General features: G+C 72.3%; 48 protein-coding genes and 1 pseudogene (1 of these 49 running past the window's edge). 23 read left to right on the forward strand and 26 right to left on the reverse strand.

Features of this window, described 5'->3' with window-relative positions; genetic code table 11:
* Positions 1-120: 120 nt before the first annotated feature.
* The 6 genes from ABGB11_RS39165 to ABGB11_RS39190 are packed head-to-tail and all read right to left on the reverse strand — an operon-like array spanning position 121 to position 6017.
* On the reverse strand, positions 121-948 hold the full coding sequence (locus ABGB11_RS39165) for a DNA-formamidopyrimidine glycosylase family protein (protein ID WP_347640576.1): 828 nt from the start codon (positions 946-948) through the stop codon (positions 121-123).
* A 9-nt stretch (positions 949-957) separates the two neighbouring features.
* Complete coding sequence (locus ABGB11_RS39170) at positions 958-1422, reverse strand: Rrf2 family transcriptional regulator (protein WP_075019701.1); 465 nt, start codon at positions 1420-1422, stop codon at positions 958-960.
* A 40-nt stretch (positions 1423-1462) separates the two neighbouring features.
* Positions 1463-2920, reverse strand: coding sequence for a glycoside hydrolase family 3 protein (locus tag ABGB11_RS39175; RefSeq protein ID WP_347640578.1), 1458 nt, complete (start codon positions 2918-2920; stop codon positions 1463-1465).
* A complete protein-coding gene (locus ABGB11_RS39180) occupies positions 2917-3759 on the reverse strand; it encodes a carbohydrate ABC transporter permease (RefSeq protein ID WP_347640579.1) in 843 nt (280 codons plus the stop codon). Before ABGB11_RS39180 ends, ABGB11_RS39175 begins: the two co-directional genes overlap by 4 nt.
* The gene (locus ABGB11_RS39185; RefSeq protein WP_347640581.1) at positions 3756-4727 is read right to left on the reverse strand and encodes a sugar ABC transporter permease; all 972 of its coding nucleotides are present in this window, start codon (positions 4725-4727) and stop codon (positions 3756-3758) included. The genes ABGB11_RS39180 and ABGB11_RS39185 overlap by 4 nt, the downstream gene beginning before the upstream one ends.
* Positions 4728-4748: 21 nt before the next feature.
* A complete protein-coding gene (locus tag ABGB11_RS39190) occupies positions 4749-6017 on the reverse strand; it encodes an extracellular solute-binding protein (RefSeq protein WP_347640583.1) in 1269 nt (422 codons plus the stop codon).
* A 254-nt stretch (positions 6018-6271) separates the two neighbouring features.
* Between ABGB11_RS39190 and ABGB11_RS39195 the strand changes: the two genes are divergently transcribed.
* Positions 6272-7501 carry an ROK family transcriptional regulator gene (locus ABGB11_RS39195; protein WP_347640584.1) on the forward strand — a complete coding sequence of 410 codons (1230 nt, stop codon included), beginning with the start codon at positions 6272-6274 and terminating at the stop codon, positions 7499-7501.
* A gap of 100 nt (positions 7502-7601) precedes the next feature.
* Here ABGB11_RS39195 and ABGB11_RS39200 read toward each other — a convergent pair whose 3' ends face one another.
* On the reverse strand, positions 7602-7736 hold the full coding sequence (locus tag ABGB11_RS39200) for a hypothetical protein (RefSeq protein ID WP_347640585.1): 135 nt from the start codon (positions 7734-7736) through the stop codon (positions 7602-7604).
* A gap of 237 nt (positions 7737-7973) precedes the next feature.
* Here ABGB11_RS39200 and secA2 point away from each other — a divergent pair, with 237 nt between their 5' ends.
* On the forward strand, positions 7974-10298 hold the full coding sequence (secA2, locus tag ABGB11_RS39205; RefSeq protein WP_347640637.1) for an accessory Sec system translocase SecA2: 2325 nt from the start codon (positions 7974-7976) through the stop codon (positions 10296-10298).
* Here the strand turns inward: secA2 and ABGB11_RS39210 are convergent.
* Positions 10279-10851 carry a TetR/AcrR family transcriptional regulator gene (locus ABGB11_RS39210; RefSeq protein WP_347640586.1) on the reverse strand — a complete coding sequence of 191 codons (573 nt, stop codon included), beginning with the start codon at positions 10849-10851 and terminating at the stop codon, positions 10279-10281. The genes secA2 and ABGB11_RS39210 overlap by 20 nt on opposite strands.
* Positions 10852-10940: 89 nt before the next feature.
* Here ABGB11_RS39210 and ABGB11_RS39215 point away from each other — a divergent pair.
* Positions 10941-11726: pseudogene (locus ABGB11_RS39215) on the forward strand (DMT family transporter); the annotation flags it as partial.
* Between the two features lie 77 nt (positions 11727-11803).
* On the opposite strand, the gene ABGB11_RS39220 reads toward ABGB11_RS39215, so the two are convergent.
* Positions 11804-16435 carry an ATP-dependent helicase gene (locus ABGB11_RS39220; protein ID WP_347640587.1) on the reverse strand — a complete coding sequence of 1544 codons (4632 nt, stop codon included), beginning with the start codon at positions 16433-16435 and terminating at the stop codon, positions 11804-11806.
* Between the two features lie 116 nt (positions 16436-16551).
* On the opposite strand from ABGB11_RS39220, the gene ABGB11_RS39225 reads away from it, so the two are divergent.
* Together ABGB11_RS39225 and ABGB11_RS39230 are read left to right on the forward strand one after the other, a co-directional pair.
* The gene (locus ABGB11_RS39225) at positions 16552-17823 is read left to right on the forward strand and encodes an alpha/beta hydrolase (RefSeq protein WP_347640588.1); all 1272 of its coding nucleotides are present in this window, start codon (positions 16552-16554) and stop codon (positions 17821-17823) included.
* Positions 17824-17832: 9 nt separating this feature from the next.
* Positions 17833-18027, forward strand: coding sequence for a DUF3046 domain-containing protein (locus tag ABGB11_RS39230; protein ID WP_347640589.1), 195 nt, complete (start codon positions 17833-17835; stop codon positions 18025-18027).
* Positions 18028-18036: 9 nt separating this feature from the next.
* On the opposite strand, the gene ABGB11_RS39235 is transcribed toward ABGB11_RS39230, so the two are convergent.
* From ABGB11_RS39235 to ABGB11_RS39245, 3 genes are all read right to left on the reverse strand, one after another.
* Positions 18037-19194 (reverse strand): glutathionylspermidine synthase family protein, encoded by a 1158-nt coding sequence (locus ABGB11_RS39235; protein ID WP_347640590.1) that lies wholly within the window; start codon positions 19192-19194, stop codon positions 18037-18039.
* Between the two features lie 3 nt (positions 19195-19197).
* Positions 19198-19512, reverse strand: coding sequence for a hypothetical protein (locus tag ABGB11_RS39240; RefSeq protein WP_347640591.1), 315 nt, complete (start codon positions 19510-19512; stop codon positions 19198-19200).
* Positions 19513-19689: 177 nt separating this feature from the next.
* The gene (locus tag ABGB11_RS39245; protein ID WP_347640592.1) at positions 19690-20556 is read right to left on the reverse strand and encodes an ATP-grasp domain-containing protein; all 867 of its coding nucleotides are present in this window, start codon (positions 20554-20556) and stop codon (positions 19690-19692) included.
* A 242-nt stretch (positions 20557-20798) separates the two neighbouring features.
* Here ABGB11_RS39245 and recA point away from each other — a divergent pair, with 242 nt between their 5' ends.
* The 4 genes from recA to ABGB11_RS39265 all read left to right on the forward strand — a co-directional run bounded on the left by recA (position 20799) and on the right by ABGB11_RS39265 (position 25067).
* On the forward strand, positions 20799-21911 hold the full coding sequence (recA, locus tag ABGB11_RS39250) for a recombinase RecA (protein WP_347640595.1): 1113 nt from the start codon (positions 20799-20801) through the stop codon (positions 21909-21911).
* 204 nt (positions 21912-22115) lie between these two features.
* Positions 22116-22664: a recombination regulator RecX gene (gene recX, locus ABGB11_RS39255; protein ID WP_347640596.1), complete on the forward strand. Its 549-nt coding sequence runs from the start codon at positions 22116-22118 to the stop codon at positions 22662-22664.
* 444 nt (positions 22665-23108) lie between these two features.
* Positions 23109-24680, forward strand: a complete 1572-nt coding sequence (rny, locus tag ABGB11_RS39260; protein WP_347640597.1) for a ribonuclease Y — start codon at positions 23109-23111, stop codon at positions 24678-24680.
* A gap of 81 nt (positions 24681-24761) precedes the next feature.
* Positions 24762-25067 carry a glycerophosphodiester phosphodiesterase family protein gene (locus tag ABGB11_RS39265; RefSeq protein ID WP_347640598.1) on the forward strand — a complete coding sequence of 102 codons (306 nt, stop codon included), beginning with the start codon at positions 24762-24764 and terminating at the stop codon, positions 25065-25067.
* 4 nt (positions 25068-25071) lie between these two features.
* Here the strand turns inward: ABGB11_RS39265 and ABGB11_RS39270 are convergent, their stop codons facing one another.
* From ABGB11_RS39270 to ABGB11_RS39290, 5 genes are all read right to left on the reverse strand, one after another.
* Entirely contained in the window at positions 25072-27075 is a 2004-nt protein-coding gene (locus tag ABGB11_RS39270) for a prolyl oligopeptidase family serine peptidase (RefSeq protein WP_347640599.1), read from the reverse strand.
* A gap of 193 nt (positions 27076-27268) precedes the next feature.
* Positions 27269-28261 (reverse strand): amino acid ABC transporter permease, encoded by a 993-nt coding sequence (locus ABGB11_RS39275; protein ID WP_347640600.1) that lies wholly within the window; start codon positions 28259-28261, stop codon positions 27269-27271.
* Between the two features lie 73 nt (positions 28262-28334).
* Positions 28335-29018, reverse strand: coding sequence for an amino acid ABC transporter permease (locus ABGB11_RS39280; RefSeq protein WP_347640601.1), 684 nt, complete (start codon positions 29016-29018; stop codon positions 28335-28337).
* A 107-nt stretch (positions 29019-29125) separates the two neighbouring features.
* Entirely contained in the window at positions 29126-29995 is an 870-nt protein-coding gene (locus ABGB11_RS39285; RefSeq protein ID WP_347640603.1) for a glutamate ABC transporter substrate-binding protein, read from the reverse strand.
* A gap of 36 nt (positions 29996-30031) precedes the next feature.
* Positions 30032-30754: an amino acid ABC transporter ATP-binding protein gene (locus tag ABGB11_RS39290; RefSeq protein ID WP_347640639.1), complete on the reverse strand. Its 723-nt coding sequence runs from the start codon at positions 30752-30754 to the stop codon at positions 30032-30034.
* 283 nt (positions 30755-31037) lie between these two features.
* Here ABGB11_RS39290 and miaB point away from each other — a divergent pair, with 283 nt between their 5' ends.
* Together miaB and ABGB11_RS39300 are read left to right on the forward strand one after the other, a co-directional pair.
* The gene (gene miaB / locus ABGB11_RS39295; protein ID WP_347640604.1) at positions 31038-32564 is read left to right on the forward strand and encodes a tRNA (N6-isopentenyl adenosine(37)-C2)-methylthiotransferase MiaB; all 1527 of its coding nucleotides are present in this window, start codon (positions 31038-31040) and stop codon (positions 32562-32564) included.
* Positions 32565-32617: 53 nt separating this feature from the next.
* Positions 32618-33328, forward strand: a complete 711-nt coding sequence (locus tag ABGB11_RS39300) for a hypothetical protein (protein WP_347640606.1) — start codon at positions 32618-32620, stop codon at positions 33326-33328.
* Here the strand turns inward: ABGB11_RS39300 and ABGB11_RS39305 are convergent.
* Positions 33325-33564 carry an antitoxin gene (locus ABGB11_RS39305; protein ID WP_347640607.1) on the reverse strand — a complete coding sequence of 80 codons (240 nt, stop codon included), beginning with the start codon at positions 33562-33564 and terminating at the stop codon, positions 33325-33327. The genes ABGB11_RS39300 and ABGB11_RS39305 overlap by 4 nt on opposite strands.
* Before the next feature lie 157 nt (positions 33565-33721).
* Here ABGB11_RS39305 and miaA point away from each other — a divergent pair, with 157 nt between their 5' ends.
* Positions 33722-34612, forward strand: a complete 891-nt coding sequence (gene miaA / locus ABGB11_RS39310; protein ID WP_347640640.1) for a tRNA (adenosine(37)-N6)-dimethylallyltransferase MiaA — start codon at positions 33722-33724, stop codon at positions 34610-34612.
* A gap of 30 nt (positions 34613-34642) precedes the next feature.
* Positions 34643-35461, forward strand: a complete 819-nt coding sequence (gene dapF, locus ABGB11_RS39315) for a diaminopimelate epimerase (protein WP_347640608.1) — start codon at positions 34643-34645, stop codon at positions 35459-35461.
* A gap of 252 nt (positions 35462-35713) precedes the next feature.
* Here the strand turns inward: dapF and ABGB11_RS39320 are convergent, their stop codons facing one another.
* Positions 35714-37639 (reverse strand): histidine kinase, encoded by a 1926-nt coding sequence (locus ABGB11_RS39320; protein WP_347640610.1) that lies wholly within the window; start codon positions 37637-37639, stop codon positions 35714-35716.
* A gap of 400 nt (positions 37640-38039) precedes the next feature.
* Positions 38040-38642, reverse strand: coding sequence for a TetR/AcrR family transcriptional regulator (locus ABGB11_RS39325; RefSeq protein ID WP_347640611.1), 603 nt, complete (start codon positions 38640-38642; stop codon positions 38040-38042).
* A 111-nt stretch (positions 38643-38753) separates the two neighbouring features.
* Here ABGB11_RS39325 and ABGB11_RS39330 point away from each other — a divergent pair, with 111 nt between their 5' ends.
* The 4 genes from ABGB11_RS39330 to ABGB11_RS39345 all read left to right on the forward strand — a co-directional run bounded on the left by ABGB11_RS39330 (position 38754) and on the right by ABGB11_RS39345 (position 43345).
* Positions 38754-39731, forward strand: coding sequence for a hypothetical protein (locus tag ABGB11_RS39330; protein WP_347640612.1), 978 nt, complete (start codon positions 38754-38756; stop codon positions 39729-39731).
* 91 nt (positions 39732-39822) lie between these two features.
* The gene (locus tag ABGB11_RS39335; RefSeq protein WP_347640613.1) at positions 39823-40809 is read left to right on the forward strand and encodes an ABC transporter permease; all 987 of its coding nucleotides are present in this window, start codon (positions 39823-39825) and stop codon (positions 40807-40809) included.
* On the forward strand, positions 40806-41633 hold the full coding sequence (locus tag ABGB11_RS39340) for an ABC transporter permease (protein WP_347640615.1): 828 nt from the start codon (positions 40806-40808) through the stop codon (positions 41631-41633). The genes ABGB11_RS39335 and ABGB11_RS39340 overlap by 4 nt, the downstream gene beginning before the upstream one ends.
* 206 nt (positions 41634-41839) lie before the next feature.
* The gene (locus ABGB11_RS39345; RefSeq protein ID WP_347640616.1) at positions 41840-43345 is read left to right on the forward strand and encodes an ABC transporter family substrate-binding protein; all 1506 of its coding nucleotides are present in this window, start codon (positions 41840-41842) and stop codon (positions 43343-43345) included.
* A gap of 3 nt (positions 43346-43348) precedes the next feature.
* Here ABGB11_RS39345 and ABGB11_RS39350 read toward each other — a convergent pair whose 3' ends face one another.
* The 5 genes from ABGB11_RS39350 to aceB all read right to left on the reverse strand — a co-directional run bounded on the left by ABGB11_RS39350 (position 43349) and on the right by aceB (position 49869).
* Complete coding sequence (locus ABGB11_RS39350; RefSeq protein WP_347640617.1) at positions 43349-44065, reverse strand: hypothetical protein; 717 nt, start codon at positions 44063-44065, stop codon at positions 43349-43351.
* Positions 44066-44174: 109 nt separating this feature from the next.
* A complete protein-coding gene (locus ABGB11_RS39355; RefSeq protein WP_347640618.1) occupies positions 44175-45461 on the reverse strand; it encodes a heterodisulfide reductase-related iron-sulfur binding cluster in 1287 nt (428 codons plus the stop codon).
* Entirely contained in the window at positions 45461-46654 is a 1194-nt protein-coding gene (locus tag ABGB11_RS39360; RefSeq protein ID WP_347640620.1) for an FAD-binding oxidoreductase, read from the reverse strand. The genes ABGB11_RS39355 and ABGB11_RS39360 overlap by 1 nt, the downstream gene beginning before the upstream one ends.
* On the reverse strand, positions 46654-48099 hold the full coding sequence (locus ABGB11_RS39365; RefSeq protein WP_347640622.1) for an FAD-linked oxidase C-terminal domain-containing protein: 1446 nt from the start codon (positions 48097-48099) through the stop codon (positions 46654-46656). The genes ABGB11_RS39360 and ABGB11_RS39365 overlap by 1 nt, the downstream gene beginning before the upstream one ends.
* 162 nt (positions 48100-48261) lie before the next feature.
* The gene (aceB, locus tag ABGB11_RS39370; protein WP_347640623.1) at positions 48262-49869 is read right to left on the reverse strand and encodes a malate synthase A; all 1608 of its coding nucleotides are present in this window, start codon (positions 49867-49869) and stop codon (positions 48262-48264) included.
* A gap of 220 nt (positions 49870-50089) precedes the next feature.
* Between aceB and hflX the strand changes: the two genes are divergently transcribed.
* The 3 genes from hflX (at position 50090) to ABGB11_RS39385 (ending at position 54114) form a co-directional block, all read left to right on the forward strand.
* Complete coding sequence (gene hflX / locus ABGB11_RS39375) at positions 50090-51526, forward strand: GTPase HflX (protein WP_347640625.1); 1437 nt, start codon at positions 50090-50092, stop codon at positions 51524-51526.
* A gap of 455 nt (positions 51527-51981) precedes the next feature.
* A complete protein-coding gene (hutI, locus tag ABGB11_RS39380) occupies positions 51982-53196 on the forward strand; it encodes an imidazolonepropionase (RefSeq protein ID WP_021592993.1) in 1215 nt (404 codons plus the stop codon).
* Between the two features lie 72 nt (positions 53197-53268).
* A complete protein-coding gene (locus tag ABGB11_RS39385) occupies positions 53269-54114 on the forward strand; it encodes a DegV family protein (RefSeq protein ID WP_347640626.1) in 846 nt (281 codons plus the stop codon).
* 1 nt (position 54115) lies between these two features.
* Here ABGB11_RS39385 and ABGB11_RS39390 read toward each other — a convergent pair whose 3' ends face one another.
* Complete coding sequence (locus ABGB11_RS39390; RefSeq protein WP_347640627.1) at positions 54116-54865, reverse strand: AraC family transcriptional regulator; 750 nt, start codon at positions 54863-54865, stop codon at positions 54116-54118.
* Between the two features lie 68 nt (positions 54866-54933).
* On the opposite strand from ABGB11_RS39390, the gene ABGB11_RS39395 reads away from it, so the two are divergent.
* The 3 genes from ABGB11_RS39395 to ABGB11_RS39405 all read left to right on the forward strand — a co-directional run.
* On the forward strand, positions 54934-56244 hold the full coding sequence (locus tag ABGB11_RS39395; RefSeq protein WP_347640629.1) for an MFS transporter: 1311 nt from the start codon (positions 54934-54936) through the stop codon (positions 56242-56244).
* A 66-nt stretch (positions 56245-56310) separates the two neighbouring features.
* Positions 56311-57015, forward strand: a complete 705-nt coding sequence (locus ABGB11_RS39400; RefSeq protein WP_347640631.1) for a ComEA family DNA-binding protein — start codon at positions 56311-56313, stop codon at positions 57013-57015.
* A gap of 251 nt (positions 57016-57266) precedes the next feature.
* Positions 57267-57671 carry the beginning of a ComEC/Rec2 family competence protein gene (locus ABGB11_RS39405; protein ID WP_347640632.1) on the forward strand. Its footprint extends 1686 nt past the window's final position, so only the first 405 of its 2091 coding nucleotides appear in the window; the start codon lies at positions 57267-57269; the stop codon falls past the right edge of the window.

Genomic DNA, 57671 nt, shown 5'->3' on the forward strand with positions numbered 1-57671 from the left:
AGGTCATTGACCAGGGCCTGCACTGGTCGATCATCCGCCGCGAGCATCAGGCCCGAGCACGCCGAAGCCACTTCCGGCGACGCCTACACCTCCAAGTCCTACAGATCTAGTGATGTAGTACTAGCCGGCGGCGGGCTGGCAGCGCGGGCACCAGTAGGTGATGCGCTCGCCGGATCCGGACCCCTGGTCCGCGCGCTCGATCCGGGTCCCGCAGCGGCGGCAGGGCCGTCCGGCCCGCCCGTACACCCAGTGCTCCCGCCCGCGCGTGCGCTCACCGGTGGTGATGTGGCCGTGCCGCTCCTTGTTGGCGTCCAGGAGCCGGTGAGAGAGCCGCACAAGGCCGGGAAGGTCGGGAACGTCCCTCACCGGGGTCCACGGATGCACGCCCCGCAGGAAGAGGATCTCGGCCTTGTAGACGTTGCCGATCCCGGCGAGCCGTGTCTGGTCCAGCAGCGCCTCGCCGATCGTCCGGTCCGGCGTCTCCCCCAGCCGGGCCGCGGCCTCGGCGGCCGTCCCCGCGTCCCAGGACGGGTCGAGCAGGTCGGGCCCGAGATGCCCGACGGCGCCGTCCTCCTCGGCGGTGCGCAGGAGCTCGACGATGCCGAGCGAGTGACCGACCGCCTGCCACTCCGCGTTCTCCAGCACCAGCCGCACCCGGTGATCGCGCGGCACCGACCCGGACGCGCCTCGCGCGGAGGGCCGACCGCCTGCGCGAGAACGCCGGACCTGCCAGCGGCCCTCCATCATCAGATGCGTGTGGATGGTCAGCCCGCCCTCCACGCGCACGAGGAGATGCTTGCCCCGCGACACCGCCTCCAGGACCGCCCGCCCGCGCAGGTCGACCGTGGCCAGCCGTGGGACGCGGAAGTCGGAGCGCGTCAGCACCCGCCCGGCCAGCGCCTCGTGCAGCCGCCGGGCGGTCAGCCAGACGGTGTCTCCCTCCGGCATGGCCTCCCCTCAGATCAGGGAGGGGCTCTCCCAGGCGGACGGGTCCTCGGTCAGCTTCCGCACCGGCGCGGGCAGTTCCTCGGCCGCGATGTGCGCGAGGGTGACCTGCTCCAGGATCGCCCGCTCGCTGGCGCGCAGCGCGATCCACACCTCCTGCAGCGAGCGCGCGGGCCCCTCGTACCCGACGTGCTCGGGGCGCTCGCCCCGCACGCCGAGCAGCGGCCCGTCGATCGCCCGGATGATGTCGGCGAGGGATATCCGCTCGGCCGGGCGCGCCAGCCAGTAGCCGCCCTCGGGCCCCCGCTGGCTGCGGACGAGCCCGGACCGGCGGAGCTGGCCGAGGATGTTCTCCAGAAACTTGGGCGGGATCTGCTGCGCCTCGGCGAGCTGCACGGCGGTCACCGGGTGACTCCCGGCGACCGCCAGCTCGGCGGCGGCGCGCAACGCGTAGTCGACCCTGGCGGACAATCGCATGTAAGCATTATCCCTTGCCGACCGGACCACTCGGGTTGCGTCACCCGGCCAAGCCCAGGAGTTCGGCGGCGGCCTGGGCGTTCGCGGCGGCGGCGCCGTAGGTGGCCAGGTAGGTGGCCGAGCCGGGGCGCCAGACGGGCAGGCCCATCTCCACGACGACCGTGTCGGGCCGGGCCGTCAGCAGTGCCGTGGTGAGGGCGCGCTGGCCGGCGTGCCGGTGCGCGTCCCGCAGGACCACGATCAGGCCGCGGCCCCTGGCGCGGTCCAGGACCCGGTCCGTCTCGTCCGCGCCGCCGGCCTGGACGGCGTCGGGCGCCCAGGGGTGCAGTCCCCAGGGGGTCGGGCCGACCGCGATGTTGCCGGTCGACTCCGTCTCCACCACCAGCGGCGCCGCCTCCCAACCTGGGAGCGCTCCCGAGACCCGCACGGCGCGGCGGGCGGCCTCCAGGCCGGCGGCGCGGTCGACGACGGCGGGGCTGTGCCCGGCGAGCCACGCGCGGAGCCGGCCGGTGCGCTCCGCGGCGTCGGCCAGCCGGGCCACCGGGAGGCGCCCGGTCCGCACGGCCTCATCGACCGCCGCGAGCGTCGCCTCGACGGTCTCGGCCTGCTCGTGCGGGCCGAGGCACAGCAGGTCGGCGCCCGCGGCGAGGGCCCGCACGGACGCCTCCGGGATGCCGATCGCGCCGCTCGCGCCCTCCATGTCGAGCGCGTCGGTGACGATCACGCCCCGGTAGCCGAGCCGCTCGCGGAGCAGCCCGGTGATCGCGGCGTGGGACAGGGTGGCCGGCACGCCGCGGGTGATCGTGGGCAGGTTGAGGTGCCCGGTCATCACCGCCCGGGTGCCCGCCTCGATCGCCGCCCGGAACGGGACCAGCTCGCGCCGCTCCAGCAGGTCCAGGTCGGCGTCCACGAGCGGGATCGACAGGTGCGAGTCGTCCACGGTGGCGCCGTGGCCGGGGAAGTGCTTGGCGCAGGCGGCGACGCCCGCCTCCTGCGTGCCGGTGACGGACGCGGCGGCGTGCCGCGCCACCAGCTCGGGGTCGGAGCCGAACGACCGCGTTCCGATCACCGGGTTGTCGTCGGCGGTGTTGACGTCCACCGACGGCGCGAAGTTGAAATTGACGCCGACCTCGGCCAGCTCGGCGCCGAGCGAGCGGTAGATCCGCCGGGTCAGCTCCGGGTCGTCGACGGCGCCGAGCGCGGCGTTGCCCGGGTAGGGGCTGCCGGTCGCGTGCCCGCCGAGCCGGGTGACGTCGCCGCCCTCCTCGTCGATCGTGACGAACGGGTCGCCGGCCTTGCGCATCTGCGCGGTGAGCGCGGCCAGCGACTCCGGGCTCGGCACGTTGCCGGTCAGGGCGAACAGGGTGACGCCGGCGAGGCCGGACTCCAGCTCGTCCAGCACCCAGCGCGGGGCGGTCGCCCCGTGGAAGGACGGCAGCAGCGTGCCGCGCGCCAGCCGGGCGATCTCCGCCGTGGTCGCGGTGTCGTCGGTGGTCACCCCTTCACCGCCCCGGCGGTGAGGCCGGACACCATGCGGCGCTGGACCAGCAGGAAGAAGGCGATGACGGGAATGGTGAGCAGCGTGGACGCTGCCATGATGGGCCCCCAGGCGTTGCCGCTGCGGCCGAAGAAGAACTGCAGCATGATCGGCAAGGTGTACTTGTTCTGGTCGTCCAGGAACGTGAACGCGAAGATGAACTCGTTCCAGGCGGTGATGAAGGAGAAGATGCTGGTCGCCACCAGGCCGGGGGCGACGAGCGGCAGCATGACGGTGAAGAACGTCCGGATCGGGCCGGCCCCGTCGATCGCGGCGGCCTCCTCCAGCTCGCGCGGCACCGCGGCGACGAACCCGCGCAGCATCCAGATGGCGAACGGCACCGCGAAGCCGATGTAGACGATCGCGAGACCGGACAGGCTGTTCAGCAGGTCGAGCTGCTTCAGGTCGAGGAACAGCGGGATGACCAGCGCCTCCAGCGGCACCATCTGCACCACCAGGAGCATGATCAGGAAGGTGGTGCGGAAGCGGAACCGGAACCGGGCGACGGCCGTGGCGGCCATCAGCGCGAGCAGGCCGGACGCCAGCACGGTGACGAGCGCCAGGATCGCGCTGTTGCGGAAGTACTCCCAGAAGGAGACCTCGGCGATGCCGCCGTTCAGCACCAGGTCGAAGTGCGTCAGCGTGGGGTGGGCCGGCAGCGGCTTCGGCGTCGTGCTGAAGATCTCGGTGTTCGGCTTGAACGCGGTGGAGGCCATCCAGAAGACGGGGAAGACCGCGATCAGGAAGACCAGGAGCCCCGTCCCGTTGAGCAGCAGCCTTCTCGGCAGCGAGCGTTTCACTCTGTCTCCCCCTGACGAACCATCACCCGTACGTACAGGGCCGTGACGACGAGCAGGATGAGCGTCAGCACGAGCGCGATCGCCGAGCCCATGCCGAGCTTCGGATTGAGCGAGCCGAACGCCTCGGAGTAGCCGTAGAGCGACAGGTTGAACGCGTCGCGGTTGGCCATCCCGGACATGATGAACAGCTGGGTGAAGACCTTGAAGTCCCAGATGATCGACATGACGATCAGCACGAGGAAGATCGGCTTGAGCATCGGGTAGGTGAGGCTCCAGAACGTCCGCCACGGGCCGGACCCGTCCACCCGGGCCGCCTCGTACAGCTCGCCGGGGACGCTTTTCAGTCCGGCCAGCACCGACACCGCGACGAACGGGCACGCCTGCCACACGACGCACACGGTGAGGACCGTGTACGTGGACAGCGGCGTGGCGAACCAGTTGTAGTCGCTCCAGCCGCCGCCGACGAGGGCGTCCGGCAGCAGGTCCAGCCCCCAGTTGACGACGCCGCCGGTGGTGCCGAACAGCCAGCTGAAGATGATCGCGGCGGTGACCGGCGGGGTCGCCCAGGCGACCATCACGCCGCCCGCGACGAAGCCCGACATCCGCTTGCCGAGCTTGTTGAGCAGCAGCCCCACCAGCGTCCCGATGACCAGGGTCAGGGTCACCGCGACGACGGCGAACAGCACCGTGTTGCGGAGCGTCTGCCAGAAGAACGGGTCGTTGAAGATCTTGTCGAAGTTCTCGGCCCCGACCTGCTCGGCGGGCTCGCCGCGCAGCTGGCGGTTGCCGACCTTCTGGAACGACATGATCCCGATCTGGATCATCGGCCAGAACATCAGGACGGCGATCACGAGCACGGTCGGCGCGATCAGCAGGTAGGGCCCGAGGCGGGGCCGGCGGCGGGGCCGCACCCGGCCGGAGGACTTCCGGCCGGGTGCCTTCCGCACCGCGGGAGCGGTGTCGAGCATGACGTTCCGATCAGCCGTGTACTACGGGTTCAGCAGCGTGTTGGCCTGCTCGTTCGCCTTCTTCATCTCCTCTTCGGCGGACTTGCCCTGCATGATGGCCTTCACCGCGTTCGGCAGCACCTTCTTGGCCTGCTCGAACTCGCCCCATCCCGCGCTGATCGGCGGGAACTTGGTGTTGCCGGCGATCTGGGTGAAGATCTGCAGCTTCGGGTCGGTGAACGAGACGTCCGACCGCATGGAGGAGAAGCCGCTGTAGTCGGCCCAGGCCTTGGCGTTCTTGGCGTTGTTCAGGACCGTGATGTAGTCGAACGCCGCGTCCTTGGCCTTGCTGTCGTTCCAGACGGCGAGGTCGGAGCCGCCCGCCATGACCGGGGCGTTGCCGCCCGCCTTGCTGGGGATCGGGAAGACGCCCCACTTGTCGGCGTTCTTCTTGGAGACCTTCGTCATCTCCTTCAGGGCCCAGCTGCCGTCGATGTACATGCCGAGCTTGCCGAGCGCGAAGTCGCGCTGCGGTCCCTCCAGCTCGTTCTTGCCGACGTACTTCTCGGGCGCGACCTTCTCGGTGGTGACGAGGCCGGCGTAGTACTTCACGGCCTCGACCGCCTGCGGCTGGTCGAGCCGGCCCTTCCACTCCTCGCCCTGCTTGGCGGCCACGTCGCCGCCGTTGCCCCAGATGAAGCTGAGGAGCGCGTTGGTCTGGTCGCTCGGGATGCCGATGCCGGGCACCTTCTTGGAGTCCTGCACCTTCTTCGCCGCGGCGGTCAGGTCGGTCCACGACTTGGGCTGCTGGATGCCGAGCTCCTGGAACCAGTCCGTCCGGTACCACACGCCGCGGACGCCGCCGTACCACGGCACCGCGTAGGTCTTGCCGTCCGCCTGGTCGTTGGCCAGGGCGGTCTTGTTCAGGGTCTTGCCGTCCGCCCAGCCGCCGAACATGTCGCTGATGTCGGCGAGGCTGCCCTGCTCGACGTGGGACTGGACGTCGGTGTTGCCGAGCTCGGTGACGTCCGGGCCCTCACCGCCGGCCGCCGCCTTCTGGAACGTGGTGGCGACCTGCGCCCACGGCACGTACTTGATCTGGACGTCGGTGTTCGGGTGCTTCTGCTTGAACTCGGCCTCGACGCCGTCGAGGAGCTTGGTCTGCTCGGGCGTCCCGTCGCCCATCATCCAGACCTTCAGCTGCGCCGGGTCCTTGCCGCCGCCCGCCTCGTCGTCCTTGCTGTCGCCGCCGCAGGCCGTGGCGGCCAGGGCGATCGCGGCCGCCGCGGCCGCAACCTTGATGTACCTCACTGGGGATCCTTTCCGGCATCGCCTCGCGCGGCCGTGTGGCCGGCGGTGCGGGTGGGGACGGCATGGACCCTTTAAGGTCCTGGCCATGCCCCTCTCGCATTCGCATCGATCGCGGGCGCCCTGCTCGCCAGTCCGCGCTCTGCGGGCTCCGCCGACCCGGGGTACCGGACCGGTCGGCGCTTGGGCGTAAACTAACAAGAAACTTTCCTAAACAAAACTGCTCGTTAGCGGATTGAGACATCAGGGGTGCCAGCATGGCAAGACGCCCGGGAACGCCGAGGCTGCTGCGTGAGCTCAACGATCGCGCGGCACTGGACCTGCTGGTCGAGCAGGGCCCGCTGACCCGCGCCCAGATCGGCGAGCACACCGGGCTCTCCAAGGTGACCGCGTCCCAGCTGCTGTCCAGGCTGGAGGAGCGCGGGCTCGTCTCGGTGGTCGGGGAGCAGGCGGGAGGACGGGGCCCGAACGCCGCACTCTACGCGGTCGTCCCGTCCAGCGCCTTCGTCGCCGGGCTGGAGGTAGGTCCGGACGGGGTCACCGCGGGCGTCGCCGACATCACCGGGCACGTCGTCGCCCAGGTCACCGTGGACCCGAACGGCGGCGACGAGCCGGTGAAGCTGGTGCACAACGCCGTCGCCAAGGCCTGCGCGTCGGCCCGCGTCGCGATGGCGAAGCTGAACGCCTGCGTCATCGGGACCCCCGGTGTCGTCGACCCCCGCACCGGCGACATCCAGTTCTCCTTCGACCTGCCGGCGCTGCACGAGGGCGTCCTCGCCGAACTGCGGACCGACCTGCGCCGCCCGGTGACCATCGAGAACGACGTCAACCTCGCCGCCATCGCCGAACGGGCGTACGGGTCCGCGCGCGGCGCCGACGACTTCGCGCTCATGTGGCTCGACCGCGGCATGGGCATGTCGGTGATGCTGGGCGGCCGGCTGCACCGCGGCCGGTGGGGCGGCGCCGGGGAGATCGGCTACCTGCCCGTCCCCGGCGCGCCGCTGCCGCTCGGCACCGCCCGCCGCGGCCCCGACGACGAGGACGAGGGCGTGACCGAGTCGGTGACCTGGGGCACCCCCACCCTCGCCGGCGGCTACGGGGCCCTGGTCGGCGCCGACGCCGTCCGCGCCCTCGCGCACGAGCACGGCATCGCCGAGCCGACCGCGGTGGACTGCGTCCGCGCGGCCGCCGCCGACGAGGACCGCGGCGGCGCGTTCCTGGACGAGCTGGCCAACCGCATCTCCTACGGCGTGACCTCCGTCAACATCGTCCTGGACCCGGGCCTGGTGGTGCTGTCGGGCAGCCTCGGCCTGGCCGGCGGGCGGCCCCTCGCCACCCGTATCGAGGAGATCGTCGGCCGGATCAGCCCGACCCGCCCCACCGTCACGGTGACCGGCGTGACCGGCGACCCCGTCCTGCGCGGCGCCCTGCACGCGGCGCTGGAGAAGGCCCGCGACGACGTCTTCTCGGCCGCGGGGGAGTCCTAGGATCGCGAGGCGCCCCCACCGGGGCCGGCGGGGGCGCCTCGACGGCCGTGCGGAGCGTTCCTGCCCGGCGGTCCTGACTTGGCGGTTCTACTTGGCGGTTCTACTTGGCGGAGGCCGCGGCGACCGCGGTCTCCTTGTGCCGCCGCGGATCGTTCAGCGCGCGGTCGATGACGGTCTGGCTGATGATCTGGCGCCTGCGCCGGAGCGCGGCGGCCTTGCGTGCCGTAGGTGTCATGGCGAACCCCGTTCCGCGGTGGCGCTTTCCCCTGCGCCACCGCAAACCCCGTGATGCCTTCATGCTCTCAAGTACCAGGGGTGGAGGGGATCCGCCCAAGGAATGAAATCGAGGTCAGACCAACAGCGGAGGCGGCCCGGGCACCGCTCCGCCCCGGCACTGCGATCATGGGGAACGCACGTCCGCGACCTGCCGTTGGGGGAACCGTGAGCGACGAACCGAGGAGGCGCCGTGGCGCTGCGTGACCGGCTGCGGCGGCTCGTCCAGAAGCCGGGCAGCGTCGACCTCGGGCCCTTCCGCGCGCTGGCCGAGGAGGCCGGTGCGCGCGAGTCCCGCGTCCGGGAGCTGTCGGACGCCGGGCTGACCGCCGCGGCGTCCGACCTGCGCGAGAAGGAGGACCTCGCGGAGCTGTGCGCGCTCGGCCGCGAGGCGGCCCGCCGGGCGCTCGGGGAGCGGCCCTACGACGTCCAGCTCATCGGGACGCTCGCGCTGCTGTCCGGGCATGTCGCGGAGATGGCGACCGGCGAGGGCAAGACCCTGGCCGGGGCGCTCGCGGCCGCCGGGTACGCGCTGCGCGGCCGGCAGGTGCACGTCATGTCGGTCAACGACTACCTGGCGCGGCGCGACGCCGAGTGGATGGAGCCGCTGTACTCCCTGCTCGGGGTCACCGCCGGCTGGGTCGGCCAGTCGTCCACGCCCGAGGAGCGGCGCGCCGCCTACCGGGCGGACGTGACCTACGCGCCGGTCAGCGAGGTCGGCTTCGACCTCCTCCGGGACCGGCTCGTCACCGACCCGGCCGACCTCGTCCTGCCCGAGCCGTCCGTCGCGCTGATCGACGAGGCCGACTCGGTCCTGGTGGACGAGGCCATGGTGCCCCTCGTCCTCGCGGGCGCCGCCGACCTCGACGCCGCCGACCCGCAGTACGCCGACCTGGTCCGCCGGCTGCGGCCCGGCCTGCACTACACCACCGACGACGAGGCCCGGAACGTCCAGCTGACCCCGGCCGGGGCCCGCGAGGTGGAGCGCGTCCTCGGCGTCGACCTGTACGCGCCGGATCAGCTCGGCACGCTGACCGCGGTGAACGTGGCCCTGCACGCCGAGGTCCTCCTGGTCCGCGACGTGGACTACATCGTCCGGGACGGCGCGGTGAAGCTGGTCAGCGAGTCACGGGGCCGGGTCGCCCTGCTGCAGCGCTGGCCGGACGGCCTGCAGGCGGCGGTCGAGGCGAAGGAGGCCCTGGAGGCGTCGCCGAGCGGGGAGATCCTCGACTCGATCACCGTGCAGGAGCTGATCGGGCGCTACCCCGTCCGGTGCGGGATGACGGGCACGGCGATGGCCGTCGCGGGGCAGCTCACCGAGTTCTACGCGCTGCAGATCGCGGTCGTCCCGCCGAACCGGCCGTGCGTCCGCGTCGACGAGCCCGACCGCCTCTACGCGACCGCCGCCGACAAGGAGGTCGCGATCGTGGAGGAGATCGCCGCCGCGCACGCCGCCGGCCGCCCGGTGCTGATCGGCACGGGCGACGTCGCCGAGTCCGAGCGGCTCGCCCGCCGGCTCGCCCGCGCCGGGCTGGACCGGGTCGTGCTCAACGCCAAGAACGACGCCGAGGAGGCCGCGATCATCGCCGAGGCGGGGGCGTACGGCGCGATCACCGTCTCCACCCAGATGGCCGGGCGGGGGACCGACATCCGGCTCGGCGGCAGCCCCTCCGCGGAGCCGGGCCGGGCCCCGGCCGAGGCCGGCGGTTCGGACCACGACCGCGTGGCCGAGGCGGGCGGCCTGCTGGTCATCGGCACCGGCCGCTACCACAGCAGCCGCCTGGACGACCAGCTCAGGGGGCGTGCGGGGCGGCAGGGCGACCCCGGCGGCTCGGTGTTCTTCACCAGCCTCCAGGACGACCTGGTCACCCGCTACGCGCCGGGCGAGGAGCCGGACGACCCCGCGGACGACCAGGGCCGCATCACCGGCAAGGGCGCGCACTGGCTCGTCGGCCACGCCCAGCGCGTCGCGGAGGGCGTCGACCTCGAACTGCACCGCAACACCTGGCGGTACAACCACCTGATCGGGTTGCAGCGGCGGGAGCTGCTGGCCGAGCGGGACGACGTCCTGCGCGGTGACGCCGCCGACCGCGCGATGGCCGCGGCGGCGCCCGCCAAGCACGCCGAGCTCGCCGGGACCGCGGGCGCGGACGCGGTGGCGGAGGCGGCGCGCCAGGTCGTCCTGTACCAGCTCGACCGCTGCTGGGCCGAGCACCTCGCCTACCTCGCCGACCTGCGCGAGGGCATCCACCTGCGGTCGCTCGGCCGCGGCCTGGACCCGCTGGTCGAGTTCAACCGGGAGGCCGTGCCGGCGGGCAAGCGGCTGCTCGCCGACGCGCGGAAGCGGTCGGTGGCCGCGTTCGAGGCCCTCACCGCGTCCGGGGACGGGATCGACCTCGACTCGGCCGGCCTGAAGCGCCCGTCGGCGACCTGGACGTACCTCGTCCACGACAACCCGTTCGGGTCCCTGGACGAGCGGGCCCTGCGCGGCATGATCAACATGTTCAGGCGCCGGCGGCGCTGAGCGTCGCGGGCAGGATCGCGGCGGCCGCGGCCCGGGCCTTCCCGGTCGCGTCGTGGACGCGGCCCACGCTGAACGCGACGACCGCCCCCTCGTGCAGGATGAGGAGCTGGTCGGCCAGCGTGCCGTCGCCCACCATCCCCGCGTAGAGGGCCCTCACCCACGCCTTCTGCTCTTCGGCGACCCGGTGGACCGGGTGGGACGGCTCGGGGAGCTCGGCGCAGGCGTTCACCATCGAGCAGCCGCGCCGGCACTCCGTCGTCAGCCACTCCCCGAGCGCGTCGAACGTGGCCAGGACGCGCTCGCGCGGTTCGGCGATCTCGGAGAGGCGGCCCTCCATGAAGGCGCGCCAGCGCTCGTCCCGGGCGTGCAGGTAGGCGAGGATCAGCGCGTCCTTCGACCCGAACCGGTCGTAGACGGTCTTCTTGGTGACCCCCGCCTCGGCGGCGATCAGCTCCATGCCGACCGAGCCGATCCCGCGCTCGTAGAACAGGTCGCTCGCCACCTGGAGGACCCGCCGGGCGGCGGGGGTGAGCGGCCGTTCCCGGACGTCCATCGCGGCTCCTTCCCTCGAAGTACACCGCAAGTATACATACTGGTATATGTACCATGTAGCTATACCGGTATGTATACCTGGGAGGAACCGTGCACCCGCGCCGAACGGACGCCCTGCTGGGGGCCGCCTTCGTCATCACCTGGAGCTCCGGTTTCGTCGGCGCGGAGCTCGGCACCCGGGCCGCCCCGGCGACCGCCCTGCTCGCCTGGCGGTTCATCATCGGCGTCGCCGTCCTCGGCGCCTGGCTGGCCTGGCGGCGGCGCCGCGTCCCGTCCCGGGACCTGCTGCTGCACGTCCTGATCGGGGCGCTCGGCCAGGTCGGCTACCTCGCCGGCGTCTTCCTCGCCGCCGAGTACGGCGTCGTCGAGGGCATCAACAGCCTGATCACCGCCCTGCAGCCGCTCGTCGCGGTCACGCTCGCCGTGCCCCTGCTCGGCGAACCGATCACCCGCCGGCAGTTCGCCGGGTTCGTCGCGGGACTCGGCGGTGTCCTGCTCGTCGTCGGCGGCGACCTGGACGGCGGAGCGCCCGCCTGGGCGTACGCGCTGCCGTTCGCCGCGATGCTCTCCCTCGTCGGCGCGACCCTCCTGGAGCGGCGGGCCCGGCCCCCGGCGGAACTGCCCGAGGCCCTCGCCGTCCAGGCGGGGGTCAGCGCCGTGGTCTTCTCGGGCGTCGCGGGGCTGGACGGCTCCCTCCTGCCGCCGCCCGACCCCGTGTTCTGGGCGGCCATCGCCATCCTGGTCGTGCTGGCGATGTTCGGCGGCTACGGGCTGTACTGGGTCAACGTCCAGCGGACCGGCGTGGCCAGGGTGTCCGCCCTGCTCTACCTCACCCCGCCCACCACGATGCTGTGGGGCTGGCTGATGTTCGGCAGCACGCTCACGCCGCTGTCGCTGCTGGGCGTCGTGGTGTGCGCCGTGGCCGTGACGGTCGCGCTCCGCGCCCCGCGCGGTCAGGAGCGCAGCCGCAGGCCCCTGGGCGTCGGATGGAAGCCGGCCGACTCCAGCGCCGCGGCCAGCGGGGAGCCGGTGATCGCCGCGCCGTCGGCGCGTTCGACGGTGAGCTTGCCGAGCGCCCCCTCGCGGACCGCGAGCGCCAGCGCGTCGACCGACGGCTGCAGCACGTCCGGGTCGTCGTCCCAGGTCAGCAGCGTCCGGCCGCCGCGCTCGACGTAGAGGACGAGGCGGCCCTCGACCAGCACGACCAGCGCGCCGGCCTTGCGGCCCGGCTTGTGGCCGCTGGCGACCTCGTCGTCCCGCTCCGGCCACGGCAGGGCCGCGCCGTAGGGGCTGGCGGGGTCGGCCGCGGCCAGGACGAGGGCGCGGACCCGCGGCTCGCGCGGCGCCGCCTCCCACAGCGCGGAGATGTCGTCCGGGGCCGCCGGCGCGGCCGGGCGGAGCGCGCGGAGCCGGTCGACCGCCCCCGGGAGCGCGAACTGGGCCGCGCCGAGGCCCTCGACGAAGTAGCCGCGCCGGCACCGGCCGGACTCCTCGAACGCCCGCAGCACCGGGTACACGGCGGAGAACCCGCCCGGGGTGCGCTCGGCCGCCACCGCGCCGCGGATGACGATGCCGTACCGCTCCAGGAGCGCCTCGGCCAGCGCGTGCGACCGCAGGGTGGCGGTGCCCTCCCGCTCCGGGAGCGGCCACCAGCGCCCCGCTACGGTGGGCGGGCCCGTCCGGGACGGCAGGACGGGACGCCCCCGGCGCGTCGTCCGCGACCGGTGCGTCGGACGGCCCGACCCGAGCGCGGCCCGCAGCGGGGCCATCGTGTCGTTGGTGAGGTGCCCGGCCCAGACGAGGTCCCACACGGCGGTGACCAGGTCGGCGTCGTTCGCGGTGGCCTGGCGGTTCACCCGGTCGGACAACGTCCGGAAGAACAGCGCGCCGCCGTCGCCGAGCGCGTCCAGAACCGCCTGGTGGACGGGCGTGAGCGTGATCTCCGCGGGCTCGGGCATCAGCAGCGGCGCGGTGTCGGCCAGGTACAGCGCCACCCAGCCGTCGCCGCCGGGCAGCCCGCCCTGGCCGGCCCAGACGACCTCGCCCGCGGACGTCAGCTCGTCCAGCATGGCCGGGGTGTAGCCGGGCACCCGCGACGGCAGGACCAGCGATTCCAGCGCGGACGCGGGAACCGCCGCGCCCTGGAGCTGCTCGATCGCCTGGACGAGCGCGTCGATGCCGCGCAACCGGGATCCGCCCGAGATGCCGTGCCAGACCGGCAGGAAACGGCCGAGTGCCTCCGGCGGAGACGGCTCGACCTCGGCGCGCAGCCGCGCCAGGGAGCGCCGCCGGAGCGTCCGGAGCACGCCGGTGTCGCACCATTCGGTCGTCAGCGGCCCCGCCACGGTCTCGACCGGCAGGAACTCGCCTTCGACGACCCGGCCGTCACCCGCGAGCCGCCGCAGCGTCTCGACGACCACCGCGACGCCCAGCCCGAACCGCGCGGCCGGCTCGCCCGCCCGGAAGGGCCCGTGGGTGCGCGCGTACCGGGAGACCAGGTCGCCGAGCGGATCGTCGACCGGTTCGAGGAACGCCTCCGGGACGCCCACGGGCAGCGGCGCGCCGAGCGCGTCCCGCAGCCGCCCGGCGTCCTCGATCGCGGCCCACCGCTCCTCGCCGGCCACCCGCACCCGGATCGCCCGCCGCGTCGCCTCCAGCTCCGCCACCCACCGCGCCACCTGCACGGCCACCCCGTCCGGCACGGGAGCGTCGTCTGCCCCGGCGTCCGCCCCGGCTTCGGGCCCGGCCTCGGCGGGAAGGGTGCGGCGGGCGATCTCCTCGGTGGTGAGGGGGCCGAGGGCGCGGAGGAGGTCGGCGACGCCCTCCATGTCACGGGCGCGCCGGTCGGCGGCGAGGCGCTGCAGCTCGCGCTCGGTCTCGGCGACCGCGTCGGGGTCGAGCAGCTCGCGGAGATCGGCCTGGCCGAGCAGCTCCGCCAGCAGCGCCGAGTCGAGCGCGAGGGCCTGCGCGCGGCGCTCGGCCAGCGGCGAGTCGCCCTCGTACATGAACGCGCCGACGTAGTGGAACAGCAGGGAGCGGGCGTAGGGGGACGGCTCGGACGTCTCCACCTCGACCATGCGGACCTTGCGTCCCGACAGGTCGCGCATCAGCTGCACCAGGCCGGGGACGTCGAACACGTCCTGCAGGCACTCGCGCATCGTCTCCAGCACGATCGGGAAGGACGGGTACTTGCTCGCGACGGCCAGCAGCTGCGCGGCGCGCTGGCGCTGCTGCCAGAGCGGCATGCGCTTGTCGGGGCGGCGGCGGGGGAGGAGCAGCGAGCGCGCGGCGCACTCGCGGAACCGTGCCGCGAACAGCGCCGAACCGCCGAGCTCGTCCACGACGACGCGTTCGATGTCGTCGGCGTCGAAGGCGACGAGGTCGAGGCCGGGCGGCTCGTCCATGTCGGGGATGCGGATGACGATGCCGTCGTCCGCGTGCATGGCCTGCGCGTCGAGGCCGTACCGCTCGCGGAGGCGGCCGGCTATGGCGAGCGCCCACGGCGCGTGCACGCGCGCTCCGAGCGGCGAGTGCACGACCAGGCGCCAGTCGCCGAGCTCGTCGCGGAACCGCTCGACGACCATCGTGCGGTCGTCCGGGACGTGGCCGGTGGCCTCCCGCTGCTCGTGCAGGTAGGAGACGAGGTTCGCGGAGGCCCAGGCGTCCAGGCCGGCCGCGGTGACGCGTTCCTGGGCCCGCTCCTGTGGCAGGCCCGCCAGCTCGCGGGTGAACGAGCCGAGCGCGCGGCCCAGCTCGGCGGGACGGCCGAGGGTGTCGCCGTGCCAGAACGGCAGCTTGCCGGGCTGGCCGGGGGCGGGCGAGACGAGCACCCGGTCGGGCGTGATGTCTTCTATGCGCCATGAACTGGCGCCGAGGACGAACACGTCGCCCACCCGCGACTCGTAGACCATCTCCTCGTCGAGCTCGCCCACGCGCGAGGCCTTCTCCCCGACGAGGAAGACGCCGAACAGGCCCCGGTCGGGGATCGTCCCGCCGCTGGTCACGGCGAGCCGCTGCGCGCCCGGGCGGTCGCGCAGGACGCCGGTCACGCGGTCCCAGACGAGGCGGGGGCGCAGCTCGCCGAACTCGTCGCTGGGGTAGCGCCCGGCGAGCATGTCGAGGGACGCCTCCAGCGCCGACCGGGGGAGCGTGGCGTAGGGGGCCGCGCGCTTGACGAGGGATTCGAGGTCGTCGACCGTCCACTCGTCCATGGAGACCATCGCGACGATCTGCTGGGAGAGGACGTCCAGGGGGTTGCGCGGGTACCGCAGCTCCTCGATCTCGCCGCCGCGCATGCGTTCGGCCACGACCGTCGTCTGGATGAGGTCGCCGCGGTACTTGGGGAAGATGACGCCCTTCGACACGGCGCCGACCTGGTGACCGGCGCGTCCCACCCGCTGGAGGCCGTTGGCGACGGACGGTGGCGACTCCACTTGGACGACCAGATCGACCGCGCCCATGTCAATGCCCAGTTCCAGGCTGGACGTCGCCACGACCGCGGGGAGACGGCCCTCCTTCAGAGCGTTCTCGATGCCGGCCCGTTCCTCCTTGGACACCGAGCCGTGGTGGGCTCGGGCGACTTCCAGAGGCGCCCCTCTGGCCGCGCCCGCCTGGGCCATCATCGCCGCAGGGGACTGGTCTTCGGGCAGAGGTTCGCCCGTGGCGCGCTCGTAGGCGAGTTCGTTCAGCCGCCCGCACAGCCTCTCCGCCAGCCGCCTGGAGTTGGCGAAGACGAGCGTCGAGCGGTGGGCCTGGATGAGGTCGAGCAGGCGGTCTTCGACGTGGGGCCAGATGCTGCGCTGGCGGGGGTCGGCCGCCCCCGAGTCGTCCACGAACTGCCCGACCTCGCCCATGTCCTCCACCGGGACGACGATGTCGAGGTCGAAGATTTTGTCGGACCGGGGCTGGACGACCGCGGCCGGCTTCGTGCCGCCCAGGAACGCCGCGACCTCGTCCGTGGGACGCACGGTCGCCGACAGGCCGATCCGCTGGGCCGGACGTTCGAGGAGCGCGTCCAGCCGTTCGAGGGACAGCGCCAGATGCGCGCCGCGCTTGGTGCCCGCGACGGCGTGCACCTCGTCCACGATGACGGTCTCCACCCCGCGCAGCGACTCGCGCGCCCGCGAGGTGAGGATCAGGAACAACGACTCCGGCGTCGTGATCAGGATGTCCGGTGGCTTGACGGCCAGCCTGCGGCGCTCGTCGGCCGGGGTGTCGCCCGACCGCATCCCCACCGTGACGTCCGGCTCGGGCAGGCCGAGCCGGCGCGCCGCGTGGCGGATGCCCGCCAGCGGGGCGCGCAGGTTGCGCTCCACGTCGACGGCGAGGGCCTTCAGCGGCGACACGTACAGGACGCGGCAGCGGCGCAGCGGGTCGTCGGGGACGGCCTCGGTGGCGAGCCGGTCGAGCGACCACAGGAACGCCGCGAGGGTCTTGCCGGACCCGGTCGGGGCGACGACCAGGGTGTCGTCGCCGCCGGCGATCGACTCCCACGCCCCCGCCTGGGCGGGGGTGGGCGCGGCGAACGCCCCGGTGAACCAGGCGCGGGTCGCCGGCGAGAAGCGTTCGAGCACGTCACCGCCCATGGCGCCATAGTGCCTCGCGGGTCCGACAAAACGCGTCGGCGTGGCGCGCGTCACATTGTAAGCAAGCACTTGTAAGGGCATGGTCTACGAGACGACCCCCGCCGAGGAGCCCCCCGATGCCCTACCTCCTGCTCGCCCTCGGAGCCCTGTTCGCCCTGGTGGCCGCCAACGCCTACTTCCCCCGGCGCAGCGCGGTCCTTGTCGCCCCGAGCTTCTTCTGGGCCTGGCTGACCATCGAGATGGCGCCGCACGTGCTCGCCACCTGGGCGACGGCCACCGCGCTCGCGGTCGCGTTCGGCGGGCTGGACGGCTGGGCGGGCTGGACGGGGCTCGCACTGGCGATCCTCGCGATGGCGGGCGTCGCCGCGACCCTCGCCGCGTCGCGCCGCACCGTCGTCACGCTGCGGGACAGCGGCGCGCCCCTCGACCTGGACCCCGAAGGCGGGCCCCGCTACCCGGTCTCGCATCTGATCGTGCCTCAGCTGGTCCTGATCCCGCGCAGGGGCGTGCAGGTCGAACGCAACGTCGTGTACCGGGAGGACGGCCGGCTGCGCCTGAAGCTGGACGTCTTCCGTTCCGCCGGGCACGGGGACGAGCCGCGTCCCGGGCTCATGCAGATCCACGGCGGCGCCTGGGTGATCGGGGACAAGCGCGAGCAGGGGCTGCCGCTGCTCAACCACATGGCGCTCCAGGGATGGGTCGGCTTCAACGTCAACTACCGGCTCAGTCCGCGTGCCACGTGGCCAGAGCACCTGATCGACCTCAAGCACTTCGTCGCCTGGTACAAGGAGCACGCCGAGAAGTACGGCGCCGACCCCGATTTCCTCTGCGTGACCGGTGGCTCGGCCGGCGGGCACCTCGCGGCGATGGTGGCGCTGAGCGCCAACGTGCCCGAGTTCCAGCCGGGTTTCGAAGACGCTGATACGAGCGTCCAGGGAGCCGTCCCCTTCTACGGCGTGTACGACCTCGTCGAGGCCGGGCCATGGCCGCGTCCCATGGGCGCCACCTACCTGATGGAGCGGATGGTCATCAAGAAGCCGTTCGCGGAGAACCAGGAGGCGTACGCGAAGGCGTCACCTGTCACGTACATCCGCGAGGACGCGCCGCCCTTCTTCGTCATCCACGGAAGCCGCGACTCCCTCATCCCCGTGGCGGAGGCACGCCGGTTCGTGGAACGGCTACGAGACGTCTCGGCGGCGCCCGTCATCTACGCCGAGATGAAGGGCGCTCAGCACGCGTTCGACGTCTTCCCGTCCTACCGCACGGCCCGCGTCATCGAAGGGGTCGAGCGCTACCTGACGGGCCTTCATCGCCAGTACCGCCAGGGGAGCGAGCCCGCCGTCCCCGGCGAGGTCGCGCGGTCCTTGGAGGAACCCTCCGTCGGATAGCGTGGGCGTGTGCGGCTCACAGTTTTCTGGGATCGGATGAACCAGCAGTTCGGCGAGCACTACGCCGAGAGCGTGGCCAAGGACTACGTCATGGCCGAGTTGGGCGGCCGCACCATCGAGCAGGCACTCGCCGACGGCGAGTCCGCCAAGAAGGTCTGGCAGGCCGTCGTCGCCACCTTCGACGTCCCCTCGACGCTCCAGTGACGGGCTCCGCTACAGCGGGATCCGATGCGGGACGAACGATGACGTGTCATCGGTGATGAGCCCGGCCGTCTCCCTGATGCCGATCCCCGCCGACCCGTCCGCGACCACCCACGCTCCCAGTACCGGGCGCTGACCGTCGAACTCGGGCAGCGCGCAGAACTCCTGGAAGACGAAGCCCTCGGCCCCGTAATCGCCCTGGGTTCGCTGCTCACTGCCGTCCGGGGTGACGATGCGCATGCTGGCGCCCTCACGTCCGAGCAGTGGCTTCTGGACGTAGGAGGTCAGGTTCGACGGCGTGTTCAGGTACGTGGGCAGCAGATTCGGGTGCCCCGGGAACAGCTCCCAGAGCAGGACGAGGAGCGCCTTGTTCGACAGCACCATCTTCCAGATCGGCTCGATCCACGACGTGGACGTGCCCGGGATGTTGCGGCCGAACGGCTCCGCGACGATCCACTCCCAGGGGTAGAGCTTGCACAGCGTCCGGATCTCGCGCTCGTCCAGATCCACGAACCGTCCGCCCGCGGCGTCCCACCCGATGTCCTCCATGGCGATCGCCACGCCCGGCAGGCCCGCCTCCTCGGCGGTCTCCTGCATGTAGGCGATCGTCATGACCTCCTCGCCGGTCTCGTCACCGGTCGTCCAGGCGAAGTGGGCCGGTCCGCCGTCCACCGTGGGGACGATCTCCTTCCATCGGGCCACGAGCCGCTCGTGGATGGAGTTCCACTGGTCGTCCTCCGGATGGGTGTCCTGCAGCCAGTACCACTGCACGACGGCGCTCTCCACCAGGGCCGTCGGCGTATCGGCGTTGTACTCCAGGAGCTTGGCCTGCCCGTCGCCGTCGTAGCGAAGGTCGAACCGCCCGTACAGGTGCGGGTCGCCGCGTCGCCATGACTCCTCGATCAGCGGCGCCACCCAGTCCGGGATGCCGAGAGCGTGGTAACGGCCGGTGGACACGACGTGCTCCACCACGTCCAGGCACATCCGGTGCAGTTCGTTGACGACGCCCTCGAGGGCCAGGACCTCGTCCATCTCGAAGACGTAGTGCACGGACTCGTCCCAGTACGGGCGCGTCAGGTGCTCGGGGTGCGCGGTGCGGTGGAAGGCCAGGCCGTGCGCCTCGACCTTCTCCGCCCAGCCGTCGCGCGGCGTCGAACGGACTCTGCGCACCGGTCAGCCCCCGCCGCCCCGGCCGCCGCCGCCGAACCCGCCCCGGCTCAGCGTCCGGCCGCCGCTGGACTTGATCTTCCCGTCGGGCCGGACGCTGCTGCCGCCCGACACGAAACCGGAGTTGCTCTTGCCGCCGTAGTACCAGTAGTACCGGCCGTAAGCGGGCGAGGGATCGTCGATGTCACCGGAGTCGCAGTAGCTGTCCGGGACGACCTTGTAACCGCTCTTCCCCTTGGCCGGGGCGTTGCGGTCCACGCATCTCGCCGTGGTCGAACCGGAACCGCAGGCGACGAGGGTCAGCGAAAGGGCGCTCACCATCCCCACCTTCACGGCGCGGGAGCTGAGCCGCCGAGTGGGCTCCTGTGGGGGCAACAGAACACGTCCTTCTCACACGTGGCGGGCAACCGGGCGGTCAGGGACCGTCAAGCATTAGACGACGAAAGTCCCCATCCGGTTCATGGCTAACGAAGGCGCCATTCCGGCGCGGAGCCGCCGTCAGTCGGGGACGGGGAGATGCGCGTAGAGGTCCATCGCGTCCACGGACGACGGCAGATCGCTCACCTGGCCGTCGCCGACCTCCACGACGCGCCAGACGCCGTCCGCGCGGCGCGCCAGGTCGGTGGTGATGAACCTGCACCCCAAAGCGCGGACGGCCGGAGCCACGGCGTCCAGATCGGGATCGAGGTCCAAGCCAGGACTGTCCGGGTGCGGGCCCACCAGCGCGGGCTCACCGTCCACCCACCACACGCGCGCCTCGCCCTCGTCGTACTCCTCGAACTCGCGCACGACGAGTCCGCCCGCCAGATGGTCGTCCCGCAGCGCGACCATCTTCGCCGCGACGTCGTGCAGCCGCGAGAGGTTCTTCACGTCCGGGACGTAGCACGCCTCCTCCCACTCGTGCTTGCAGGACTTCACGTAGTCCTTCACCACGGCGGGGCCGCCGCGCAGCGGCTTGACCAGCTCGCCCAGCTCGTTCAGGTCGCCGGGATCCTGGCCGGTTCCGAGCGGGCGCCACACGCTGTGCGGCGTGAGCCCGGCGAACGTGTCGTGCCATCCCGGCAGCTCGTGCGCGCGCCGGTAGTCGTCCGGGTGCGTCAGCAGGATCGTGCCGCGCTGCTTCAGGGCGGCGGCCATCGCGCTGTACTCCTCCGCCGACACCATCCAGCCGCGGTACCAGACGGGACCCAGGTTGGCGGGCACCGCCTCGACGGCGTCGTCGGCGTCGCCGCGCCGCAGCGCGTCGTGGTCGACCAGGACGATCTCGCCGTAGTGGTCCCGCACGGCCGCGGCCTCGCGGGCGAAATGGGGGTCAACGCGCCGGGGATGGATCGGATCGACGCAGAAGAGGACGGTCAGCGTCATGATTGGAACCCTCCGTCGACGCCGCCAGCGTACGGGGTCCGGACCGGGAAGCGCACGGAGATTCCCTGCCGAATCAGCGGACCGGACGATGATCGAACGGATGTTCGGTAAGCTGGTCGCGGCCGGCGGCCTTATCCACAATTCGCGCCGGACTCGAAAAGTGTCGGTGGCCCGCCGTAACGTCGCCCTCGACATCGCATCAGCGGCCGAGAGCCGACATCACGACCGAGAAGGACATCTCAATGGCAGCGAACGACCGGGAGAAGGCTCTCGAGACCGCACTCGCCCAGATCGAGCGCCAGTTCGGCAAGGGATCGGTCATGCGGATGGGCGAGGAGGCGCGGGCGCCCGTCGAGGTGATCCCCACCGGCGCCATCTCCCTCGACATCGCGCTCGGCATCGGCGGCCTGCCCCGCGGCCGCGTCGTCGAGGTGTACGGCCCCGAGGGCTCCGGCAAGACCTCCATCGCGCTGCACGCGGTGGCGAGCGTGCAGAAGGCGGGCGGCATCGCCGCCTTCGTCGACGCCGAGCACGCGCTCGACCCCGAGTACGCGGCCAAGCTCGGCGTCGACATCGACGCCCTGCTGGTCTCCCAGCCCGACACCGGCGAGCAGGCCCTGGAGATCACCGACATGCTGATCCGCTCCGGCGCGATCGACATCGTCGTCATCGACTCCGTCGCCGCGCTCGTCCCGCGCGCCGAGATCGAGGGCGAGATGGGCGACAGCCACGTCGGCCTCCAGGCCCGCCTCATGTCGCAGGCCCTGCGCAAGCTCACCGGCGCGATCAACCAGACCAAGACCACCGCCATCTTCATCAACCAGCTCCGCGAGAAGGTCGGCGTCATGTTCGGCTCCCCGGAGACCACCACCGGCGGCCGGGCGCTGAAGTTCTACGCCTCCGTCCGCCTCGACGTCCGCCGGATCGAGACCCTCAAGGACGGCACCGAGGCCGTCGGCAACCGCGTCCGCGTCAAGGTCGTCAAGAACAAGATGGCCCCGCCGTTCCGCGTCGCCGACTTCGACCTGCTCTACGGCCAGGGCATCAGCCGCGAGGGCGGCCTGATCGACCTCGGCGTGGAGCACGGCTTCGTCCGCAAGTCCGGCGCCTGGTACACCTACGACGGCGACCAGCTCGGCCAGGGCAAGGAGAACGCCCGCAACTTCCTCAAGGCCAACCCCGACATGGCCGACGGCATCGAGAAGAAGATCAAGGAGAAGCTCGGCATCGGCCCGAAGGTCGACAAGGAGGCCGAGCCCGCCGCCGCGCCGGACGCCGCCCCCGAAGCCCCGGCGGCGGCCCCCGCCAAGCCCGCCGGACGCAAGACGGCCAAGGCCAAGCCGGGGGATTCCTGACCAGGAATCCCCCGATACGGGTGACTCTTGACGAAGAGTGAGCGATGATCTCGTATGCAGGGCGGCGGCGCCTTACCCGGCATCGCACGACCGGTGCACGGACCTTCCCCGATGGCGCCGCCGCTCCCACGCGCCGCCCGCATGACCGCGGCGCACCACGAGACCGCACCCCACCACCCCGACCTGGGGTATAGGAGAGGGTAGATGAGCGGTTCGCGTGGGCGTCGTGGTGAGGATGCGCCGGCCGATCCTGAGGCGAAGGCCCGGGAGGTGTGCCTGCGTCTGCTGTCCGCGTCTCCGCGGACGCGGGCGCAGTTGGCGGACGCGCTGCGTCGCAGGGACATCCCCGACGACGTCGCCGAGCGGGTCCTCGGCAGGTTCACCGACGTCGGGCTGATCGACGACCAGGCGTTCGCGCAGGCCTGGGTGCAGTCCCGGCACACCGGCCGCGGGCTGGCGAGGCGCGCCCTCGCCGCCGAGCTCCGCCGCCGCGGGGTGGCGGACGACACCGTCAACGACGCCGTCGAGTCCCTCGACCCCGCCCGGGAAGAGGAGACCGCCCGCGCCCTCGTCGCCCGCAGGCTCCCGGCCACCCGCGGCGCGGACCCCGCCAAGCGCATGCGCCGCCTGGTGGGCATGCTCGCCCGCAAGGGCTACCCGCCCGGCCTCTCCTACCGGGTGGTCAAGGAGGCCCTCGCGGAAGAAGGCGCTGACCTCGATTCCGTCCCTGCCCCTGCAGAGCCCCTCGACTGAACCACCCGCCCCAAGGCGGCACGCTTGGTGGTGGGCGGGGCGACACGCCGGGGTGGTTGCTCGGGGGTGATGAGGGGGTGACTTTGACGGGGGGGCGGGTGTGCAGGTCACATGGGGTGTGGATGGTCAGGGGGAGTGGTAAGGAAGGACTCACGCAGACGTTCGGTTAGTCCGGAATGCCCAACGTTTGCTTGCTCATTACCTCTATGCCGCTTACCGTTACGGCAGTGAGGAGTTACTCCGCGTCTCGCGGATTGCCATACGACCGAGCACGTTCCAGCAGCTGAGAGGCGTACAGGGCAGGATCGTCGACCGGACACGGCCGGGTCGCCGGGGGCGCGCGCCACGCGCGGTCCCGCGATGTCGTGCATCCGCGCGCGAGTAAATCCTCGCTAGGCAGGGCCCCGCAACCGGACGGGCCCGCGGCGAGGAAGGATCTGCCTCATGGAGAGCGTCCTGCTGGGTGCAGCGCTGCTGGTGACCCTGGTCGCTCTCGTGATCGTCATCCTGCGGCGCCCCGGCCTGCCCGGCAAGGCGGCCGCGGAGAGCGCGCTGGCGCGCGGCGAGGCCGAGGAGATCAGGGCGCAGGCCCGGCGGGACGCCGAGGAGCTCCTGGAGAAGGCCGGCCGCGAGGCGCAGCAGGTCGCCGTCTCGGCGCGGGCGGAGCTCGACGAGGAGGGCCGGGCCCTCCGGGACGACCTGCGGACCATCCGGGAGGATCTGGAGCGCCGCGAGGCGCGCCTCGCGGAGCGGGAGCAGCGGCTGGACGGCGAGCTGCGCCGGCTGGAGGAGTGGCAGGGGCGGCTCGCCGAGACCAGGAAGGCCCTGGAGGCCCGCAAGGAGGAGCTCGACGGCGTCGCCGAGGAGCGGCGCAAGGTGCTGGAGCGGGCGGCCGGCCTCACCGCCGAGCAGGCCAGGCGCGAGCTGGTCACGGCGATCGAGAACCAGGCCAAGCGGGAGTCCATCCCGATCGTCCGGGAGATCGAGAACAGCGCGCGGGCGGAGGGCGAGAAGCGCGCCCGCAAGATCGTGACGCTGGCGATCCAGCGGGTAGCGAGCGAGCAGACGGCCGAGTCGGTCGTATCGGTGCTGCACCTGCCGAGCGACGAGATGAAGGGCCGCATCATCGGGCGCGAAGGCCGCAACATCCGGGCGTTCGAGACCACCACCGGCGTCAACCTGATCATCGACGACACGCCCGAGGCGGTCCTGCTGAGCTGCTTCGACCCGGTGCGGCGGGAGGTCGGGCGGCTGACCCTGGAGAAGCTCGTCCTGGACGGCCGGATCCACCCGCAGCGCATCGAGGAGATCTACGAGCGCAGCCGGAGCGACGTGGAGCAGCTGTGCGTCCGGGCCGGCGAGGACGCCCTGGTCGAGGTCGGCATCGCCGACATGCATCCCGAGCTGATCGCGCTGCTCGGGCAGTTGCGGTACCGGACGTCCTACGGGCAGAACGTGCTGAAGCACCTGATCGAGTCCGCGCACATCGCGGGCGTCATGGCGAGCGAGCTGCGGCTGCCGGTGGAGGTCGCCAAGCGGTGCACCCTCCTGCACGACATCGGCAAGGCGCTCACCCACGAGGTGGAGGGCAGCCACGCGCTGATCGGCGCCGAGATCGCCCGCCGGTACGGCGAGCACGAGGACGTCGTCCACGCGATCGAGGCGCACCACAACGAGGTCGAGGTCCGGACGGTGGAGGCCGTCCTCACCCAGGCCGCGGACGCGGTGAGCGGCAGCCGGCCCGGCGCGCGCAGGGAGTCCCTGGAGGCCTACGTCAAGCGGCTGGAACGGCTGGAGGAGATCGCCCGCGCCAAGCACGACGGCGTGGAGAAGGTCTTCGCGATGCAGGCCGGCCGGGAGATCCGCGTCATGGTCAAGCCCGACGCGGTCGACGACATCCAGGCGCAGGTGATCGCCCGCGACATCGCCAAGCAGGTCGAGGACGAGCTGACCTACCCGGGCCAGATCCGCGTCACCGTCGTCCGCGAGTCGCGGGCGATCGAGTTCGCCCGCTGACCCGCGCCCGTTCGCGATCGGGCCTGGTCCCCGCCACCCACCGCCCTAATGATCAAAGGGGTGGTCGGCGGAAGGATCTTGATGCGCAAGGTCGCCATCGTCGGAAGCGGGGTCGTGCTGGCCGCGGCGGTCGCCCTCCCGGGGATCGCCCGGGCCCCACCGGAGCACATGGGCAGGCGGAACCAGGCGGTGATCGTCGGGCACCGCGGGTCGCCGGGGCAGGCGCCCGAGGAGACGCTCGCCTCCTACCGCAACGCGGTCCGCGAGGGGGCCGACGTCCTGGAGGGCGACGTCCAGCTGACCCTGAACAACACCTCGGGCGACACCGTGTCGTTCTTCGGCGCCGACCGCTCACTGATCGACATCTGCTCCTACATCGTCCCCTGAGCCGTCACCCGACCGTCAGGGCGACGGGCTCGACCCCGCGCGGCTCGAAGCCGAGGGTCTGGCCGTAGAACGCCAGCTCCGCCTCCAGGCAGCGGATGACGGTGGACGCCTTCCGGAAGCCGTGCGACTCGCCCTCGAACGTGAGATAGGCGTACGGCATTTTCTTCTCTGCCAGCGCCTGGGCGAAACGCTCGGACTGGTCCGGCGGCACCACCGGGTCGTTCAGGCCTTGCAGGAGCAGGACGGGGCAGGCCGTCTTGTCGGCCCGGTTGAGCGGCGACCGCTCCTCGTAGGCGCGCTCGAAGCCGGGAAGGGGCCCGATGAGGCCGAACAGGTAGTGCGACTCGAAGTCGTGGGTCGCCTCGACGAAGCTCTTCAGGTCGCTGATCCCGAAGTAGGACGTCGCCGCCTTGAACACGTCGGTCTGCGTGACGGCCGCGAGGGTGGTCCAGCCGCCCGCGGAGCCGCCGCGGATCGCCAGCCGCGCCGGGTCGGCGATGCCGCCGTCCACGAGCGCCTGCGCGGCGGCGACGGCGTCCTCGACGTCCACGACGCCCCACTGGCGGCGCAGGCGCTCCCGGTAGGCGCGGCCGTAGCCGGCGGACCCGCCGTAGTTGATGTCGATGACGCCGATGCCGCGGCTGGTGAAGTACGACCGCTCCAGGTCGAGCGAGGTGCTGACTCGTCCGGTCGGGCCGCCGTGCACGAACACCACGTACGGGGGCAGCTCGCCCTCGGGCCCCGCCGCCTCCGGGTTGGTCGGCGGGAACACGTAGGCGTGGACGGGACGGCCGAACGGCCCTTCGAGCCGCTCGGTGCGCGGCGCGGAGAGGTAGGCGACGTCCGGCAGCTCGGCCATCTCGCGGCGCAGACCCTCGACGCGTCCGGTCGTGGTGTCGACCCGCACGACCGACGTCGGCAGGTCGGGCCCGCCCGCGATCCCCACGATCGTGGTGCCGTCGGTGGACAGCTGCGTCGCCCAGTTGCGGTACGGGACCTCCACGTCGACGAGGTCGAGCGTGTCGGTGTCGTAGATGCCGAGTCGCAGGTCGCCCTCACCGTGCAGGACGGCGAGGCGCCCGTCGCCGAGCAGCGCGTACGGCATGCCGCCGAGCTGCCACAGCGGGCCGGCGAACTCCTCCTCGGCCGGGTACAGCGCCTGCGGCGACTCGCCGTGCAGGCCGACCTGGTAGATGTTCCACCAGCCGGGCCAGTCGGAGATCACGTAGAGGGACTCCTCGTCGCGCCACAGCGGCGCCACCGCCGACTCGCTGAGGCCGCCCTTGACGGTCCGGGGCGCGACCGCGGCGCCGTCCTCGATCGCCGCCACCCGCACCTCGGTGCCGTCCCAGGGCATGCGCGGGTGGTTCCACTGCACCCATGCCAGGTGCCCGCCGCCGGGGGACGGCGCGGGGGAGGCGTAGAACTGCGCGCCGGTCACCAGCTCGCGGATCGCGCCGGCGTCCGTGGCGGCGCTGCCGTCCAGCGGGACGGCCACGATGGCGCGCCGGATGCCGGCGGCGTCCGCGGGCGCCGCCGCGCCCTCCTCCGCCGGCGCGGCGATGTGGCCTTCGCAGACGCACCACAGTTCCGTCCGGTCGGGGGACAGGACGTAGTCGGCGAAGCGCAGCCCCGCCGGGACGGCCGGCTCGGGCGTCAGCGGGTACGGCTTCGGGTCGCCCTCGTCGAGCCGGTGGAGCCGCTGGTCGTCGTAGTTGGAGAACACGATCGACCAGCCGTCGCCGGTGCGGACCGGCAGGTAGGACCGCCCGCCGTACTCGTGGACGCGGGTGCGGGCGTCCCACGGCGCCTGCAGCAGCTCCGTCCGGTGACCGCCCCTGAGGTGGATGACCGTGGTCCGCCCGCCCTCCTCGGGCCGGGTCTCCTGCCACCACACGTCATCGCCCGCGACGGTGGGAAAACTGAGGCGCAGCCGGGCGCGGGCGACATCGGCCGCAGAGATGGGTGAAGGCCATGAGCCGTAGGGGAGGGTCGCACGAGCGGTCATAACAGGAATCGTCCCGCATACGGGTATCGGTTGGGGCCATGACGGGCCGTTTGACGTCGGAAAGATACAAGCCCGCCGGACGGAAACCCGCCGGTAACACGGCTGCGCGGCCCCTGGCCGCCCGCGCGCCGGCGCCGTGGACGGCGAAGGGCGCCGCCGGCTCCGGCGGCGCCCTTCGCGGACGAACGAACCGTCAGACCGACGGGACCCCCTGCTGGGTGACCCCGACGCCGGCCGCCGGCGGCGGGCCGGCCGTGCCCATCGTCTTGGCCTCGGTCTTGCGGCTGCGGCGGCTGCGCGCCTCCAGCCACGTCGCCACCCGGCTGAGCGACATGTTGATCGCGATGTAGATGATCGCGACGATGATGCCGGCCTGAAGGACGTTGTTGCTGTAGTTGGCGGGGACCTGCTTGAAGCCCGCCTGCAGGAACTCGCCGTAGGCGATGATGAACCCGAGCGCGGTGTCCTTGAGCAGCACGACGATCTGGCTCACGATCGCCGGCATCATCACCGTGATCGCCTGCGGCAGCAGGACGAGGCGCATCACGCCGTTCTTGCGGAGCCCGATGGAGTAGGCGGCCTCCGACTGCCCCTTCGGGATCGACAGGACGCCGGCGCGCACCACCTCGGCGAGCACCGAGCCGTTGTACATCGTCAGGCCGAACACCACCGCCGCGAACGCGGGCACGGTGACCGTCCCGGCGTTGCTCTCCACCCCGAAGATCGAGAAGAAGTAGTCCACCGACATGCGCTGGAGCTGGCCGAACGGCGACTCGGCGATGGCCGGGCTGATCTTGTTCGGGACGAAGAACGCCAGGAAGATCAGGATCAGCAGCGGGATGCCGCGGAAGAACTCGACGACGATCCCGGCCGGCACCCGGATCCACCAGTGGTCCGACAGCCGCGCCAGCCCGAAGACGATGCCGAACAGCAGCGCCAGCACGGTGGCGACCGCGGCGGCCTTCAGCGTGTTCATCAGGCCGGGCAGGAGCAGGTGCCGCCAGACCGTCCACTCGGTGAACGGCGTCCACAGCCTGCTCTCGAACTGGCCCTTGTCGTTCAGCCGCCAGACGAGGGCGGCGAAGATCGCGACGAGCACCACGGACACGATGGCGGTCAGCGCCATGTTCCGCGCCCGCGCCCGCGGCCCTGGGATGTCGAAGAGTACGGTCGCTTCTTTACTCACCGTGCCCTGCCCTTCCGGGGGGCGACCCCCGGGCCCCCGGGTCGGTGGCCCGGATATCCTTGCTTCGCCGCGGTCATCGTGCCACCGCCATCCGCTTCGCCAGCCAGCCGAAGAAGTATCCGGTCGGGAGGGTGAGGATCAGGAACCCGATGGCCACGCCGAGGAACAGCGGGATCACCCCGTTGGCGAAGGTGGGCTTGTCGACGATGGTCTTGGTCACCAGCGCCACCTCCGCGTAGCTCGCCGCGGCCGCGACCGTCGTGTTCTTGATCATCGCGATGAACACGCTGCCCAGCGGGGCGATGATCGCGCGGAAGGCCTGCGGGAGGATGATCATCCGCAGCGACTGGGTGAAGGTCAGCCCGATCGAGCGCGCCGCCTCGGCCTGCCCCAGCGGGACGGTGTTGATCCCGGAGCGGAGGGTCTCGCAGACGAAGGCCCCGGTGTAGGCGGAGAGGCCGAAGACCGCCCACCAGTAGTAGGTCGTCGAGGAGTTCTCGGAGAACTTCAGCGCCAGGATGTCGTTGAGGCCCAGGCTGCACATCAGCAGCACCAGGGTCAGCGGCGTGTTCCGCACGACGTTGACGTAGCCCGTGCCGAAGGCGCGCAGCACGGGGACGGGCGCGACGCGGAAGCTCGCCAGCAGCGTTCCGATGACCAGCGAGAGCACCGCGGCCGCCGCCGCCAGGCGGATGGTCGCCCAGAAGCCCTGCATGATCTCGTTGAAGTTGTCGAAGAACGGGCTGAAGTCAAACATTGCTCAGCTGTTTCATGGCGTTCCAGCAGGGTCAGGCCATGCCGGTGCGCCCCCGGGTCGTGCGGGGGGGACGCACCGGCGTGACGGGCGTCATGCGCGGCCTGGGATCAGGCGCAGCCTTCCATCTGCGGAGCGGTCGTGACGAGCTTCAGCCCGGTGCCGGAGAAGTGCTTCTCCAGCAGGGTCTTGGCGGTGCCGTCGGAGTACATCGTGGTGATGGCCTTGTTGACGGCCTCGCAGGTCTCGGTGTCGCCCTTCTTCAGGCCGACGCCGTACTTCTCGTCGGTGAAGGGGTCGTTGATGACCTTGAAGGAGCCCTTCTGCTGGTTGGCGAACCCGGCGAGGATCAGGTCGTCGGTGCTGACCGCGTCCAGCGCCTTGGACTTCAGCTTGCTCACGCACTCGGAGTAGCTGCTCGCGTCGACCAGCGTGACGCCCTTGATGTTGAGCTTGCCGTCCGGCGGGCCCTCGGTGACGCGGCGGAAGGAGTTGGACCCGGCGGCCTTGCACAGCTTCTTGCCCTTGAGGTCCTGGGCCTTCTTGATGGCGTTGTCGTCGGCCCGGACCATCGTGTCCTGGTGGGCGACGTAGTACGGCCCGCCGAAGGTCACCTGCTGCTTGCGCGCGTCGGTGATGGAGTAGGTGGCGATCACCAGGTCGACCTGGCCGCCGCCGAGGAACGACTCGCGGTTGGCGGAGGTGGTCTCCTTGAAGGTGATGCCGCTCTCCGGAACGCCCAGCGACTTGGCGATGTACTTGGCGACGTCGACGTCGAAGCCGTCGAAGGTGCCGTCGGGCTTCTTCAGCCCGAGCGCCGGCTGGTCGAACTTGATGCCGATGGTCAGCTTCTTGTCGTCCTTGGCCTTCTGGACGACCGTCTTGGCCTCGGTCTTCTCGGTGTCGCTGCCGCACGCGCTGAGCGCCAGTGACAGCGCCATCCCCGCCCCGATCAGGGCGCCGAAACGACGTACTCGCATTCGTCCTACCTCTGCTCTCTGCCGGAGCCCCGCGGCTCAGTGCGTGAGGATCTTGGAAAGGAAGTCCTTCGCGCGCTCGGTGCGCGCGTTCGTGAAGAACTCGTCGGGAGTGTTCTCCTCCACGATCTGGCCGTCCGCCATGAACACGACCTTCTGGGCCGCCCTGCGCGCGAAGCCCATCTCGTGCGTGACGACGATCATCGTCATGCCCTCGCGGGCCAGCCCCGTCATGACGTCCAGGACCTCGTTCACCATCTCCGGGTCCAGCGCCGAGGTCGGCTCGTCGAAGAGCATCACCTTGGGCTTCATCGCGAGGGACCGCGCGATGGCGGCGCGCTGCTGCTGACCGCCGGACAGCTGCGCGGGGTACTTGTTCGCCTGATTGGCGATGCCGACCCGGTCCAGCAGCTCCATCGCGTGCTTCTGCGAGTCCTGCCTGCCCTGCTTGCGGACCTTCACCGGCCCGAGCGTGACATTCTCGAGGATCGTCTTGTGGGCGAACAGGTTGAACGACTGGAACACCATGCCCACGTCGGCGCGGAGCTTGGCCAGGTCCTTGCCCTCCTTGGGCAGCTCCTTGCCGTCCACGAGGATCTTGCCGCCGTCGATCGGCTCCAGCCGGTTGATCGACCGGCACAGGGTCGACTTCCCGCCGCCGGACGGGCCGATCACCACGACGACCTCACCGGAGTTCACGGTGAGGTTGATGTCCTTGAGGACGTGCAGCTCGCCGAAGTGCTTGTCGACGTGCTCGACCACGACGAGGGGCCGGTCACCGGCGGTGCCCGGCTCCGGGGTGGAGTCCTCCGGCCCGGTCTTGGTGAGGTCGGGCCCGCTTTCGCTGTCCGTCATGCGCTCGGACTTTACGTCATGGCCGTCATCGCCTGAGTTGCCGCGCGGTACCGATACGATCACGAATCCCCATGTCGGACGGGGTCCATCGTGGCGGAGAGTGATCATCAGAGTTCGGCGGCGTGCCCGCAAACCCGTTCCGTCATGTCGCGCGCGGCCCGTACCCTTGGTAACCGTCATGAATGCGCCTATGGAGACGGCCCCCCGTACGTACGAGATCCGTACCTACGGGTGCCAGATGAACGTCCACGACTCCGAGCGGCTGTCCGGATTGCTGGAGTCGGCCGGGTACGTCCGCGCGGAGGACGCCGAGCCCGATGTGGTGGTGTTCAACACCTGCGCGGTGCGGGAGAACGCCGACAACCGGCTCTACGGCAACCTCGGCCATCTGCGGCCGGTCAAGGACGGCCACCCGGGCATGCAGATCGCCGTCGGCGGCTGCCTGGCGCAGAAGGACCGCGACACCATCGTCAAGCGCGCCCCCTGGGTGGACGTGGTGTTCGGCACCCACAACATCGGCTCGCTGCCCGCGCTGCTGGAGCGGGCGCGCGTGCATAGCGAGGCGCAGGTCGAGATCGAAGAGTCCCTGGTGACCTTCCCCTCGACGCTGCCGACGCGCCGGGAGTCGCCCTACGCCGCGTGGGTGTCGATCTCCGTCGGCTGCAACAACACGTGCACGTTCTGCATCGTCCCGTCCCTGCGCGGCAAGGAGAAGGACCGCCGGCCCGGCGAGATCCTCGCCGAGGTCGAGGCGCTCGTCGCCGAGGGCGTCCTGGAGGTCACGCTCCTGGGGCAGAACGTCAACGCCTACGGGTCGGGCTTCGGCGGGCTCGCCGACGCGCCCGGCGAGGTGCGCGCCATGACGGAGGGCGGGCAGTCGGCCTTCGCGGGGCTGCTGCGCGCGTGCGGCGGTGTCGAGGGGCTGGAGCGGGTCCGGTTCACCTCCCCGCACCCCAAGGACTTCACCGACGACGTCATCGCCGCGATGGCCGAGACCCCGAGCGTGATGCCGTCCCTGCACATGCCGCTGCAGTCCGGGTCGGACGCGGTGCTGCGCGCGATGCGCCGGTCGTACCGGCAGGAGCGCTACCTCGGCATCATCGGCAAGGTCCGGGAGGCGATCCCGGACGCGGCGATCACCACCGACATCATCGTCGGCTTCCCCGGCGAGACCGAGGCCGACTTCGAGGAGACCCTGCACGTGGTGCGGGAGGCCCGGTTCGCGTCGGCGTTCACGTTCCAGTACTCCAAGAGGCCCGGCACCCCGGCGGCGACCATGGACGGGCAGCTGCCCAAGGAGGTCGTCCAGGAGCGGTACGAGCGCCTGATCGCCCTCCAGGAGGAGATCTCCTGGGCGGAGAACAGGAAGCAGCTCGGCCGCACGCTGGAGGTCCTGGTCGCCGAGGGCGAGGGCCGCAAGGACGAGGCGACGCGCCGCCTGTCGGGCCGCGCGCCCGACAACCGGCTGGTCCACTTCGGCGCACCGGAACAGCCGGTCCGTCCGGGCGACATGGTGACCGTCGAGGTCACCTACGCCGCGCCGCACCACCTGGTCGCGGACAAGCCGGTCCTGGACGTCCGCCGGACGCGGGCGGGCGACGCGTGGGAGGCCCGCCAGGGGCAGGGCGGGCAGAAGGGCGTGTCTCTCGGCATGCCGTCGATCGGGCGGCCGGCCGAGACCCCGGCGCCCGTGTCGGGCTGCTCGGCCCACCCCTGACTCCGGCATGATCGGGTCGGTGGCGGCGACCGGCCCGTCTACAAGGAGGCAGCGTGCTCGTAGCGGCGGCGGTGTGCCCGCATCCGCCCATCATCGTCCCGGAGATGGCGGGGGAGGCCGCGCCGGAACTCGACGTGCTCAGAGCAGCCTGCGACAGGGCCGTCCACTCTCTTTCCGGAGCCGACGTCTTGTTCGTGGTCGGGGGCGGGACGGAGACGCGGGCCTACGGGCCGGACGCGTACGCCACGCTCCGGCCGTACGGCCTCGACTGGACGAGCCCCGGCGAGCCCGGGGAGGGCGCCGGGGCGCTGCCGCTCTCCCTCACCATCGGGCATTGGCTGCTGCGACGGCAGGGCATTGAGGCGGGGGCGCGCTACCAGGCGGTGGCGTTCGACGCCCCGCCGCGCGAATGCCTCAGCCTCGGGGGCGACCTCGCCGAGTCGGGCGGCCGTGTCGCTCTTCTCGTGATGGGCGACGGGTCGGCCGCCCGGTCGGAGAAGGCGCCCGGGTACCTCGACGAGCGCGCGCTCCCGCATGACGAGCGCGTGGCCCGCGCGCTCGGACATGCCGACGCCGCCGCCCTGGCCGCCTTGGATCCGGGACTCTCCCGGGACGTCGAGGCGGCCGGGCGGGCGGCATGGCAGGTGCTTGCCGGAGCCGCCGCCGACGAAGCCTTCACCGGCGAACTCCTCGCCGATGAGGCCCCGTACGGGGTCGGCTATCTCGTGGCCCGCTGGTCACGGGCCGGTGGGTCCTCCGCCTAGGACGGCTGGCCGCCGCCCTGACCTGGCTGGCCGGACTGGCCCGGCTGACCGGGCTCGCCGCCCTGGCCGCTCTCGCGGTCGATAAAGCCGCCGGCCTGCTCCTGGGTCTTGTCGGTCTTGTCGGCGTACTTGCCGCCGGTGCGCTGGTCGAACATGTCCCCGGCCTTCTCGGTGCCCTGCTTGGCCTTGTCGGGGTGCTGCCCCAGCATCTGCTTGACCTTGTCGACGATGGACATACCGAATTCCCCCCGGATCCCTCGTCTCGATCGGTGCGGCGCGGGTCCGCGCGGCACCCGTACAACCCGGCTATACCCGTTCTGTTGCCACAATCATCTCGTGACCCCATCCAATGACCCCGGGGCCGTGCCCCCGGACGCGCGGCGCGGACCCGGCGTGCTCGCGGTCGTCGGCGCCACGGCCGCCGGCAAGTCGGACCTGGCCGTCGAGCTGGCCCTGCGGCTGGACGGCGAGGCGGTCAACGCCGACTCGATGCAGCTGTACCGCGGCATGGACATCGGCACCGCGAAGCTGTCCGCGGCCGAGATGCGCGGGGTCCCGCACCACCTGCTGGACGTCTGGGACGTGACGAAGACGGCGAGCGTCGCCGAGTACCAGCGGCTGAGCGCCGAGGCGATCGCGGACATCCGGGACCGGGGGCGCCTCCCGGTGCTGGTCGGCGGCTCCGGCCTGTACGTCCGGGCGGCCCTCGACCACATGGAGTTCCCCGGGACCGACCCCGCCGTCCGGGCGCGCCTGGAGGCCGAGCTGGCCGAGGCCGGGCCGCCGGCCATGCACGAGCGGCTGCGAGCGCTGGACCCGTCGGCGGCGGAGGCGATCCTGCCGAGCAACGGCCGCCGGATCGTCCGGGCCCTGGAGGTGATCGAGATCACCGGCCGCCCGTTCACCGCGACCCTGCCCGAGCACCGGTACCGCTACGAGGGGGTCGTGCAGATCGGGCTGAGCGTGCCCCGCGACGTGCTGGACGAGCGCATCGCGCTGCGCGTGCGGCGGATGTGGGACGCCGGCCTGGTCGACGAGGTCCGGGAGCTGGAGAAGCGCGGCCTGCGCGACGGCCTGACCGCCGGACGCGCCCTCGGGTACGCCCAGGTGCTCCGCTTCCTCGCGGGGGAGTGGACGCAGGAGCAGGCCCTGGAGGACACCGTCCGGACGACGCGGCGGTTCGCCCGCAGGCAGGAGTCGTGGTTCCGCCGCGACCCGCGCGTCCGGTGGCTGCCCCACGACGCGCCCGACCTGGTCGACCGCGCGCTCGCCCTGCTCGGCTGAGCCGTCCCCGGGGCCCCATATGATCGGGGGATGCGGTTCGTCAAGGGGCACGGCACGGAGAACGACTTCGTGATCCTGCCCGATCCGGACGGTGTCCTCGACCTCACGGCGGACGCCGTGGCGCGGCTGTGCGACCGGCGGGCGGGCATCGGCGCGGACGGCGTCCTGCGGGTCGTCCGGACGAAGGCCGCCGGGGTCGAGGCCGACGCCGAGTGGTTCATGGACTACCGCAACTCCGACGGCGGCATCGCCGAGATGTGCGGCAACGGGATCCGCGTCTTCGCCCGCTACCTGGTCGACGCGGGGCTGGCCGCACCGGGCGAGTGGGACGTGGCGACCCGCGCGGGGCTCCGGCGCGTCACGCTCGGGCCGTCCGGCGACGTGAGCGTCGACATGGGCCCGCCGGAGCTGCTCGGACGCGGCGAGGCGTCCCTGGCGGGGACGGGCTTCGCCGGCGAACGGGTGTCCGTGGGGAACCCGCACCTGGCGTGCCGCGTGGACGGCCCGGTCGCCGCGCTCGACCTGTCGCGCGCGCCGGACTTCGATCCCGCGGTGTTCCCCGACGGGGTGAACGTCGAGTTCTTCCGCCCGCTGGGCGAACGGCACGTCGAGATGCGCGTGTACGAGCGCGGCTCGGGCGAGACCCGCTCGTGCGGGACCGGCACGGTGGCGGTCGCCGCCGCCGCGTCGCTCGCCGCGACCGGAGGCCTCGGCGGGCCCGGGGGCGCCGCGTGGACGGTGGACGTCCCCGGCGGCCGCGTGACCGTCACCTTCGACGGCGGGACCAGCCATCTCAAGGGCCCGGCGGTGCTGGTCGCCGAGGGCGAGACGTACCCCGGCTGGATCTAGCGAAATCCCCGTCCCACCAGGGCTTGTGGCGAACCGGGGGCGGTCCCGGCACGAACGGGACAACTGTCCCTCACCGCCGGGACCTTTCAGCGCATAGCTTCTTTCTTGCACACCCTCTGGTGAATGGCCCGTATGGACCGGGATGGGAGCCCCGGAGCCGTACGGAGCCTGAGGGCCGGTGGCGACCTTCTTGGCGGGGGGCGGTCACCGGCCCTCCCACCGGGTGGACTTCCGGGCTCGGGGGCGCCGGGATCAGGGGTGGAAGCCGTTGACCGGCAGCCTGGCGCGGACGAGGGTGCCGCCCTTGGGGCCGGGCCCCACCGTGCAGGATCCGCCGAGTTCGGCCGCGCGCTCGCGCATCGAGGACATGCCGATGCCGGAGCGCACCTGTGCGGGAAGCCCGACGCCGTCGTCCCCGACCGTGACGTGCAGATCGCCGTTCAGGTACAGCCGGACCTCCGCGCACCCCGCGTTGGCGTGCCGGTGGACGTTCGTCAGCGCCTCCTGGACGATCCGGTACGCGGCCACCTCGGCGGCGGCCGGAAGGCGCTTCAGGTCGCCCTCGACGTGCACGTCGACCTGCGGGCCGTCGCCGGTGGCGACGACGCCGCCGAGCGCCTGGATCGCGCCCTCCAGGCCGAGGTCGTCCAGTGCCGGGGGACGCAGGCCGTACACGAGCTCGCGGATGTCGCCGATGGTGCGTCCCATGGTGGCGCGCAGCTCCTCCAGAAGCTGGTCGGCCGCCTCCGGATCGGTCTTCAGCGTGATGCGCGCGGCGTCGACCGTCATGGCGAGGCTCGCGAGGGTCGGGCCGAGCCCGTCGTGCAGGTCGCGGCGCAGCCGGCGGCGCTCCTCCTCCCGGGTGCGCAGGATGTGCTCGCGGGACCGCTGGACGTCCGCGGCGAGCCGGGCCGCGTTCGCCAGCTCCGCGAGGTTGCGGGCGAGGACGCCGGACAGCCGCGCGTCGGGGGTGCGGGTGACGCCGAACAGCAGCCGGCCGACCGGCTCGCCGTGCCATACCAGCGGGATCAGCTGTGGCCGCTCGCCGAGGACGCCGTCCTCCGCGGAGATGGTCCGGCCGTCGCGGTCCAGCACCTCGATCGCGACGCCGGTCGCGTGCAGGGCCGAGCGGGCCACCTCGGCCGCGGCGGCGAGCGCGGCGCCCGGGTCGGCCGCGGTCTGCAGCCGCCGGTTGAGCCGGTCGGCGATCCGGTACGGGTCGCGCTCGCCGTGGATGAACCCGTCCACCGTGCGCTGCAGCCGCCGCCGGACGGGCTCGAACACCGCGCCCGCGACGATCGCGCCGGCGAGCCCGGCGAGGGTGCCCCGGCCGTGCGCGAGCAGGCTGGCCGTGCCGACGAGCGCGAAGTACACGCCGGTGATGACGACGACGAGCCCGGCGTAGACGAGCGTGCGGCTGACCACGAGGTCGATATCGTAGAGCCGGTACCGGGTGATGGCGATGGCGATGCAGATCGGGACGGCCACGATCGTGATGTTGCGCAGCGGGTCGCCGATCGGGCTGTTCTCGCCGGCGAAGATGATCGCCTCCGCGACCAGGCCCGGGTAGACCACCCAGCCGATCTGCCGCCGCACGTCCGGCGGCGACTGCACGAACCGCACGGCGACCGAGAACAGGCCCGCGGCCAGGGAGAGAAGGATGACCGCGCTGATGGGCAGCGGGATCCGGTCGAACGGGTAGACCGAGACGCCGTTGTGCCAGCGACGCACGTCCGGGTCGATGGTCAGGTGGACGCAGACGATCACCGGGACGAGGCAGGCGAGGACGAGCACGGGACGGAACCAGCGCGACACCAGCCGCCCGTCCGGGAAGATCAGCGGAAGGATCAGTGTCAGGGCGTAGGTGTCAATGGCCCACAGCCAGGTCGCGAGCCACTGGACGAACCCGGTCGCGGGCCAGCCGTGGAGTGCGAACCACGGGCCGAGGTTGAGCGACAGGACGTAGACCGACGCGCTGGCCCCGGACCCGACCATGAGCCAGGCGACCTTCAGGCCGGGCCGGTGCCGCAGCAGGACCGCCCCGACCGGGGTCCAGGCGAGCGCGACCAGGATCTCCGGGTGCCACCACACCATCCGCTGGCCGGGAGGCAGCCGGGCGCCGACGGCGAGGGAGGCGGCGACGAACGCGACCGCGGTCAGCGCGAGGAGAACGCCCACGCGCCTCACTCCGCGGTCGTGTTCTTCCGTCTCCATGAAGCCGCTCCCCGCCCGAAAGTAATGGAATGTTAAAACGTCCTGCTCCCTGTCCTGCAGTAAAAAGGGCGTCCGCCTCAGGACACCGGGATCCGGCCCGGTGGACACTGGCCCGGTCACGGTGTACGTGCGCGTGCACGTGATGGTAACCGCGGAACCCGGCGAGTTGAACGGAAGGCGCAGGTCAGAGTCGCCCGGATGGGGGGCGGGCGGCAGGGGGAGTGCGCCGCGTTCGCCGGCCGGCCGGGCGGTGCGGCGCAGGCGGCGCGGCTGAGTTCTGACAGGGGCGGGTTCGGCCGCCGCCCGCGCCGAGCCGGGCCGGCCGGCGAACGGGCGGCGGACGGGCCGCCGGGCGGACCGCGGGTCAGGCCAGCAGAGTCAACATGCTGTCGCGGCTCAGCGCCCGCACCCCGCGCCCCAGCTCCTCGGGGGTGAAGTCCTTGAGGACGAGCCGCTGGACGAGGAATCCGGGCATGAGCGAGAACAGCGTCTTGGCGGCGGCCTCGGTGTCGATGTCGGCCGGGAGCAGCCCGGCCTCGACCAGGCGGCGGATGTAGGCCGTCCAGGTGGCGCGCAGGCCGGCGACGTTCTCGGCGACGTACCCGGCGATCTCGGGATCGTGCAGGGCGAGCGCCCACGCCTGGGGGGCGAGCCGGAGCGGGCCGTCCTCGCCGGACAGGGCGACGACCTTGGCGGCGAGGCGCTCCATGACCTGGTCGACCGGGAGCAGGGGCTCGCTGCGGCCGAGTTCCTCGAAGAAGGCGTGCAGTTCGCCGACGACGGTCGCGACGTTCGCCTCGATGATCTCGTTCTTGCTCTTGAAGTACCGGTAGACCGCGCCGGCGGACAGCCCGGCCTCGGCGAAGATGTCCTGCATGGACGTCTCGTGGATGCCCTTGCGGACGAAGCACGCGCGGGCCGCGTCCAGGATCTGGCGGCGGCGGCGCTCCAGGTGCTCTTCGCTCACTCTCGGCATCCTTCGAATATAAAACGAACGTCCGTTCTTGACAAGCGCCCGCCCCGGTGCGACCCTGGCGGCATAAGAGAACGGACATTCGTTTTTTGGAGGTGGGCCTCCATGCGGCCCTCGCTCGCCGCCCGCACCGCCGGCGTCGCCGTCGCCGCCGCGGTGCTGCAGCTCATCATGATCATCGCCTTCTCCTGGCCGGCCGCGCGCACGGAGCCGCGCGACGTGCCGATCGTCGTGACCGGCCCGCAGGCCGGCGTGGTCGCCGACCGGCTCGACCGGGAGCGGCCCGGCGCGTTCGACGTCCGGACCCGTCCGGACGAGGCGGCCGCGCGGGCCGCGCTCCAGGACCGCGAGGCCTACGGCGCGATCGTCACCGCGCCGTCCGGGCCGAAGGTGCTCACCGCCTCCGCGGCCTCGCCCGCCGTCGCCCAGCAGCTCGGCGCGGTCGCGGCGCGGCTCGGCGGGGGCGCGCCCGCCGCGCCCGCCGAGGACGTGGTCGCCGCCGACTCCGACGACCCGCGCGGCGCGGGCTTCGGCGCGCTCGCCCTCCCGCTGGTCATGTCCGGGATGGCCGCCGCGGTGCTGCTGACGTTCGGGATCCCGTCCGCGGGGTGGCGGGCCGCGGGCACGGTCCTGTTCGCGGCGCTCGGCGGGCTCGGCGTCGCCGGGGTCGCGCAGGGCTGGCTGTCGCTGCTGCCCGGCTCCTACCTCGCCGTCGCCGGCGTCATGGCGCTGGCCGTGCTCGCGGTCACCGGCACGATCGTCGGCCTCGCCACGGCGATCGGGCGCGCGGGGATCGGGATCGGAGCGCTCACCATGCTGCTGCTCGGCAATCCGCTGTCGGCGGCCGCGTCGGCGCCGGAGATGCTCCCGCAGCCCTGGGGCGACCTCGGCCGGCTCCTGCCTCCGGGGGCGTCGGTCACGCTGCTGAGGTCGACGGCGTTCTTCGACGGCGCGGGCGGCGGCGGGGCGCTCACCGTGCTGGTGGCATGGGCCGCCGTCGGCTTCGCGCTTCTCGCGGTCGGCGGCATGCGCGGCCGTACCAGAGAAGAGCCCGCCGTGAACAGCGAACCTGTCACCGCTTAACTTTCCCTGGCGATCCTTGACGTTCTCCTGTCCCACTGCGTGTTGGCTCGATAGCATTCCGTGACTTCGAGCTGGTGGGGAAGGGGAGACGTTGGCGGCGTTCCTGCTGCGGCGGGTGGTGAACCGCCTCGTGCTGGCCGTGGGGGCCACCGGCCTCGGCTACCTGCTCGCCGCCGCGGCGCTCGACCCGCGCGCGAACGTCGCGGACCGGGTGCCCCGTCCGCCGGAAGCCGTCGTCGAGGCCCGCCTCGACGCCCTCAACCTCAACGACCGGACGCCCCTGGCCACGCGGTACCTCACCTGGGCCGGGGGCGTCCTGCACGGTGACTTCGGCCGGACGTGGGACGGTGAACCCGTCGCCGCCGAGCTCCGGCGCCGGCTCGGGGTGAGCCTGCGGCTGGTCGTGCCAGGGGCCGTGCTGGGAAGCCTGCTCGGTGTCGCCCTCGGCGCCTATGCGGCCGTCACCCGCGGACGCACGGCCGACCGGCTCATCTCGCTCGTCTCCTACCTCCTGGTGGCCGCGCCCGTGTTCGTCCTGGCGGTGCTGTCGCAGATGGCCGCGAGCGAGGCCAACGACGCCATGGGCGTCCAGGCCTTCGTGTGGGTCGGCGAGTACACGCCGGGCGTCTCGGGCTTCGGAGCGGTCGCGGACCGGGCGCGCCATCTGCTGCTGCCGACGGTCACGATCGCGCTGGCGCAGCTCGCGCTCTGCTGCCGCTACCAGCGCGGCCTGATGCTGGACGTCGTGCACGCCGGCTTCGTGCGCACCGCGCGGGCGAAGGGCCTGACCGGGCGGCGCACCCTGCTGCGCCACGGGCTCCCGGTCGCGCTGGCACCGATGGCGACGTACCTCGCCTACACGTCCGGCCCGCTGCTCCTCGGCGGCGTGTTCATCGAGAAGATCTTCGGCCGGCACGGGGTGGGGGAGTGGCTGGCCGACTCCATCAGGCGCGGGGACGTCAACGCCGTCGCCGCCATCGAGTGCGTCGCCGTCTGCGCGGTGCTCCTGGCGGGGCTGGCCTCGGACGCCGTCACCGCCGCCCTCGACCCGCGCGTCCGATTCCGGGCGGTGCCATGAGCGCTTTCGCCTCGGGGTTGCGAGGCAGCCGCCGGGCCGTCGCCGGGCTGGCCCTGCTCCTCCTGCTCGGCACCGCCGCGTTCACCGGGCCGCTCTGGTCGCCGTGGGGATGGGACGAGACGGACTTCACCGCCTTTCACCAAGGGCCGTCGGCGCGCCACTGGCTCGGCACGACGCAGAGCGGGCGGGACGTTCTCGCCCTCACACTGCGTGGCACGCAGAGGTCACTGCTGATCGGGTTATGCGCGGCCCTGCCGGCGACCTGCTTCGCCGCCGTCTTCGGGGCCGTGGCCGGATTCGCGGGCGGAGCGCTCGACCGGGCGCTGATGTGGGGCACCGACCTCCTGCTGGTGCTCCCGCCGTTCCTCGTCCTCGTCGTGCTCGCACCGCGGCTGGGCGGCGGATGGCCCGTGCTCGTGCCCCTGCTGGCGGCGTTCATGTGGATGGTGACCGCGCGGATGGTGCGGGCCGCGACGATCTCGCTGCGCGAGCGCGAGTACGTGGTCGCCGCCCGGCTCCTCGGTGCGGGCGCGCCGCGGGTGATCGTCCGGCACGTGCTGCCGCCGATGGCGTCCCTGCTCGCGGTGGACGCGAGCCTGAACGTCAGCGTCGCGATCACCGCGGAGAGCGGGCTGTCCTACCTGGGCTTCGGAGCGCGGCCGCCGGACGTCTCGCTCGGCACGGTCCTCGCCGACGGCCACGCCGCCTCCGCGGCCGGATGGGCGCCCGGGGCGGCCTCGGGCCTGCTCGTCCTGATGGTGCTCGCCGTCAACCTGCTCGGCGACGGCCTGCGGGACGTCCTCGACCCGGAGGACGCGAGGTGACGGTCCGTCCACAGGCGCCAATGCGAGGAGAACGAATGGTGAAACGGCTGCTTGCCGCGATTCAGGCCGCGGGTGTGCTCATGACCGGTGCCGGATGCTCTGCCGCTCCTACCTCGATGACCGGGACGTCCGAGCCGTTGCCCGCGTCAGATGTGAACCCGACTCCGCGCGACCGTGTCATCGATGGCGGGACGCTGCACTGGCCATTGCCCGAGTTCCCATCGCAGTGGAACTTCCATCACGTCAACGGCACGCAGGGAACGGTCGCTCGCGTCATCCACGGCGTCCTGCCCTATCTGATGCGCTCCGATGCGAAGGCCGTTCCGCATCCGGTCCCGGAATATCTGGAGTCGGCCAGGGCCGAGCGTACGAAGCACGGGCAGACCGTCACCTACCGGCTCAACCCGAACGCCAGATGGTCGGACGGCAGGCCCATCGGATACGCCGATTTCGTCGCGCAGGCCCATGCCCTGTCGGGACGGGACTCGCGCTACGAGGTCTCCACCACCACCGGCTACCGGAAGATCAAGCGCATTGAACGCGGCGCGGACGAGCACGTGATCAAGGTGACGTTCACGAAGCCGTACGCGGAGTGGCGCAGCCTTTTCAGCCCTCTCTATCCGGCCGGCGCCTATTCGACCGCGCGCGCGTTCAACACCGGCTGGGTGGACCGGCTGCCCGTCACCGCGGGCCCGTTCGGAATCCAGACGATCGATCGGACGGCCAAGACCATCACCGTGGTGCGGAACCCGGATTGGTGGGGCGCCCCGGCGAAACTCGACCGGATCGTGTACCGCGCCATGGACACCAGTGCGATGCCCGGCGCGTTCGCCAACGGCGAGATCGACCTGATGGACATCGGGCTCGACGCCGGCGCGCTGCAGCGCGCCGGCGGGGTCGACGGCGCCGCCGTCCGGAGGGCGGGCGGGCCCGACTGGCGGAACCTCACGTTCAACGCGGCGGGGCCCGTCCTGTCCGACGCGCGCGTACGGCAGGCGATCGTGCTCGGCATCGACCGGCGGGCCATCGCGCGGTCCGACCTGTCCGGCCTCGGCGTGCCGGTCGAGACGATGGGCAACCACTTCTACGTCAACACGCAGGAGGGCTACCGGGACAATTCCGGAGCGCTCGGCAGGTACGACCCGGTACGCGCCCGCAGGCTCCTGGACGAGGCGGGCTGGAGGCTCCAGGGCAGGTACCGCGCCAAGGCCGGACGGACGCTGTCCCTGCGCTTCGTGGTGCCGTCCGGAGTCCCGATCAGCAAGCGCGAGGGGGAGCTGACGCGCGCGCTCCTCGAGCGGATAGGCGTCCGGGTGGACGTCGAGGTCGCCCCGTCCGATGACGTCTTCGACCGGTACGTCACGCCCGGGAACTTCGACATCGTCCCGTTCTCCTGGCTGGGGACGGCGTTCCCGGTGTCGCCGATGAAGGCGGTGTTCGCGCGGCCGGACGGCCGCGGCGTCCGGCAGAACTACTCCCGGACCGGAACCGCCGCGATCGACGCGGCGATGGACCGGGCCATCGCGGAGACCGACCCGGCGCGGGCCCGCGCCCGGGTGAACGAGGCCGACGCGCTCATCTGGCGGCAGGCGTCGGTGCTGCCGCTCTACCAGCGGCCCCAGCTCGTCGCGGTCCGGGCGGCCCTGGCCAACCTCGGCGCCTGCGGCTTCCTGGAGCCGGCCTACGAGGACATCGGGTTCACGCGGCGGTGACCGTCAGGGGAAGGCGAGCCGGATGCCCTTCCGGTCGCTGGTGTAGCGGGCGTTCCACACGTAGACCTGCAGGTCGTCGGCGGAGAGGCCCTCCTTGACGGGCAGGTCGGAGGCGATGCGGACGACGTAGGAGGCGCCCGCCGGCATCATCGCCGTGCCGTTGTCGTCGACCGGTGCCTTCGACCCGTCGACCAGACCGGTGATCTTGCTGTGGTTGGGCAGCGTGCACATGTCGTCGGCGATCCCGGCCTGCGGCATGCACCGCTCCCGCGCGTCCTCCGGCACCTGCGCCTTCGGCATGAACAGGTCGGCGGGGTAGTCCAGCAGGACCGGCCGCCGCTGGTTGTTGGTGAGGACGTAGTCGGCGTAGGCGTACGTCGTCCCGGACGGCGGGGCCTCGGTCGCGCCGAGCGGCTGCCGGTTCGTCCCCGCCTTGACGGCGGCGAGGGTGTAGCCGTAGCCCTCCGGCGTGGTGAAGTTGACCGGCGGGCCGGTCTTCGGCGCGGGCACGGGCGTGCCCTGCCGGCTCGCGCCGCCCTGGCTCGCGAGCGCCGGCTCGGTGGACTCCCGCTCGCCCGTGCCGGGCCGCAGGTACACGATGGCCCCGGCCACCGCGGCGATCCCGATGGCCCCGGTCAGTGCCCCGGCCAGGCCGAGCCTTCCCGAATGGCTCTTCTTCCTCCGGCGGTGCGAACGGTACGGCTGGTGGCTGTTCGACATGGTCGTGCGTGCTCCCTCGGGCCCTCTCCAGGCTCAGTCAGCGCGTCCTGTCTCCGGCGGCAGGACACGATACCGGACGCCCGGAACGACGGCGGTCCAGGTCAGCGGGCTACGAACGGCGCGCGACGAGGGGGTCGCGGCCGAGTCCCCGCAGGGAGGCGTCCAGCACCTGCGCGGTGTGCGCGACGGCGATGCCGGCGCCGCGCCGGTGCAGCGCGGTGGCGATCTGCATCGAGCAGCCGGGGTTGGCGGCGACCAGTAGTTCGGCTCCGGTGGCGTCCACGTTCACCGCCTTGCGGTCGCCGAGTTCCCCGGCGGCCTCCGGCTGGAACAGGTTATAGGTCCCCGCGGAGCCGCAGCAGATGTCCGGCTCGGCGATCTCCCGGACGGTCAGCTCGGGGATCCCGGCGAGCAGTTCGCGCGGCTGGCTCCGCACCCCCTGGGCATGGGCGAGGTGGCAGGCGTCGTGGTAGGCGACGGTGACCGGAAGTGGCCTGCGGGGCGCGCGGGGCCCGAGTTCCACCAGGTATTCGGCGAGGTCACGGGTCTTGGCCGAGAGCGCGTCGGCGCGTCCCGCCCAGGACGGGTCGTCCGCGAGCAGCTCCCGGTACTCCTTCATCGCGGACCCGCATCCCGCGGAGTTGACCACGATGACGTCGGCGGTCTCGAACGTCTCGATCGTCTTGCGGGCGAAGGCGCGGGCCTCATCCGCGCGCCCGGAGTGCATGGACAGCGCGCCGCAGCACCCCTGGTGCCTCGGGATGAGGACGTCGCAGCCCTCCATGGCCAGCACGCGGGCCGTGGCCGCGTTGACGCCGGGGAAGAACTCGCCCTGGACGCAGCCGGTCAGCATGGCGACGGTGGCGCGTCGCCCGCCGCGCGCGGCGACCCGCTCGGGCAGCCGGGGCGCCGCGCCGAGGGGAGGCGCGAGCCGCTCCATCGCGGCGAGGGACGGCGAGATGCGCTCCAGTACCCCGCTGCGGCGGACGAGCCGCTCCAGGCCCGACTTCTGGTAGGCGCGGAGGGGGCCGCGCAGAGCGCGAAGCCTCCGCTTATAGGGGAAGAGCTGGAAGACCAGCTCCCGCAGCGCCTTCTCCTTCAGCGGCCGCGGGTGCTCCTGCTCGACGTCGGCGCGGGTCGTCTCGATGAGCCGGTCGTACTGCACCCCGGACGGGCAGGACGTCACGCACGCCATGCAACCGAGGCAGCGGTCGAAGTGCTCGACCATCGCGTCGCTGAGCGGCTCGCCCTCCACATGCTGCTGCATGAGGTGAATGCGTCCCCGTGGCGAGTCCATCTCCTCGCCCCACAGGACGTACGTCGGACACGTCGGGAGGCAGAAACCGCAGTGCACGCAGTCGTTGAGCAGGTTCGGGAGGTCGTCCTGGGAGCTCATCAGATACCTCCTGCGAAACGGCCGGGGGACAGGCGGTGGCCGGGGTCGAACTGGTCCTTCACCCGCCGCATCAGCGTCAGCGCCGGAATCGGCCCCCACAGGTCGATCTCGCCGCGCACCTCCTCCGGCGCGTAGCGGACGACGGCGTGACCGCGGTGCCGGGCGAGGATCTCCCGCAGGCGGCCCAGAACGCCGGCCACCTCGTCCGGTTCCAGTGACGGCAGGCCCACGTGACCGTGGCCGCTGCCGGTCCAGGTGACGGCGGCGTCCGGGCCGAGGGCGGTGAGGACGTCGCGGAGCGAGGGCGGCGGGGCGGCGATGTCGATGAGGGTGGTGCCGTCCGGATAGAGGCCCCAGCGGTCCGGCGCCGTGTCCACGATCTCGGCCTTCTCGCCGAGCAGTTCCACGGCCTGCCTTGAGCGCTCGGCGACACCGTCCGGTACCCCCTCCAGGAGGACCGCGACCGTGCCCGGGCCGATGTACTCGACCGCGCTGGGCGCCACAGGGGCGTGCAGGACGCTCTGGACCGCCTCGTGCGCGCCGTCGGGTCCGTCCACGGCGCACGTCACGTACGCGGACGCGGCGGGGACCGGATGCAGCCGGAACGTGGCCTCCACGATCAGGCCCAGCGTCCCGAAGGAGCCGGTGAAGAGCCGCCCCAGGTCGTACCCGGCGACGTTCTTGACGACCTTCCCGCCCGACCGCGCGATCTGCCCGTCCGCCCGGACGACGGTGAGGCCGATGACGAGGTTCCTCGGCGTCCCGTACAGGAACCGCAGGGGACCGGCCGCGCCCGTGGCGATCGTGCCGCCGACCGTGGACCCCGGCAGGGGGACGTCGAGCGCGAGCCGCTGCCCGCGCTCCGCCAGTTTCTCGCCGAGCCGGTCCATCGGCAGCCCGGCCTCGGCCTTGGCGACCAGGTCTCCGGCGGTGTGCTCGACCAGCCTGTCCAGCCGGTGGGTGTCGACCAGCAGATCGCACCGTCCGGGAGGCGTCCCCCAGTCGAGGCGGGTCTCCGCCCCGCGCGGCACGACGGCGAGGTCGTGCTCGGCGGCGGTCCGCATCACGTCGGCGGCCTCGGTCAGGTTCTTCGGCGCCGCGACGAGCGCCGGCTCCACGCCGAGCACGCCTTCCGCGGGCTCACCGGGCCGCACGTCCCCGCAGACCTTCGCCAGCGCGTCCAGGGGCCGCATCAGAAGATGTCCGCCTTTCCCTCGAACGGGTGGGGGCCCTTGCGCTTGCCGGGGACCTCGCCGCAGAGGCGCGGCGTGGGGAAGACCTTCCCCGGGTTGCACAGTCCCGCGGGATCGAAGCCGCAGCGGACCATCTGCATGGTGTCGAGGTCGGTGTCGGTGAACATGCGCGGCATGTAGCGGGACTTGTCGACGCCGACGCCGTGCTCGCCCGTGATGGAGCCGCCGTGCTCGATGCACAGATCGAGGATCGCGCCCGACACCTCCTCCGCGCGTTCCTCCGCACCGGGCTCGGAGTCGTCGAACAGCACCAGCGGATGCAGGTTGCCGTCCCCGGCGTGGAAGACGTTCGCGACCCGCACCCCGGACCGGGCGGACAGGGCGTCGATGCCGGCGAGGACGTCCGGGAGCACCGTGCGGGGGATGACGCCGTCCTGGACGAGGTACGCCGGGCTGATGCGGCCGACCGCCGCGAACGCGGACTTGCGGCCCTTCCAGATCAGCGCCCGCTCCGCGTCGTCGGCGGCGATGCGGATCTCGAACGCGCCCGCGTCCCGGCACAGCCGCTCCACCTCGGCGAACTGGGCGGCCACCTCGGCGTCCGGGCCGTCCAGCTCCACGATCAGCACCGAGCCGGCGCCCGGCGGGTACTCGCAGCGCACCGCCGCCTCCGCGGCCTCGATCGCCAGCGCGTCCATCATCTCGATCGCCGCCGGGACGACGCCCGCCCCGATGATCGCCGACACCGCGGTGCCGCCCGCCTCGATCGAGTCGAACGCCGCCAGCAGCGTCTGCACCGTCTCCGGCACCCGCGTCAGCCGCACCGTGATCTTGGTGGTGATGCCGAGGGTGCCCTCCGCGCCGACGAACACGCCGAGCAGGTCGTAGCCGGGCCCGTCCGCCGACAGCTCGACCAGCTCGCCGTCCGGCGTGACGACCTCGCAGGCGAGCACGTGGTGCGCGGTGAACCCGTACTTCAGGCAGTGCGCGCCGCCGGAGTTCTCCGCGACGTTCCCGCCGACCGAGCAGATCTGCTGGCTGGACGGGTCGGGCGCGAAGTAGTACCCGTACGGCCGGACCGCCCGCGTGACGTCCAGATTGATCACGCCCGGCTCCACCACCGCCCGCTGGCCCGGGATGTCGATCTCCAGGACTCGGCGCATCCGGGAGGTGACGATCAGCACGCCGTCCGCCCGGGGCAGCGCGCCGCCGGACAGGCCCGTCCCGGACCCGCGCGCCACGTAGGGGATCCCGGCCGCCGCGCACTCCCGGACGATCGCGGCGATCTGCTCGGCCGTGTCGGGCAGCACGACGACGCCGGGCGTCGACCGGTGGTTGGTGAGGCCGTCGCACTCGTACGTGCGCAGCCGCACCGGATCAGTGATCACCCGGTCCGCCCCGACGATCTCCGCGAGCCTGGGCCCGAGCGTGCGCAAGGAATCCATCACCTCCACAATCCTCCGCCCCACAACCTCCCGCAAGATCCCGCCCCCGCTCCGTAGCCGCGAACCCCGAAAGCCTCTTGGGGTTCGAAGCCCAGCCGGGGTCACGGGCAGGCGCGGAGCGACCGGCTCGTGACGGGGGTTCCAGGGGGCGCCCCCTGGGAGTTATGGGAACTGCTTGTACGCCGGGATGGTGAGGAACTCGGAGTACTCGTCGGCCAGGGTGACCTCCTTGAAGAGGGTGACCGCCTGGTTGTAGCGGGGCTCGTTGTAGGCCCGCCCCAGCTCGTCGCGGATCTTGCCCAGTTCCTCGTCGAGCAGCCGCTCCACCCACTCCTTGGTGATCTTCTGGCCCTCGGCGGTGGAGACGCCGTTGTAGATCCACTGCCACACCTGGGAGCGGGCGATCTCGGCGGTGGCGGCGTCCTCCATCAGGTTGTGGATGGCGACCGCGCCGGCGCCGTCGAGCCAGGTGGCGAGGTAGCGCAGCGCCACGTCGATGTTGTTGCGCAGGCCGGCCTCGGTGATCTCGCCGGGGGTGTCCTTGACGTTGAGCAGGTCGGCGGCGGTGACGTGCACGTCCTCGCGGAGCCGGTCCAGCTGGTTCGGCCGGTCGCCGAGGACGCCGTCGAACACCTCGCGGCAGACGGGGACGAGGTCGGGGTGGGCGACCCAGGAGCCGTCGAACCCGTCACCGGACTCGCGGGTCTTGTCGGCGCGGACCTTCTCCAGCGCGACCTTGTTGACCTCCTCGTCCCGGCGGGAGGGGATGAAGGCCGCCATGCCGCCGATCGCGTGCGCGCCGCGCTTGTGGCAGGTCCGGACGAGCAGCTCGGTGTAGGCCCGCATGAAGGGCGCGGTCATCGTGATCGCGTTGCGCTCGGGGAGGATGAACTCGGTGCCCCGGTCGCGGAACTTCTTGATCACGGAGAAGAGGTAGTCCCAGCGTCCGGCGTTGAGGCCCGCGGAGTGGTCGCGCAGCTCGTAGAGGATCTCCTCCATCTCGAACGCGGCCGGGATCGTCTCGATCAGGACGGTCGCGCGGACGGTGCCGCGCGGGATCTCCAGGGCGTCCTGGGCGAAGTCGAACGCGTCGTTCCACAGCCGCGCCTCAAGATGGCTCTCCATCTTCGGCAGGTAGTAGTAGGGGCCCTTGCCCTTGGCCAGCTGGCGGCGCGCCGAATGGAAGAGGTACAGGCCGAAGTCGAACAGCGACCCGGACATGGGCTCGCCGTCGACGAGGAGGTGCTTCTCCTCCAGGTGCCAGCCGCGCGGCCGGACGACGATCGTCGCGAGTTCCTCGTCGTCCTTGAGGGCGTAGGTCTTGCCGCTCTTGGCGTCGGTGAAGTCGATGGTGCGGTCGAGGGCGTCCCGGAGGTTGAGCTGGCCCTCGATCATGTTGTTCCACAGGGGCGTGTTGGCGTCCTCGAAGTCGGCGAGCCACACCTTGGCGCCCGAGTTCAGTGCGTTGATCGTCATCTTCCGGTCGGTCGGACCGGTGATCTCGACGCGGCGGTCCACCAGGCCGGGCGCCGGTTCGGCGACGCGCCAGGAGCCGTCCTCGCGGACGCCGGCGGTCTCCGGCAGGAAGTCGAGCGTCCCGCCTTCGGAGAGCCTGCGCTGCCGTTCCGCGCGGGCCTCCAGCAGTTCCTTGCGCCGGGCGCCGAACTCGCGCTGCAGGGCGGCGAGCAGGCCGAGCGCCTCGGGGGTCAGGATCTCCTCGTAGCGCTCGCCGAGGGGTCCGGTGACCTCGATGCCTTCCAGTCCAGCCATCAGCTCGCCCTTTCGTATAGCGAAATTCGACTTCTGTTACGTGGAGAACGGTACTCGGCGGTGCGAGGCCCGGTCAAAGGGGGTCCCCGGCTGCCCCTCCCCGCGCCGGGCGGGGTCAATCCCGGCGGAACGCCGGTTATAACCGCGTGACCACCGGGGACGATGCGTGAGACGATCGCCGGGAAGACACGGCCGCGATGCGGCGTTATACCGAGGACATATGACTCAACCTTTCTCTGCAGACCAGACCCACGTTCCGGAAGGCATCGAGTACGAGCCCCTGCCGGGCGAACTCGATCTGGAAGACCGCCGGGCACTGCGCCGCGTCGCGGGCCTGTCCACCGAGCTGACCGACGTCACCGAGGTCGAGTACCGCGCCCTGCGGCTGGAGCGGGTCGTCCTCGTGGGCGTCTGGACCGAGGGCACGGCCGAGGCGGCCGAGAACTCCCTGCGCGAGCTGGCACTGCTCGCCGAGACCGCGGGCTCGCAGGTGCTCGAAGGGCTCGTCCAGCGCCGGTCCCGTCCCGACCCGGCCACCTACATCGGCTCCGGCAAGGCCGCGGAGCTGCGCGACGTCGTCATCTCCACCGGCGCCGACACCGTCATCTGCGACGGGGAGCTGGCCCCGAGCCAGCTGCGCCACCTGGAGGAGACCGTCCAGGTCAAGGTGATCGACCGGACCGCGCTGATCCTCGACATCTTCGCCCAGCACGCCAAGAGCCGCGAGGGCAAGGCGCAGGTCGAGCTGGCGCAGCTCAACTACCTGCTCCCGCGGCTGCGCGGCTGGGGCGGCAACCTGTCCCGGCAGGTCGGCGGGCGCGCCGCGGGCGGCATCGGCATCGGCGGCCGCGGTCCCGGCGAGACCAAGATCGAGCTGGACCGGCGGCGGATCCGCACCCGGATGGCCAAGCTGCGCCGGCAGATCGCCGAGATGTCCAAGGCGCGCGACACCAAGCGCGGCGAGCGGCGCCGCCACCAGGTGCCCGCCGTCGCCATCGCCGGCTACACCAACGCGGGCAAGTCGTCGCTGCTCAACCGGCTCACGGGCGCCGGGGTGCTGGTGGAGGACGCGCTGTTCGCCACCCTCGACCCGACCGTCCGGCGCGCCGAGACGCCCGGCGGCCGCGCCTACACCCTGGCCGACACCGTCGGGTTCGTCCGGCACCTGCCGCACCAGCTCGTCGAGGCGTTCCGCTCGACGCTGGAGGAGGTCACCGACGCCGGGCTCGTCCTGCACGTCGTGGACGGCTCCGACCCCGACCCCGAATTGCAGATCGACGCGGTGCGCGAGGTGCTGCGCGAGATCGACGCCGACCGGATCCCCGAGATCGTCGTCATCAACAAGGCGGACGCCGCGGACGAGCTGGCGATCGCGCGCCTGCAGCGCCGCGAGCCGCACAGCGTCGTCGTGTCCGCCCGCACCGGGTTCGGCATCGAGGAGCTGCGCGCCGCGATCGAGGCGAACCTGCCGGGGCTGGAGAGCGAGCTGCGCCTCCTGGTGCCCTACGAGCGCGGCGACGTCGTCGCGCAGGTGCACGACAGGGGCGAGGTGCTCAAGCAGGAGCACGTCGCCGAAGGGACGCTCCTGCACGCCCGGGTGCCGGCATTTCTCGCCGGCGAGCTGGCCCGGTACGAGACCGTCTCACCCACGGTCTGAATATCCTTTCCGCCGGGCCCCTTTCCGCGGGGCCCGGTGGATTTCGGGACTGCCGGGACGATCGTTTCGGGGACGTCCAAAGGCGTCTCCTGGTCGCCGAACGGTGACAGCTTGCCCAATCCGCTTGACGGTCCGGTTGAAATCCGTACCGTCGTAGAGCTAGGGGCGGGGTGATGGGTGTTGATGCGCTGCGATCAGAGGTTGTCCGACGGACCTTCAGTGCACTACCGTGACGAAACCGATATCTCCGGTCTCGTTGCCGATGGTGGCCTCCCGGTCACCCGACCCTCCAGCGGTGGAGTCGCCGGCACCCAGTCGGCGTTTCGGATCGAGAGCAGGTGGCCCAACCATGGCAGGTCCGAACCCCGGCACGAGGGCAGGCGGCCCCTTCCAGCGCCACACGGCGCCCGGTTCCGCGCTCCGGCGCGCATGGCCCCACCCAGGTCGGTGACCCTATGACGGTACGGCTGTTGACGAACATCGGCAGGCTCTGGACGGGCACCGACGTCTGCAGCAACGCCGCCGTGCTCATCCACGACGACCGGGTCGTCTGGGCCGGCCCCGCGTCCGACCTCCCGCAGAGCGTCCCCGGCATCATCGACGACATCGTCGACGTCGACCACGTGGAGAACCTCGGCGGCGGCCTCGTCACCCCCGGCCTCATCGACGCGCACTCGCACCCCGTCTACGCGGGCAACCGCTGGGCCGAGCTGGCGATGCGCACCAGCGGCTCGTCCCACTCCGCCATCACCGCGGCCGGCGGCGGCGTCAACTCCACCGTGACCGTCACCCGGGGCACCGACCCCTGGACGCTCTGCAACGGCGTCCGCGAACGGCTCCGCCAGTGGATCCTCGCCGGCACCACCACCGTCGAGGCCAAGACCGGCTACCACCTCACCCGCGACGGCGAACTGGCCGACATCCGGATGCTGCGGTCGCTGGAGGGCGAGCCGTCCATGCCCCGGATCCACGCCACCTTCCTCGCCGCGCACATCCTGCCGCCCGAGTTCTTCGGGCGCCGCCGCGACTACATCGAGGCCGTCCGGCTGTGGGCCGGCGACGCCGCCGTCGCGGGCGCCGACAGCATCGACGTCTACTGCGACGAGGGCCACTTCACGGCCGAGGAGGCGCGCGCCCTGCTCCTCACCGGCAAGCGCGCCGGCCTGAAGGCGCGCATGCACGCCTGCGCCAACGAGCGCATCGGCGCCGCGCAGGTCGCCGCCGAGGTCGGCTGCGCGTCCGCCGACCTGCTCACCCAGGCCAGCGACGACGACATCAAGGCCCTCGCGCACGCCGGCGTCACCGCCACCGTCTGCCCCGGCAGCTCCCTCAACAGCAGCCGCGCGCCCGCGCCCGTCCGGCAGATGCTCGACCGCGGCGTCACCGTCGCCCTCGGCACCGACCACAACCCCGGCCAGTGCGGCATCACGTCCATGCCCCTCGTCATCGGGCTGTCCGTCGCGATGTTCGGGCTGAGCGTGAACGAGGCCCTGCGCGCCGCCACCCTCGGCGGAGCCGCCGCGCTGCGCGTCGGCGACCGCGGCTCGCTCGCGCCCGGCATGCTCGCCGACCTCGTCCTGTGGGACGCCGACCACGAGGGCGCGTTCGCGTGGGCGTTCGGCCTCCGTGCGCTGCGGGTCTGGCGCGGCGGCGTCCCCGTCCAGCCCTGACCCGCTCCTCCCGGCCGTGAGGCCGGCCGCCGTCCGCGACGCGCCGGGCGTGCGGCGGGTAATGTCGCCACCATGGGCAGTGCGGTCGCGGTCGTCACGGATTCCACCGCCTACCTTCCCCCGGGGCTCGCCGAACGGCACGGGCTGACCATCGTCCCCCTGCAGATCGCGGTCGGTGGCGCCACGCGGGACGAAGGCGACATCACCACCGCCGAGGCCGCCCAGGCGCTGAAGGAATGGCACCCCGTCACCACGTCCCGTCCGGCCCCCGAGCGTTTCGCCGACGCCTACAAGGCGGCCGCCGCCTCCGGAGCCCGCGCGGTCGTGTCCGTGCACCTGTCCTCGGCGATGTCCGGGACGGTGGAGGCGGCGAGGCTCGCGGCCGGGGACGCGCCCGTCCCCGTCAGCGTGCTCGACAGCGGCACCATCGGGATGGGGCTCGGTTTCGCCGCCCTCTCCGCGGCGGCCGTGGCCCTGGCGGGCGGGACGCCGCAGGAGGCCCTGTCCGCCGCCGCACGCCGCGCCGAGCTGACCCGGTCCCTCATCTACGTCGACACCCTCGAACACCTGCGGCGCGGCGGCCGGATCGGCGCCGCGGCCACCCTGGTCGGCTCCGCGCTGATGGTGAAACCGCTGCTCGACATCGCCGACGGCCGGCTCGTCCCGCTGGAGAAGGTCCGGACGTCCTCGCGGGCGCTCGCGCGGCTGGAGGAGCTCGCCGTCGCCGCGGCGGGGGACCGCAGCGTCGATCTGGGCGTGCAGCACCTCGCCGCGTCCGCCCGCGCGGAGACCCTCGCCAACCGCCTCCGCGAACGCGTCCCGCACGTCCAGGACGTCTACGTCGGCGAGGTCGGACCGGTCATCGGCGCCCACGTCGGGCCCGGCATGCTCGGTGTCGTCGTGGCGCCGCAGCTGTGAGTCAGGCGGTCAGGAGGCGGCGGAGCGCGGCCGGCGGGCGGCCGGTCTCCGCCTTGACCGTCCGGGTGAGATGGGCGTGGTCGGCGAAACCGAGGTCGGCGGCGAGGCGGGACAGGTCCTGCTCGCCCTGCTCGATGCGGTCGAGGGCCCGCCCCACCCGGATGCGGTTGCGGTAGCGGGTGACGGACATGCCGGTCTCCTGGCGGAACGTCCGGCTCAGGTGGGACGGAGAGACCTCCAGAAGCCGGGCCAGCGAGACGAGGCTCCCCGCCCGGGAATGGTCACCGGAGATGGCCTCCCGGGCTTCGTCGGCCAGCGCGCGCCGCTTCCCGCCCTGCTCGTCCAGACCCAGGTGGACGAGCAGGCTCATGAGCCGCTCGGCTGTCTCGTACGTCACGTCCGGCCCCGCTCGCAGGAGAAGCCGGTGGGCCACGTCCGCGCGCGCGCCGACTCTGACCGTCCCGGAAGGCCTGCGGGCGATGCCCGGGTGCAGCGTGATGGCCGTGCACACGTCGCCGCCCGCGGGATGCGCGAACTGGCCCTCCTCACCGGGCGCCTGCGCGTAACCGGTCGCGGGGTCGGCCACGACCCGCCCGTACCGCGACCGCATGCGGAACCTTCCCGCCCGCACCAGGACGATCTGGTGGGCGGTGGACGGCTCGGGTTCCGACCAGCCGGGCCGATGGCCGGCGCAGCGCACCGCGTGGACGGCGAAGCCTTCCGCCTCCGCCACGGTCGTCGACTCGTGCATGCCCGCCATCGTACGCAGGGGCAAACATCTTCAAGCGCCCTCGCCGGGGCACCGCGCACACTCGCGGAATGGCGAAACGATGGCTGCTCGTGGTGCTGCTCACGGGCCAGACGATGGTCTCGATGGACGGCTCCATCGTGGCGGTGGCCCTGCCCGACATCGCGTCCGGGCTGCACGCGTCGGGCGCCCTGCTGCAACTCGTCACAGGCGGATACATCTTCGCCCTGGCCGTCCTGGTCGTCACGGGGGCGAGGCTGGGCGACAAGCTCGGTCACCGCACGATGTTCTTCCTCGGGCTGTTCGGTTTCACGGCGGCGTCCTTGGCCTGCGGGCTGGCGCCGAACGGCGCCGTCCTTGTCGCCGCGAGGGTCTTGCAGGGCGCGTCGGCCGCGTTGCTGCTGCCACAGGTTCTGTCGCTGATACAGCTCTCCTTCGAAGGACCCGCCCGTGCGCGAGCGCTCGGCCTGTACTCGATGGTGCTCGCGCTTGGGGTCGCACTGGGGCAGATAGTGGGCGGCGTCATCGTGACCGTCGGCGGTAGCTGGCGGCCCATCTTCCTCGTGAACGTGCCTGTCGGCGCACTGCTCCTCGGCATCGGTCCCCGGCTCATGCCCCCGGCGGCCGGAAAGAAGGTGCGCTTGGACATCACTGGTGTCGGGCTGCTCTCCTTTGGGATGGCGGCGTTCATCGTGCCGCTCGTCCTGGGGAGGGAGCAGGGGTGGCCGTTGTGGACGTGGCCGTCCTTGGCGGTGGGGTGTGTCGTGCTCGGCGTGTTCTGCGCCCACGAGATGAGGGCCTCGTCGCCGTTGCTGGACCTCTCCGTGCTGCGCAGACGCTCTGTACGTCCAGGGCTGTTCGCTGCGTGCGCCGTGATGGGCGCCTACACGGGGTTTCTGTTCACGCTCGCCCTCTACCTGCAGAACATTCTCCGCTTCTCACCGCTTGAGGCAGGGCTGACGTTCATCCCGTACACGGTCGGATTCGCCACGGCGGGGCTCGGCTGGACGCGTCTGCCCCTGCGGGCACGGACGAACCTCCCCACCATCGGCCTGCTCTGCTTCGCCGTCGCCGTGTCGATCCTGTCGGTGCTCACGGGAGACGGCTGGCCGGTGTTCCTGTCGGTTCCCCTCCTGTACGCCGCCGGTGCCGGCCATGCGGCGGGGTTCAGCCCCCTCGTCGACCGGATCACCGGGGCGGTGGGGCCCGCCCAGGCGTCCTCGGTGTCCGCGCTCACCAACACCGGGACGCTGCTGTCGAACGTCCTCGCGATCGCCCTGTTCGGCGGCCTCTACCTTTCGGAACCCGGCACGCTCACCCACGTCACGGTGCCTCTGGCGGCCCTGCTCGTCCTCGCCGCGGCCGTCGCGAGGAACCGTTGACCCGGAGTTGTCCACAACCAGCGGTTCCCCGGCGGCCGATCTCGGCGGCTCCTTAGCGTCGGCGCCATGAGACCCGACGCGCAGGACCGCCTCCAATCCCTGACAGGGCGGTGGAAGCCGCCCATCGACCCACCTTCTGCCCTGTCGCGGTCGACGCCCGAGCGGCCGCACATCCGCGTGCTCGTGCTCGTCGGCGTCATCGCCGCGCTGGCCGGAGCCGGCTACCTGTGGCTCGCCCGGCCCCGCCCCCGGCCGGCGGCGCCCGGCCCGCCGGCGAGCGCCACGCTCGCCGAACCGCGCCCCGCTCCGACGGCCACCCCGGCGGCGGCCTCGTCCTCGGTGGTGGTGCACGTCCTCGGCAAGGTCGAGCACCCGGGCGTCATCACGCTGCCGTCCGGCTCGCGCGTCGCCGAGGCGATCAAGGCCGCGGGCGGGGTGCGGAAGGGCGCGAAGACCGGCACCCTCAACCTCGCCCGGGTGCTGGTCGACGGCGAGCAGATCCCGGTCGGCATCCGGGCGCCGTCACCGTCCCCGCCCGCCCCCGGCGGTGCGGCCCCGCCCGGCCCGGGCGCGCCCGGCGCCCCGCTCGACCTCAACACCGCCACCGCCGACCAGCTGGACGACCTCCCCGGCGTGGGGCCCGTCCTCGCCCAGCGCATCGTCGCCTACCGCACCGAGCACGGCGGCTTCCGCACCGTCGACCAGCTCCAGGATGTCAGCGGCATCGGCGCCCGCCGCTTCGCCGACCTGAAACCGAAGGTCCGCGTGTGACCCACGACCTGCGCCTGCTCGCCCCGGCCCTCGCGGTCTGGCTGACGGCCGCCACCACGATCGGGCTGCCCCCACCCGTCGTCTACGCCGTAGCGGCAGCCTTCGGCGGAACGTCCCTGTACCTCCTGACCACCAGCCGAAGACGGACCCCACCCAACGCCCCGAGGCGCGATCCTGCGGGAGATGCGCGTTTTCACGCTCCCGGCCGTACGGAGAGGAATCGGTCCGGGCGGAGGGTGATCCTCGGGATCGTGCTGGCATGCTCCGCGGCGTCGGCCGCCGGGGTGGCGTTCCGGACGACCGCCGTGAGCGAGGGCCCGGTCCGCGCCCTCGCGCATGCCGGGCGCTTCGCGCCGGCCGAGGCGGTCGTGACCGCCGATCCGCGGGCGAAACCGGGCAACGAGCGGCGCGTCATCATCGTCCGCGCCCGGGCGGAGGCCGTGGAGAGGACCAGGGTCCGCGTCCCCGTCCTCCTGATCGCGGGTGACCCGCGCTGGCTCCGCCTGGTGCCCAGCCAGCGGGTGCGGCTTCGCGGGCGGTTCGTCCCGCCCACAGGCCCCGGCCTGCTGGCGGCGGTCGTGATCGTGCGCGGGCCGCCCACCGTCCTCGGCCCTCCGTCCGCGATCCAGCGCACCGCCGAGCACGTGCGGGCGCGG

Source organism: Actinomadura sp. B10D3, from assembly GCF_039871695.1.
GTDB lineage: Bacteria > Actinomycetota > Actinomycetes > Streptosporangiales > Streptosporangiaceae > Spirillospora > Spirillospora madurae.

Coding starts and splice junctions, on each gene's coding strand:
- ABGB11_RS39395 (WP_347640629.1), top strand. CDS start 54,934: ATGGCGAAACGATGGCTGCTCGTGGTGCTGCTCACGGGCCAGACGATG.
- ABGB11_RS39280 (WP_347640601.1), bottom strand. CDS start 29,018: ATGTTTGACTTCAGCCCGTTCTTCGACAACTTCAACGAGATCATGCAG.
- ABGB11_RS39305 (WP_347640607.1), bottom strand. CDS start 33,564: ATGTCCATCGTCGACAAGGTCAAGCAGATGCTGGGGCAGCACCCCGAC.
- ABGB11_RS39195 (WP_347640584.1), top strand. CDS start 6,272: ATGGCAAGACGCCCGGGAACGCCGAGGCTGCTGCGTGAGCTCAACGAT.
- miaB (WP_347640604.1), top strand. CDS start 31,038: ATGGAGACGGCCCCCCGTACGTACGAGATCCGTACCTACGGGTGCCAG.
- ABGB11_RS39265 (WP_347640598.1), top strand. CDS start 24,762: ATGCGCAAGGTCGCCATCGTCGGAAGCGGGGTCGTGCTGGCCGCGGCG.
- hutI (WP_021592993.1), top strand. CDS start 51,982: ATGACGGTACGGCTGTTGACGAACATCGGCAGGCTCTGGACGGGCACC.
- ABGB11_RS39270 (WP_347640599.1), bottom strand. CDS start 27,075: ATGACCGCTCGTGCGACCCTCCCCTACGGCTCATGGCCTTCACCCATC.
- ABGB11_RS39365 (WP_347640622.1), bottom strand. CDS start 48,099: ATGGATTCCTTGCGCACGCTCGGGCCCAGGCTCGCGGAGATCGTCGGG.
- ABGB11_RS39340 (WP_347640615.1), top strand. CDS start 40,806: ATGAGCGCTTTCGCCTCGGGGTTGCGAGGCAGCCGCCGGGCCGTCGCC.
- ABGB11_RS39210 (WP_347640586.1), bottom strand. CDS start 10,851: ATGGACGTCCGGGAACGGCCGCTCACCCCCGCCGCCCGGCGGGTCCTC.
- rny (WP_347640597.1), top strand. CDS start 23,109: ATGGAGAGCGTCCTGCTGGGTGCAGCGCTGCTGGTGACCCTGGTCGCT.
- ABGB11_RS39185 (WP_347640581.1), bottom strand. CDS start 4,727: ATGCTCGACACCGCTCCCGCGGTGCGGAAGGCACCCGGCCGGAAGTCC.
- ABGB11_RS39360 (WP_347640620.1), bottom strand. CDS start 46,654: ATGCGGCCCCTGGACGCGCTGGCGAAGGTCTGCGGGGACGTGCGGCCC.
- recA (WP_347640595.1), top strand. CDS start 20,799: ATGGCAGCGAACGACCGGGAGAAGGCTCTCGAGACCGCACTCGCCCAG.
- ABGB11_RS39390 (WP_347640627.1), bottom strand. CDS start 54,865: ATGCACGAGTCGACGACCGTGGCGGAGGCGGAAGGCTTCGCCGTCCAC.
- hflX (WP_347640625.1), top strand. CDS start 50,090: ATGACTCAACCTTTCTCTGCAGACCAGACCCACGTTCCGGAAGGCATC.
- ABGB11_RS39165 (WP_347640576.1), bottom strand. CDS start 948: ATGCCGGAGGGAGACACCGTCTGGCTGACCGCCCGGCGGCTGCACGAG.
- recX (WP_347640596.1), top strand. CDS start 22,116: ATGAGCGGTTCGCGTGGGCGTCGTGGTGAGGATGCGCCGGCCGATCCT.
- aceB (WP_347640623.1), bottom strand. CDS start 49,869: ATGGCTGGACTGGAAGGCATCGAGGTCACCGGACCCCTCGGCGAGCGC.
- ABGB11_RS39285 (WP_347640603.1), bottom strand. CDS start 29,995: ATGCGAGTACGTCGTTTCGGCGCCCTGATCGGGGCGGGGATGGCGCTG.
- ABGB11_RS39245 (WP_347640592.1), bottom strand. CDS start 20,556: ATGACGCTGACCGTCCTCTTCTGCGTCGATCCGATCCATCCCCGGCGC.
- ABGB11_RS39355 (WP_347640618.1), bottom strand. CDS start 45,461: ATGAGCTCCCAGGACGACCTCCCGAACCTGCTCAACGACTGCGTGCAC.
- dapF (WP_347640608.1), top strand. CDS start 34,643: ATGCGGTTCGTCAAGGGGCACGGCACGGAGAACGACTTCGTGATCCTG.
- ABGB11_RS39200 (WP_347640585.1), bottom strand. CDS start 7,736: ATGACACCTACGGCACGCAAGGCCGCCGCGCTCCGGCGCAGGCGCCAG.
- ABGB11_RS39400 (WP_347640631.1), top strand. CDS start 56,311: ATGAGACCCGACGCGCAGGACCGCCTCCAATCCCTGACAGGGCGGTGG.
- ABGB11_RS39220 (WP_347640587.1), bottom strand. CDS start 16,435: ATGGGCGGTGACGTGCTCGAACGCTTCTCGCCGGCGACCCGCGCCTGG.
- ABGB11_RS39225 (WP_347640588.1), top strand. CDS start 16,552: ATGCCCTACCTCCTGCTCGCCCTCGGAGCCCTGTTCGCCCTGGTGGCC.
- ABGB11_RS39385 (WP_347640626.1), top strand. CDS start 53,269: ATGGGCAGTGCGGTCGCGGTCGTCACGGATTCCACCGCCTACCTTCCC.
- ABGB11_RS39170 (WP_075019701.1), bottom strand. CDS start 1,422: ATGCGATTGTCCGCCAGGGTCGACTACGCGTTGCGCGCCGCCGCCGAG.
- ABGB11_RS39330 (WP_347640612.1), top strand. CDS start 38,754: ATGCGGCCCTCGCTCGCCGCCCGCACCGCCGGCGTCGCCGTCGCCGCC.
- ABGB11_RS39350 (WP_347640617.1), bottom strand. CDS start 44,065: ATGTCGAACAGCCACCAGCCGTACCGTTCGCACCGCCGGAGGAAGAAG.
- ABGB11_RS39240 (WP_347640591.1), bottom strand. CDS start 19,512: ATGGTGAGCGCCCTTTCGCTGACCCTCGTCGCCTGCGGTTCCGGTTCG.